Origin of the sequence: Flavobacterium weaverense, assembly GCF_003688495.1 — a bacterium.
In the GTDB taxonomy this organism is placed as follows: Bacteria; Bacteroidota; Bacteroidia; order Flavobacteriales; family Flavobacteriaceae; genus Flavobacterium; species Flavobacterium weaverense.
On record NZ_REFH01000009.1, the window covers coordinates 1 to 57,671 of the forward strand.

A 57,671-nucleotide genomic window follows, 5' to 3' on the forward strand; every position below is an offset into this window, starting at 1 on the left:
CCCGCCTGCGCAGATGGTACTGCAGTTATGTGGGAGAGTATGTCGTCGCCTTTCTTTAAAAACCCTATTCATGTATTTGAATAGGGTTTTTTGTTATATAAAAAGTTGGGAAAATATATTTAATTCAACCAGTACCATTAAAATTTATTCGAAACCTTGATTCTTGTGAGTCAAGGTTTTTTATTTTAATTTTCTATATTTTAAATTAAATCTTTTAATTGACTGATTTCTGTCAAATGATTTCAATTAACTACAATAATTCGGTATTACGTTAGAATTTTATTTCATGAATATGGAAAAAAGCTGTTAAAATCAATTAAATTTCTCAGGTAAAATTTAAATTAATTAAAAATTTAAAAGTAGATTTGAATCACTTAATATTTTGGTGTTATTTATTTTTAATTGCTACTTATGAAAAGGAGAGATTTTTTGACCACTACGACACTTGCATCTGCAGGTTTGACATCATTTTTAGTTTCAGGATGTGAAGGATTAAATAAATCTGATCAACCAAATTCTAATGTCGAATCAGATTTAAATTTTGAACTTGATGAGGAAACAATTATTAGTTTAACACAAAAGCTGGATTCTGGTAAGTATACTTCTGAACAATTAGTTAAATTGTATCTCAACCGTATTGAACAAATCGATGCGAAAGGTGCAAAGTTAAACTCTGTTATCGAAATTAATCCTGATGCCTTGTCTATCGCTAAAGCGATGGGTTCAGAAATTAATTTAGGTAAAAAGCGAGGCCCTTTACATGGACTTCCTATTCTTATTAAAGATAATATTGACACAGCTGACAAAATGCAAACTACTGCCGGATCATTAGCATTAGAGGGAAATATTGCTTCTAAAGATGCGTTTATTGTTACAAAATTAAGAGAGGCTGGCGCAATTATATTAGGAAAAACTAATTTAAGTGAATGGGCAAATTTTCGATCGACCAACTCTAGTTCTGGTTGGAGTAGTAGAGGAGGCCAAACTAAAAATCCTTATTTTTTAGACAGAAATCCTTGTGGTTCAAGTGCTGGTTCTGGTGTAGCAGTTTCTGCTAACTTGTGCGTTGTAGCAATTGGTACAGAAACAGACGGTTCAATTGTTTGTCCTGCCTCAGTCACCGGTGTTGTAGGAATCAAGCCTACCGTTGGCTTAGTAAGTAGGAGTGGAATTATTCCTATTTCAAAAACTCAGGATACGGCGGGTCCAATGGCTAGGACAGTGGAAGATGCTGCAATTCTGCTTGGTGTTTTAGCTGCCGTAGATAATAATGATTCAATTACGCAAGAGAGTGCAGGAAAGAACTTTGCTGATTACACTAAATTTTTAGATTTAAACGGCCTTGCAGGAAAAAGAATTGGAATTGAGAAAAAAGCACAAGGAAATAATAAGTATGTTAATGAGCTTTTCGCAGTTACTGTTGCTATTCTGAAAAAGAATGGAGCAGTACTAGTTGAAATTGACTATTTGGATAAATTTAATTCTTTAGGCGCTTCAGAATCTGAAGTTCTTCAATATGAGTTTAAAGATGGAGTAAATAATTATTTGGCTAACGCAAATTGTAAAGTTAAGTCTTTGAGTAAAGTTATAGAGTTCAATCGTAAGAACGAAGATAAAGCAATGCCTTATTTTAAGCAAGAATTGTTAGAGAGTTCGAATGCGAAATCCGATTTAAGCGATAGAAAATATTTAGAAGCTTTAGAAAATAGTCACATTGGTAGTAAAAATATTCTAGGCAAAATTTTTACTGATAATCAATTAGATGCTATTTGTGGAATCACAATGGGTCCAACCTGCAGCATTGATACTATTTATGGAGATCGATGGGGAGATTATTCCTTAACTACTCCAGCAGCAATTAGTGGTTATCCACATATTACTGTTCCTTGTGGTAAAGTTTATGATTTACCAGTAGGTTTATCTTTTTTTGGTACTGCTTATACGGAAGGTAAATTGATTGGAATAGCATATTCGTATGAGCAAGCTTCTAAAAAAAGAGTGAAGCCAGATTTTAAAACATCTTTTCTAGGATAGAATATTCCTTACTGTAATTAATTTTAGACCTACTAAAATATTTTTCTATTAGAAAAATACTTAATGTTTTATACTCCCGTTTTTTTCAATAAAATTATAATTGGAAGACAAATCATCTCAATTGAATATGATGTAATAAAGCTAAGTTTAGAAGCAAAATGGACCAAGAGTAAACTAAATAAAATTTTAGACTGCTTAATCCATCTTGCTTTTAATAAGCACTAAGTTTATTAACAAACGTTTTCAATATTAGTAAAGTATTCTTTAAATTTAAGGTACTTGACAAATAGTAAAGCCGGTTAGATCTCATAAAATAGTAGAACATTTATAGACCTGTATCCTATTGTTAATTGAAAACATCATTCAACTTTACAATATAATTATATTTACATCTTTCCAACATTGTATGAACTATTCAAGCTAATAAAGAATAACAATCTTACTATTCCTCCTTGAAATCAACTGATAAAGAGTTTACACAGTAACGCTGACCAGTTTTTGTCGGTCCATCATCAAATACATGTCCTAAATGGCTTCCACAATTAGCGCAAAGTATTTCTGTACGCTTCATTCCGTGAGTTACATCGGAGATAAATTCTACTTTTCCAGGTATTGACTCGTCAAAAGAAGGCCAACCGCAATGCGCGTCAAATTTAGTATTGCTTTCGAACAATGATTCACCACACGCCCCGCACGCGTAAGTACCTTTTTCAAAGTTTAAATTGTACTTTCCTGTGTGTGGATATTCAGTTCCTTTTTTTCGAAGAATTCTATAACGTTCTTCTCCAAGTTCTGCCTTCCATTGTTCCTCTGATTTTTCTAATGGATATTTCATTTCTTTACAATTTAAGTTAGTCTTTTTTCAGTATTATAATAATTATCTTTTTTCTATTTATCTAAGAACGCAATTGTTTTTTCAATTACGGCATTATTTCCTAGAATTTTTCGGTGTCCTAAACCATGAGTTAACATCAATTCTCCATTTTTTAAATATTTATGAATATGAATTCCTGCCTTGACAGGAACTTCTGGATCATCGTGATCATGTATAACTAATACAGGAATAGTAGCTTTTGCTGCAGCGATATAAGCAGAATAGCTATTCATCTCTTCACCATATTTCTTTTCGAAATGCAAACGTAATAGTGTGCTAATATTTGGCTTTAACTCTAATTTAGCAACGAAATCATCTAAAATATCTTGGACAATATCACCGCTTCCTATTACAATAGCTTTATTAACTTTTAAACCGCTTTTTATAGCGTTTAGAACAGACATTCCCCCTAAGGAGTGACCGATCGCAGCTTCGAATGGTCCGAATTGCTTATCGATTTCCATAATCGAGCTAATAAAATCGGTCATAATTGTCATTTTTCCTGGAGACTTACCATGAGCAGGAGCATCAAAACTGATTGTAGAATATCCTATTTTTACTAATTCATCAGCTATCTTAAATAATTGTGTTCCTCGACCGGACCAACCATGAACTAGTAGTATTTTCTTTTTGCTATCTCCGTACTGATACAGAACAATTTCTTTACCAATCTCTGGTATGTTAATTAACTTTTGTGTGCTTTTACGATCCATATCTAACTCCCTTTTAGGAATTTTATGTTTTATTGGAGTCGTAAATAATTTAGAAGCAAAGAGTGTAATGAGTTTTGGTGAAATTAAAGAGATTAATTTACATGTTACTAACATAATCTTAGGAATTTTTAAAGATTGTGTATGTACAGAACTATTTTTTGTCATATCAATAAATTTTCAATCGGGCAATGATGTTAATTTTTTTTTAGTAAATTTAGAAAAACATAAAAGTAGTATTTTTTACAAACGTATTTATTGCTATTAACATAAAAGGGACAAATAAAGCGTAATTGCGATGATCGTACTAGAATTAATTATAAAATCAAATTTCATTTATGGAAATATTTCATATTAGTGCTGAATGTTATCCGGTAGCCAAAGTGGGTGGATTAGCGGATGTTGTAGGAGCGCTACCAAAATATCAAAATAATGCTGGACATCTTGCAAGGGTTGTTGTACCAGGTTATGATACAAAATTTAAAAGTGAAAATGATTTTGAGTGTGTTCATTGGGGACATGTGAAATTAGGTAATTTTAGTTTTCCTTTTAATGTTCTTAAAGAAACCACGGATATGCTGGGTTTTGAACTCTACTTGATAGAAATACCAGATCTTTTTAATAGAAAAGATGTTTACGGTTATGAGGATGACATCGAACGCTTTTTATCATTTCAAATTGCAACTTTAGATTGGATTATTGGAAGAGGTTCAGTGCCAGATGTAATTAATTGTCACGATCATCATACGGGTTTAATACCTTTTATGATGTTATACTGCCACAAGTATAATAAACTTAAAGAGGTGCCCTCAATGATTACAATTCATAATGGATTGTATCAAGGTCAATTCAGTTTTGATAAATTATATTATTTACCTCATTTTGATTTAGCGCACGTTCACGTTTTAGAATGGGATAATTGCATTAACTCATTGGCAGTAGGTATCAAATGTGCATGGGCGGTGACTACGGTTTCTCCAAATTATCTAAATGAAATTAATTATTCAGCTAATGGATTAGAATCCTTGTTTAATTTAGTTCGTTATAAGTCAAAAGGAATTTTGAATGGGATAGATATCGAAGTGTGGGACCCTGAAAAAGATTCTGCGTTAGAAAAAAACTATTCTATCAAAAATTTCGAACTTGGTAAACAAAAAAACAAGGAAAAGCTATGTAAACTTTTTGATTTAGATCCTAGTAAACCGCTTTTTAGCTTCATTGGAAGATTATTAGAGGAAAAAGGGGGAGATTTATTACCCCATGCTTCAGCTCTAGCTTTATCTGAAAATTATCAACAAATAAATATTTTGATATTAGGTTCTGGTAACACAACTATTGAAAAGCAGCTCAATAGTTTATTGCATGATTATAAAGGAAATTACAATACTTTTATTGGCTACAATGAAGAATTAGCGCATCTAATTTATGCAGGTTCAGATTTCCTACTGATGCCATCACGTGTTGAGCCTTGCGGTTTAAACCAAATGTATTCACTTAGATACGGTACGATTCCTATAGTAAGAAGAACAGGTGGATTAAAGGACACCGTAATAGATTTTGGAGATAACGGAAATGGTATTTGTCATGACCAAGCAAGCGTGAGAGATATTTGCTATTCCATTGATAGAGCAGTAGATCTTTTTAATGATAAAAAGCAATTCAATAAAATTAGAAAAATAGGGATGAACACGGACCATTCATGGGAGCGAGTTTGCCAAGAATACATAGAGATATACAAATTAATAAGTAACAAGATATGAAGGCTAAAAAGAAAAATGTAATTGCAATTATATTAGGGGGTGGACAAGGCTCAAGATTATATCCGTTAACCGAAACAAGATCTAAACCAGCAGTACCGATTGGAGGAAAATACAGATTAGTAGATATTCCGATATCAAACTGTATGAATTCTGATATTTACAGGATGTTTGTGTTGACTCAGTTTAATTCTGCTTCATTGAATGCACACATTAAAAACACCTATAATTTCAGTGTTTTCAGTCATGCATTTGTTGATATTCTTGCCGCAGAGCAAACTCCTGATAATCCAACTTGGTTTCAAGGAACAGCCGATGCTGTAAGACAATGTATGCCACACTTTTTAAATCATGATTTTGATTATGCTTTAATACTTTCAGGAGATCAATTATATCAAATGGATTTCAATGAAATGCTTGAAGCGCACATCAACAATGAAGCTGATATTTCTATTGCTACTTTACCAGTTAATGCTAAAGATGCACCAGAATTCGGAATTCTTAAAACTAATTCTGAAAGTTTTATCGAATCATTTATTGAAAAGCCAGCTAAAGAATTACTACCTGAATGGGAATCTGATGTAAGTGACCAAATGAAGAGTGAAGGAAAACATTACTTAGCCTCAATGGGTATTTATATTTTCAATAGAAAATTGTTGATTGACATTATGTCTAATCAGGAAACTAAAGATTTTGGTAAAGAAATTATTCCACAAGCTGTAGGTCATAAAAAAATCTTGAGTTATCAATACGAAGGATATTGGACTGATATAGGTAATATTGATTCTTTTTTTGAAGCAAATATTGGACTAACAGAAGATTTGCCAAAATTCAACTTATTTGATAATGAAAATAAGATATATACAAGACCTAGATTGCTTCCTCCTTCTAAATTTCAAAAAACTATTGTCGATAAATCGCTTATCTCTGAAGGCTGTATATTAAATGCAAAAGAAATTAATCGATCCGTCATAGGAATTAGATCTCGAATAGGAGATGGAACCATAATTCAAAATTCTTACGTGATGGGAAATGATTTGTATCAAAATATTGATGATATGAATGAAGACATCGTAAACAAGAGAAATTTAATTGGTATTGGAGAGCGTTGTTTTATAAATAATGCATTAGTGGATAAAAATTGTAGAATTGGTAATGATGTTTACATAAACGGTGGAGCGCACTTAGGGGATTTTTCTAATGAATTGTACGCCATTAAAGACGGAATAGTAGTAATTAAAAAAGGGGCAGTTATTCCAGATAATTACATTATCAAATAAATGTAAAAACTGTTATTACTTAAATTAATATTCTTTTTATAAAGAGAATTACACAATCGAACTATGAATAAAGTTATTTCGCACTCTCTTTTCACGGATTTTGACATTGATTTATTCAAAGCGGGAAAGCATTTTCGCTTGTACGAAAAACTTGGTGCACATCTTATCTCAGTCGATGGAGTCGACGGCGTTTACTTTGCTGTTTGGGCTCCTACAGCTCATTCTGTATCAGTTATTGGTGAATTCAATTTCTGGACATCTGGCGAACATCAGTTAGAAGTGAGATGGGATTCATCTGGTATTTGGGAAGGTTTTATTCCTCATGTTAAAAAAGGCACTACATACAAGTATAGAATACAGTCTAACAATAATGGCGTAATTACGGAAAAAGCAGATCCGTTTGCTTTTTACTGTGAGAAACCACCGCATACAGCATCGGTTATTTGGGACTTAGATTACAAATGGGGCGATGAAAAGTGGATGAAAACACGTCAAAACCACAATGGATTAGATAAACCTTATTCAGTTTACGAAGTTCATTTAGGATCATGGAAAAGACACAGCAGCGAAAACAGATTTCTAACGTATGTCGAATTTGCGGAAGATCTAGTAAATTATGTAAAGGAGACTGGATTTACGCATGTTGAGTTTATGCCTATTATGGAATATCCTTATGATCCGTCATGGGGTTATCAACTAGTAGGTTATTTTGCACCCACCTCTCGTTTTGGTAATCCACAAGAATTCATGTTTTTAGTTGATAAACTGCACGAAGCTGGTATAGGAGTGGTTCTTGATTGGGTTCCTTCTCACTTTCCTGATGATGCACATGGTTTAGGATTCTTTGATGGCTCTAATTTATTCGAACATCCAGATCGTAGAAAAGGTTATCACCCGGATTGGAAAAGTCTAGTTTTTAATTACGGTCGCAATGAAGTACGCTCCTTTTTAATAAGTAATGCACTTTTTTGGTTACAATATTACCACGCAGATGCACTTAGAGTAGATGCTGTTGCATCAATGTTGTATTTAGATTATTCTAGAAATGATGGAGAGTGGGAGCCAAATATTTATGGTGGAAGAGAAAATTTAGACACCATAAGTTTCTTAAAAGAATTTAATGAAGCTGTTTACTCTAATTTTGAAGGTGTTCAAACTATCGCAGAGGAAAGCACTTCTTATCCAATGGTTTCAAGACCAACATCAATAGGTGGTTTAGGATTTGGTATGAAATGGATGATGGGTTGGATGCACGATACTTTAGACTATTTTAAAAGAGATACTGTTTACAGAAAATATCATCAGAATGATTTAACTTTCTCTATGAATTATGCCTTTTCAGAAAATTTTATGTTACCGCTCTCGCATGATGAAGTTGTATACGGTAAAAAATCAATCGCTGAACGCATGCCAGGTGACGAGTGGCAAAAGTTTGCTAATTTGAGATTATTGTATGGCTATATGTTTACGCATCCTGGCACAAAATTACTTTTTATGGGATGTGAGTTTGGACAAAGTCGCGAATGGAATTTTGAAGGAAGTTTAGATTGGCATTTGTTACAATATCCGTTTCATGAAGGAGTGAAGAAATTAATAACTGACCTAAATAATTTATACAAAACGCAACCTGCACTGTATGAGAAGCAATTTAGCCAAGAAGGTTTTGAATGGATTAATTATTCAGATCATCAAAATGCAGTGATTTCTTTTATTCGAAAAGGGAACAAGCCTAAAGAATCAGTTATCGTTGTTTGTAATTTTACAGAAGTCGTGCGAACTAATTATCGCGTCGGAATTCCTAAGAAAGGAAAATTAACGGAGATTTTTAATAGTGATGCAAAAATGTATGGAGGAAGCGGTGTTTCTAACATCAAAAAAATCGCTATTCAAGCAATGCCATACGATGGTAGAGATTACTCAGCTGAGCTTGTTTTAGCACCATTAAGTGTATCTGTTTTTAAAATCTAAAAAAAATTACCGAGTAAGGTATAAGTAATGATTCTCACTTTTTTGAGAGTCATTATTTATTTTAAGTAAGGAGTAGCTATAACGTTTTCGTGAATAAATATTCATAAAAAACTGAATGCGAAGTAATTTTGTATTTTTGACAACCCAAATTTGAATAAAATTAATATTATAAAAAATGATTACAAATACAGAATTAGAATATAAAGGAGATTTATATCCCACAAAAATTGTTTCTTATGACCATGAGGTAGATTCTGTGAGTTTTTATACAGATAATAGTGTTATTTTGAAGGTAACCGTATTAAGAGATAGCTTAATTCGATTCAGATTTACTACCAAAGGATATTTCAGTAACGACTTTTCATATGCAATTGATAAAAGTCACACTCATGGATACAATTTTTTAGAAGTTACTGATGAAGATGAATATTACCAAATAAAGACTAGTAAAGTCAAATGTAAGATACAGAAAATTGATATGAGATTGTCAATTTTTGATTTAAATGACTGCATTATCTTAGAAGATGAACTTGGTTTTCACTGGGAAGAAAGTTATGAACTAGGAGGTAATATTGTAAAAATGAGCAAAACATCGAAAGATGGTGAATGTTTTTACGGACTTGGTGACAAAGCTACACAGCTAAATTTGAAAGGAAAAAGATTAGAGAATTTCGCAACTGATCAATATGCTTTTCAAAAAGATCAAGAACCTTTATATAAAGTAGTTCCTTTTTATATCGGGCTTCATAATAAAAAATCCTACGGAATTTTCTTTGATAATACATTTAGAACCTATTTTGATTTTTGTCATGAAAGAAGAAATGTAACCAGTTATTGGGCTGAAGGTGGTGAAATGAACTATTATTTTATTTATGGTCCCCAAATGGAAGATGTTGTAACTACTTACACAGATCTTACAGGAAAGCCAGAATTACCGCCTTTGTGGGCTCTGGGATATCATCAATGTAAATGGAGCTATTATCCAGAAAGTAATTTAAAAGAGGTAGCTGCAAAATTTAGAGAGTTGAAAATTCCTTGTGACGCCTTGTACTTAGACATCGATTACATGGAGGGATTTCGTTGTTTTACTTGGAATAAAGAGTATTTTCCAGATCCTAAAAGAATGGTCGCTGAATTAGCTGAAGATGGTTTTAAAACTGTCGTGATTATTGATCCAGGAATAAAAATTGACAAGGAATATTTTGTTTATAAAGAAGCTTTAGAAAAAGATTACTTCTGTAAGAGAGCTGATGGTCCTTATATGAAAGGAAAAGTATGGCCAGGAGAATGTAATTTCCCAGATTACACAAATCCAGTTGTGCGAGAATGGTGGGCAGGATTATTCAAGGAATTAATTTCAGATATTGGGGTAAAAGGCGTGTGGAATGACATGAATGAGCCAGCCGTTATGGAAGTTCCTAATAAGACTTTTCCAATGGATGTAAGACATGATTATGATGGAAATCCTTGTAGTCATAGAAAAGCACATAATATCTATGGTACTCAAATGGCAAGAGCGACGTATCATGGTGTGAAGCGATTCGCTTATCCTAAAAGACCATTTGTTATAACGAGATCTGCTTATGCAGGAGCGCAACGTTATTCTTCTTCTTGGACGGGCGATAATATCGCTACTTGGGAACATTTATGGATTGCGAACATACAAATGCAGCGAATGTCGATTTCTGGAATGGGATTCACCGGTTCTGATATTGGTGGTTTTGCAGAACAGCCTTCTGGCGAATTGTACGCTAGATGGATTCAACTAGGTGTTTTTCATCCTTTTTGTAGAACGCACTCTTCAGGAGATCATGGAGATCAAGAACCTTGGGCTTTTGATGAGGAAGTTATTGATATCACAAGAAAATTTGTGAATTTAAGATATCAGTTATTGCCGTATTTGTACACGATGTTTTGGCAGTACATTGAACAAGGTATTCCGATGTTGAAACCATTAGTATATTTTGATCAGGAAGATATTCAAACGCATTATCGAAACGACGAATTTATATTTGGAAATCAAATCTTAGTTTGCCCTATTTTAGAACCAAATGCATTAGGAAGAAGGATGTATATTCCAAGAGGTGATTGGTATAATTACTGGACAAATGAATATTGTAAAGGTGGAAAAGAAATTTGGATTGATACCAAGTTTGATGAAATTCCAATTTTTGTTAAAGCAGGATCTATAATTCCGAAGTATCCCGTTCAGCAATATGTGGGCGAACTAGAATTTGATGAGTTGTCATTAGATGTTTATTATAAACTTGGTAAAGAAAAGTCTGTAGTATATGAAGATGCTCAAGATGGATACGATTATAAGAAGGGTAGGTATAGCTTTTTGTCATTTCAAACTAATGGAAAAAATAATGAGCTAATTGTTCAAGTCCATAAAGAAGGGAAGTATGACACACAATACTCAAAATATAAAATTAATCTTATTGGACTTCCTTTTGCAATCAAGGCAATTCAAATTGACAATGTTGAATTCTTGTTTGATAGAGAAACTTTAAAAAAAGAGAGTTATTTAATCGTTGATAAAGGATTTACAGCTTTACATATTATAGGTGAATAACAATAATAATGAAACATTATGTTTAAATTATATAAATGTTAAAGTTTGTTAACAGTGTATATTTGTCCAATAAATTAAATCTTAGATTATGAAAAAACATATATTATTAGGAATATGCGCGTTAGGTTTAGTGTACTCTTGTGCGACTAATCCAATTACGGGAAAAAAGAGTTTGAACTTTGTTTCGAATAGTGAATTGTTTCCTTCATCGTTTCAACAGTATGGCACTTTTTTGAAAGAAAATAAAGTTATTACTGGAACTGCCGATGCAAGAAAAGTAGAAAATGTAGGTTTAAGAATAAAAGCTGCTGCTGAAAAATACTTAATTTACCTAGGACAAGGACAGTATTTAAAAGACTACCGTTGGGAATATAAATTAATTGATAACAAAGAAGTAAACGCTTGGTGTATGCCAGGAGGAAAAATCGTTGTGTACTCTGGTATTTTACCAGTAACAAAAACTGATGCAGGTTTAGCAACAGTAATGGGTCATGAAGTTTCTCACGCATTAGCTAATCATGGTGCGCAGCGTATGAGCGCAGGTCAGTTACAAGAAATTATCGGTGTAGGTGTTTCTGCAGCTACTTCTGGTAAAAGTGAGCAAACGCAACAAATTTGGAATCAAGCTTACGGGATTGGTTCTCAAGTAGGAGTAATGTTACCTTTTAGTAGAGGTCACGAAACTGAAGCTGATAAAATTGGTCTTACATTAATGGCTATCGCTGGATATAATCCTGAGGAGTCTATTACTTTCTGGACAAGAATGGCATCACAATCATCTGGTCAAGCGCCATCAGAGATTATGAGTACGCACCCATCTGATGCTACGAGAATTGCAAATTTAAAAGCATTAATTCCAGAAGCTAAAGCAATGGCTGCTAAAGTTGGAGTTATAAAATAATATTTTTTTAGATAATTTTAAAAAAGGCTAATCTCATTTGAGTTTAGCCTTTTTTTTGTTTTAAAATTGTTATTAATTGTTAAAGTTATTGTTGAGTAATAAGCTAAGCTTGTTACTATTTTAATACAACTATACTTTTTCTTTGGATAAAATTAAATAAATTCGCAACTCAAAATATCTACTATGGCTGATTTACCAAAAGGAAGTACGAAATTATTAAATGCTTGGGCTTTTTATGATTGGTCAAATTCTGTTTATACTTTAACTATCGCGTCGGCAATATTTCCAATATTTTATGAAGCCTTATTTTCTGATCGAAGTCATTACATCAATGCTTTTGGATTTAGCTTAAAAAATTCGGCGCTTATAAGTTTTGTAACAGCCATCGCATTTTTACTGGTTGCTGTGATGTCTCCATTATTATCTGGAATAGCAGATTATGCTGGTAATAAGAAGTCGTTTATGAAATTCTTTTGTTATGTTGGAGCACTTTCGTGCATGGGTTTGTACTGGTTTAATTTAGATAACATATATATTGGATTGATTTTCTATCTTTTTGGTTTGATAGGGTATTGGGGAAGTTTAGTTTTTTATAATTCCTATTTACCTGATATTGCTTTTGTAGAGCAGCAAGACAAAATTAGTGCCAAGGGATATTCTATGGGATATGTGGGAAGCGTAATTTTACTTGTAGTCAATTTAGCAATGATTATGAAGCCCACTATATTTGGAATTTCAGGTAGTTCAGGTGAAGCGGCAATGAAGGCGATGCGATATTCCTTTGTGATGGTTGGTGTTTGGTGGATTATCTTTAGTCAATATTCGTATTATTATTTACCAAAGGGTAATAGAAAAGATGATAAAAAAGTAACGCATCACTTAATTTTCAACGGCTTTAAGGAGTTAATGAAAGTTTGGATTTTGCTTAAAGCTAATATTGCACTTAAGCGATACTTAGGAAGTTTCTTTATATCTAGTATGGCTGTGCAAACAGCGATGTTAGTTGCTACATATTTTGGTGCTCAGGAAATTGAGTGGTCCTCAAAAGAGGAAAGCACTACAGGACTCATAATATGTATTTTATTAATCCAGCTTGTTGCCATTGTAGGAGCATTATTAACTTCCAAGGCTTCTGAAAAATTTGGGAACATACCGACATTAATTTTTATTAATTGTTTTTGGGTTTTACTTTGTGCGGGCTCTTTTTTTATCACGCAACCTATAGAATTTTATGTAATGGCTACTTTGGTTGGTCTTGTAATGGGCGGAATTCAAGCATTATCGCGCTCTACATATTCAAAACTACTTCCTGAAACTCAGGATACAGCATCTTTCTTTAGTTTTTATGATGTGGCAGAAAAAATCGGAATAGTAATTGGGATGATGGTTTACGGAATAATTGATCAAATTACTGGAAGTCCTAGATTCGGAATTGCTTCATTGGCAATCTTTTTTATAATAGCTGTTATTCTTTTGAATAGAGTGCCAAAAAAAGGTGTTTTAAATTAATAAAACATCTTACTGTAAAAATTATTTTTAATTACAATTTAGTAATATCACCTGAGCCGTTAACTTTAGTATCTTTTTTCTCAGGATCACCGCTATATTTAATATCACCCGATCCAGAAACCCTTGCATAAATACTTTCTGAACAGAAAATCGAACTATCACCAGATCCAGAAACAGTTACATTGGCGTTTTTAGATTTCATTTTAGAAGCCTTTATATCACCAGAGCCACTTAGAACACTATTGATATTTTCTGTTTTACCATTAAGTACGATATCTCCTGAGCCATTTAGCGTCACATCTAATTCTTTTGAGTCAATACTTAATCTTAAATCTCCAGAACCTGTTAGCTTAACAGCAAATTTATTAGCCATAATAGTATTTTTAGTATCAATATCACCTGATCCTGTTAATGAAACTTGACTAATACTTTCAAATGGAACAGTAATCAACAATTTCTTTCCATTACTGGTGCTTATATTTTTATTTTTTTCGGTACTGATTTTAAGTTCTTGATTTACTACTTCAATTTTAATATATGGCAATAAATTTTCTTCGCCGTTCAAAGTGATATTCCCTTCTTTTCCAGCAATTAATTCTACATCAAAAAAGCCTATTACTGCAATTTTGTCGTAAGCTGCAGTTACTCTTTTTTCAGAAACTACTTTGCCGTTTCCCTTAATTTTTTGATTAGAGAACCACTGCGCATTTGAGACTGTCGTGAATAATAGTGCACAAGTAAGTGCTAATTGGATTGATTTTTTCATAATTTTTTTTGGTTTTTGATTAATGTTTAATGATTATTGTTTATTGTTTTTTTTGCAGTGATACGTTTCCGTAATCAGATATGATAATTAAATTATTAACTCCCTTTTTCTTGTAAAATCCACTGTACTTTTTTGAATTTGAAACTACCTCTTTAACGCTAAAGTCTAGATCGTTATCATAATTAAAATTGGCATATTTCAAGGATACATTAAAATCGAAAGCATAGTTACTATCATAACCAATATTAATTCCGGTGTAACCGGCGGCAATGTTGACAGTGTTTACTTTGGCATTAATTCGATCAATATTTAAAGAACTATACTTTGTATTTAATTTTAAATAATCGGAAACTTCTCCAATGCGTATTGTCAAATAATTTCCAGCAGCATTCAATGTTTTGACACTTTTAATTGTGATCTTTCCGTATTTACTGCTGTACTTGATTTCGTCACTGTCAAATATAGTGACGTCTGTGTAATCTGAAATTAAATCTAATTTATTAGCCTCAGTTATTTTCAAATTCGAATATTTTGCTATTACGGTACCATTTTTTAAAAGAGCAATGGTAGAATTTGAGCAGTAATCAATTTGAACTGAACTGTTTTTAAGAAGTTTACCCGTATTTATTTTTCCATATTTACATTTGATTTCAGCATCGCCATAAATATCTGCGGTTACAATGTTACCATATTTGTTAATAAGCTTTACACTTCCATTTTTTGGTATTTTTAATGTATAATTAATTTCGAAGCTGTTATTTCTTCCTTGATTTTTCGAACTCGAATTACTAATAATTGTTGTAGCTGAAACTAAATTTTTTAGTGCAACAATATCTATGTCAATATCATTTATGCGCTGATTTACCCACTTTTCATTGTCGCCACTTACCTTTATACTGATGTCAAGTTCGACTTTATCTTCATTCCATGTTGTAACAGAAATATTACCGTACGAATTATCAATTGATAGGGTCACATCTGAGTTTACAGTATAGGCTTTACTAATATTTTTTTGTTTAGAATAATTGAAATCATTTTCTCCTGCGTATCCAAGAAATGGAATGATAAGTAGAAAAAATAAAATTTTACACTGTTTTTTCATCGGGAAGCTGTTTTAATTGTTCATTCTCTTCTATATGTTGCATCACGGTTTGTAAAAACGAAATCCTAGTTTGAAGATTGTTAATCATTGCGTAAATTATTTGCTTGCTTTCTCCGTTGGTTTCTAATTCGATTATTATTTTTTCATAATCTTGATCTAGAACTTTCATTTGCTTTAAAGCATCGTTGATGATTTTTCTATTTTCTGGAGATTTTTTCTCATTCAATTTCTCTAGCTCTTTTTTTATCACAACTGTAAATATGGAATCAGTTTGTCTTGTTTCTTTCGAAGCAAATTGAAACTCGTTTACTTTCTCTTCTGATTTATGAAAAAAAGATATTCCTAGTAACAGCGCAATTGAGGCTGCAATTGCTAACGGAAGAAAATATTTTTTTGATCTTTTTTTAGTCTTTAGTTTATTTAAAAATCGCTTGTTATGACCATCTTGTAAGTCTTCTACGTCCCAGTTTTGATTTACTTTTTGAAATACATTATCTATTTTATCATTTTCCTTTTTCATATTTCTTCTAATTTTTTTCTAAGACTTTCTTTAGCTCGACTTAAAGTTGTTCTACAGTTAGAATTGCTTATGTTCAAAATTTCGCTAATTTCTTCAGAATCGTAGCCTTCGATATAGAATAGCGTTAAAACCATTCTGTAATTATATTTGAGAGCGTTTATCGTTTCTAATATTTGCTTTACTTTTAAGTTATTAAACGATTCAACATCTGCTGAATCTTCACAATTATCCTCGATTTTATAAACACTATTATCAAAATCTTCTAAGCTAAATTGATTGTTTTTTTTGTAAAAATCTATACTAGCATTGACAATGATCCTCTTAAGCCAGGAGCCAAAAGCAACTTCTTGCTTGTAACTATTTATTTTATCAAAAGCTTTCAAAAAACCTTCTTGCATAACATCTTCAGCAAAGTGGGCATCTTTTACAATTCTATACGAAACATTATACATCGCTTTAGCATAGCGATTGTAAACTTCGCATTGTGCTTTTTGATTTTTTTGCTTACAAAGCAAAATCAAGTCCTCGATATTAATTTGGTTTAAACTCAATCAACTGGTTATGTTATACTATAAAGACTCACTAATTAAATTTATGTTACACTTAATAAAATTAATCTTTCTTTTTTCTTAAATTATTTATTTTTTTCTTTAAAAAAAGTAATGTTTTCCAATGCGTTTAAATTGTATAAGAAGGGGAAATTCCAAATTGAAACATTCGCTTTGGCACAGAGATTGAATCTTTTACCCTCTAGCAAATATTAGGTATTAAACACGGTTTATATGGTATTAGATTACTTTGAAACGGTATATTTGCTTAAATACTGATTTTTTTTAATGACAAAAAGACTTAAAATAATATATGTCAAATCACAAAATACTTACAATTGACAATCTGTCACTTCAAGAATTTGATTCTGAGGCAGATTTAATTCCACTTTTAACTCCTGAAGACGAGGAGGAAATGAATAATGAAGCTTTACCTGAATTACTCGCCATTTTACCTTTACGTAATATGGTTTTGTTTCCAGGAGTTGTGATTCCAATTACAGCAGGACGTGACAAATCTATTAAATTGATAAATGATGCCAACGCTGCAGGAAAAACGATAGGTGTTGTTGCTCAAATCAACGAAGAGGAAGAAGATCCAACGAAAAAAGATATTCATAAAATAGGAACCGTTGCGCGAATTTTACGCGTGTTAAAAATGCCTGATGGAAATATCACGGTAATTCTACAAGGGAAAAAGCGTTTTGAAATTGACTCTGTAGTAGATGAATTACCATATATAACAGCAAAAATAAAGGAAGTTCCTGAAAAAAGACCAAAGAAAAACGATACTGAATTTTTAGCAATACTGGATTCTGTAAAGGAGTTAGCAATCCAAATTATTAAAGAAAGCCCGAGCATTCCTAGTGAAGCTACTTTTGCAATAAAAAATATCGAGAGTCAATCTTTCTTGATAAATTTTGTTACTTCTAACATGAATTTATCAGTTAAAGAAAAGCAGGATTTACTTGCTATCAATAAATTAAAGGATAGAGCTTTAGAGACGCTTCGATATATGAATATCGAGTTGCAAAAACTTGAATTAAAGAATGATATTCAGTCGAAAGTGCGTTTTGATTTAGATCAGCAACAAAGAGAATATTTTCTTCATCAACAAATGAAAACCATCCAAGAAGAGCTAGGCGGTGTTTCACAGGAAGAAGAGATGGACGAGATGTTACAGAAATCTTTGTCTAAAAAATGGGATGAAAAAACCAAAAATCATTTCGAGAAAGAATTGTCAAAAATGCGCCGCATGAATCCGCAAGCGCCAGATTTTGGTATCCAACGAAATTATTTAGAATTATTTTTAGAATTACCTTGGAATGAATTTTCGAAAGATAATTTTGATTTAAAAAGAGCGCAAAAAATCCTTGATAAGGATCATTTTGGTTTAGAGGATGTTAAAAAAAGAATGATAGAGCATTTAGCAGTTTTGAAATTGCGAAATGATATGAAATCGCCTATTATTTGTTTGACAGGACCTCCAGGAGTCGGTAAAACATCGATTGGACGCTCTATCGCCGAAGCTTTAGGAAGAGAATATGTTCGAATTTCTTTAGGTGGATTACGCGATGAATCCGAAATTAGAGGGCATAGAAAGACATATATTGGCGCAATGCCAGGAAGAATAATCCAAAGTTTAAAGAAAGCTGGAACGTCAAATCCTGTTTTTGTTTTAGATGAAATTGATAAATTATCAAACAGTCATAATGGGGATCCATCATCTGCGTTATTAGAAGTTTTAGATCCTGAGCAAAATAATTCATTTTACGATAACTTCCTTGAAATGGGATATGACTTATCTAAAGTGATGTTTATTGCGACATCTAATAATATGTCGGCAATTCAACCTGCTTTACAAGATAGAATGGAAATTATAAGAATGTCTGGTTACACTATCGAGGAAAAGGTAGAAATAGCGCGTCAGCATTTGTTTCCAAGACAATTAAAAGAGCACGGAATGACTACTAAAGATTTATCCATTGGAAAAAAACAGTTGGAAAAAATTGTAGAAGGTTACACTCGTGAATCTGGTGTTCGTGGACTTGAAGCAAAAATTGCACAAGTAATCCGTAATGCGGCAAAGTCACTCGCTATGGAAGAAGAGTATAATAAAAAAGTAACTGACGAGGACATTTTAAAAGTTTTAGGTGTTCCAAGATTAGGGAGAGATAAGTACGAGACTAACGACGTAGCTGGTGTGGTAACTGGATTAGCATGGACTTCTGTGGGTGGAGATATTCTTTTCATTGAATCTTTACTATCTCCAGGAAAAGGAACAATGACTATTACAGGGAATTTGGGAACAGTTATGAAGGAATCGGCAACGATTGCATTAGAATACATAAAGGCAAATACAAAATTATTAGGATTAGATTCAGATATTATTTCGAAATACAACATTCATTTGCACGTACCAGAAGGAGCAACTCCAAAAGATGGTCCAAGTGCTGGAATCGCAATGTTAACCTCTTTAGTCTCTTTGTTCACACAAAAGAGAGTAAGGAAAAACTTAGCGATGACTGGAGAGATTACATTGCGCGGAAAGGTTCTTCCTGTAGGCGGAATTAAAGAAAAAATTCTTGCTGCAAAAAGAGCAAACATCAAGGATATAATATTATGTCACGAAAATAAAAGTGATATTGACGAAATTAAAGCAGAATATTTAGAAGGTCTTTCTTTTCATTACGTAAAAGAAATGAGCGAAGTCTTAGAATATGCTTTAACAGACCAAGATGTAAAAAATGCAAAGGTTTTGTAAATAAAAGAGCTTCCAATATTAAAATTCAAATTCCAAATCTTAATTTTTAAGAATTGGAATTTGGATTTTTTTTTGATTTAAATCAGATTTATAATTTTATCTTCGCAACTGCGTTTTACTTTCATAAATCGCACTTCAAAGAATGTTTAAAAAACTTTTATTATATCTTTTTCTACTTATTTGCGCTGCGTCACACAGTCAAATAGGAGGGAAGTATACCTATCAGTTTTTGAATTTAGTTACTTCGCCAAGGCAAGCCGCATTAGGAGGGAAAGTTGTAACTATTTACGACGATGATGTTAATCAAGTACATTTTAATCCTGCTACTATCAATGCAGAAATGGATAACCATTTAGCTTTGAATTATGGTAGCTATTTTAAGGAAGTCACTTATGGAACAGCATCCTATGCTTACACTTATGATCGTCATATTAACACTTTTCAAGCTGGAGTCAATTATGTGAATTATGGCAGCTTTGAGGGCTATGATGAAAACGGTCAATCGACATCATCATTTACAGGAAGTGAAATAGCGCTTTCATTTGGTTATGCATACAACATTCCGTATACAAATATTCATGTAGGAGCTAGCGCAAAATTAATATCTTCAAGTTTAGAGTCGTATCATTCTTTTGGAGGTGCTTTAGATATTGGTGCTTTGTTCATTGACGAAAAAAATGATGTAAACTGGGCCTTAGCAATTAGAAATATAGGAACACAATTTTCTACATATAATGATGTTAATGAAAAGTTACCACTCGAAATTATCGCCGGTGTTTCTCAAGAGTTAGAAAATGTTCCCATTCGTTGGCATCTTACCTTAGAAAATTTGCAGCAATGGAATCTCAGCTTTTCGAATCCCGAAAGAGGAGAGTCATCACTAGATGGCGAGGTGAAGGCTGAAAAAGTTTCATTTGTAAATAATGCTTTACGACACGCAATAATAGGAGTAGAATTATTCCCTAAAAAAGCATTTAATTTAAGAATTGGTTATAATTTTAGGAGAGCGGAGGAACTGAGACTTTTAGAACAGCGAAACTTTTCGGGAGTTTCTTTAGGATTCGGACTTAAAATGAATAAGTTAAAATTCAATTATTCCTACTCGAGATACACCTTAGCAGGAAATACAAGTCTGTTTGGATTAACAGTAAATTTTCAATAATATAAAAATTTAAATTTTGAATAAAAAAATTACTATCGCAATTGATGGGTTTTCATCGACTGGGAAAAGCACATTAGCAAAGCAAATTGCCAATCATTTAGGATATGTTTATGTGGATACTGGTGCAATGTATCGCGCTGTCGCTCTATTTGCAATGCAAAATGGATATATTACTTCTGAATTTTTTGATAAAGATTCTTTAATCAATAGTTTGCCTTACATAAAACTGCAATTCAAGTTTAATGATGCTTTAGGTTTTGGGGAAATGTACCTCAATGACGTGAACGTCGAAACTGAAATACGCACTATCGAAGTTTCTAGTTTTGTGAGCAAAGTTGCAGAGATTTCTGAAGTTCGATCTAAATTAGTGGAGCAACAAAAAGAAATGGGTAAAGACAAAGGAATCGTAATGGACGGCCGAGATATAGGTACTGTTGTTTTTCCAGAGGCAGAACTTAAAATTTTCATGACCTCAAGTGCAACTACTAGAGCGCAAAGACGTTATGACGAATTAGTAGCTAAAGGTGATAATGTGACTTTTGAAGAAGTTTTTAAAAACGTTGAAGAACGCGATTATATTGATACGCACCGCGCTGATTCTCCTCTTGTAATGGCTGAAGACGCTATCGAAATTGATAATTCTCACTTGGATAGAGAAGAGCAATTTCAGTTAGTTTTAGAAATCGTAATTGACGCTACTAAATCGATATAAATAGTTGCAGATATCATTTTTAATAGTAGATTTACGTCCTCTTATTTTTTAAATAAAAACAATTCATCTTATGGGAATTAAAAATAGATTGATAATAATGAGCTTTCTTCAGTTTTTTGTTTGGGGAGCTTGGTTAATTACAATTGCAAATTATTGGTTTGGCACCAAAGAGTGGGATGGAACGCAATTTGGATTGGTCTTTGGTACCATGGGAATTGCTTCATTATTTATGCCAACGCTAACCGGAATCTTAGCCGATAGATGGATAAATGCTGAAAAATTATACGGAATTCTGCATGTTCTTTACGCCGCCGTTTTATTCTATATTCCGCAAGTCACGAGTCCTGAAAATTTTATTTATATCATGCTTTTGGCAATGTGTTTTTACATGCCAACAATCGCATTGAGTAACTCTATTTCATACACAGCACTCAAATTAAATGATGAAGATGTAATCAAGAGTTTTCCGCCTATCAGGGTTTGGGGAACGGTGGGATTTATAGCAGCAATGTGGATTACAAATCTATCTGGAAGCAAGGCCACTGAATACCAATTTTATATTGCAGGTATCGCGGCATTAGTATTAGGTATTTACGCTTTTACTTTGCCAAAGTGTAAGCCACAGAAACTTACTAAAGAGAATGCATCGCTAATGGAAACATTAGGTTTAGAATCATTTAAATTGTTTGCTGACTATAAAATGGCGCTGTTTTTTATATTCTCTATGTTTTTAGGTGGAGCGTTACAGTTAACAAATGCTTATGGTGATGTATTTTTAGATGAGTTTAAGCATTTTCCTAAATATGCTGATTCATTTGTAGTAGAATATTCAACTATAATTATGTCTATTTCTCAAATATCTGAGACTTTGTTTATTCTTGCAATTCCTTTTTTCTTGAAGCGTTTTGGAATCAAACAAGTAATGTTGATTAGTATGTTGGCTTGGGTATTGCGCTTCGGACTATTTGCATACGGAAATCCAACTACAGGATTGTGGATGATTATAATGTCTTGTGTAGTTTACGGAATGGCGTTTGATTTCTTTAATATATCAGGATCACTGTTTGTAGAAACAAATACAGACCCTAAAAATAGATCTTCAGCACAAGGTTTGTTTATGATGATGACAAATGGTTTTGGTGCAGTTTTAGGAAGTTTCACTTCAGGATGGGCTATTGATAAGTACTTCACAAAGTCTTTTAACAATACAAAAGATTTAGCTGGCTTTCTAGAAACAGAACCAACAAACTCTAAAATGACTGAGTTTATAACAAGTCAGGGAAATGCGATTTCAAGCGATGGCCTATTTAGTAAAGTAGTTCTAATGAAAGATTGGCATACGATATGGCTTGCTTTTGCAATTTATGCTTTAATTATTGCGGTGGCTTTTGCTATATTGTTTAAACACAAGCATGATCCAAAAGCGCTAGAAAATATCAGTCATTAAAAGCAGCACGACAAACGGAAAGCCCGATAAATTTTTAAAAATTTGTCGGGCTTTTTTTTATATTTTTAGAATTGCAAGTTAATTTTGATTAGCCCCGATTGAAGCGGCATCCTTTTCAATAGTTTTCAGCATTTTAAAGGCTGGAAACTATTGAAAAGATAAAGCGGAAAGCGGGACTAGATTTCTTGAAAAGTAATAAAATTTGTGCTCCTAATAATCAATCAATTATACTGTTTACAAAGTTTTGTTATTTAATTTAAATGTGCTACTTTTGCAGTCCATTTGGTGAATAAGAGTTTCCTTTGGGGTTCAACTAATTATACAAACAACTTCTGCTGTTTTCTAGCACACTAAGAAACTCGAGAGAATACAGAATACAAATTTTTAATCAGCATGTCTGAACAAGTAAAATCACAAGAAGAGTTTTTAGCAAATTTTAACTGGCACAATTTCGAAGAAGGTATTGATGCTGTTGATCAAAAAAACTTACAAGAATTCGAAGAATTAGTTTCAAAAACATTTATCGCTACTGATCAAGAAGAGGTAGTTGATGGAACTGTTGTTAGAATTACAGATAGAGACGTTATCGTTGATATCAACGCAAAATCGGAAGGTGTTATTTCATTAAACGAATTCCGTTACAACCCAGCATTAAAAGTAGGTGATACTGTTGAAGTATTAATCGACATCCGTGAAGACAAAACTGGTCAATTAGTTTTATCTCATAGAAAAGCTCGTACTATCAAATCTTGGGATAGAGTTATTTCGGCTAACGAAACAGGAGAAATCGTTAATGGTTTTGTAAAATGCAGAACTAAAGGTGGTATGATCGTTGACGTTTTCGGAATTGAAGCGTTTTTACCAGGATCTCAAATTGATGTTAAACCAATTAGAGATTATGACGTTTACGTTAACAAAATGATGGAATTTAAAGTTGTGAAAATCAACCACGAATTCAAAAACGTTGTTGTTTCGCATAAAGCTCTTATTGAAGCGGATATCGAAATTCAGAAAAAAGAAATCATCGGTCAATTACAAAAAGGTCAAGTATTAGAAGGTGTTGTTAAAAACATTACTTCTTACGGTGTCTTTATTGACTTAGGTGGAGTTGATGGATTGATTCACATTACTGACCTTTCTTGGTCAAGAATTAATCACCCATCTGAAGTTCTTGAATTAGATCAAAAATTAAATGTTGTAATCCTTGATTTCGATGATGAGAAAACAAGAATTCAATTAGGATTGAAACAATTAAATGCTCACCCTTGGGATGCTCTAGATGCTAAATTAGCAATAGGAGACAAAGTAAAAGGTAAAGTAGTTGTAATCGCTGATTACGGTGCATTTATCGAAGTTGCTGAAGGTGTTGAAGGTTTAATCCACGTTTCTGAAATGTCATGGTCTACTCATTTACGTTCTGCACAAGATTTCGTAAAAGTAGGAGATGTTGTTGAGGCTGTTATCTTAACTTTAGATAGAGATGACCGTAAAATGTCATTAGGTATCAAACAATTATCTCAAGATCCTTGGACTGATATCACTTCTAAATACCCAGTAGGTTCTAAACATACAGGTATCGTTAGAAACTTTACAAACTTTGGTATTTTCGTAGAACTTGAAGAAGGAATTGATGGATTAATCTACATTTCTGACCTTTCTTGGACTAAGAAAATCAAACACCCATCTGAATTTGTAAATGTTGGTGAGAAACTTGACGTAGTAGTATTAGAATTAGATGTTGACGGACGTAAATTATCTTTAGGTCATAAACAAACTACTGCTAATCCTTGGGATCAGTATGAAGATTCTTTCGCTGTAGGAACTATCCACAACGGTGAAATTTCTGAAATTGTTGATAAAGGAGCTACTGTAGAATTCGGAGATGATATCGTTGCTTTCATTCCTACTCGTCACCTTGAAAAAGAAGACGGAAAGAAATTGAAAAAAGGTGATTCAGCTGATTTCAAAGTAATCGAATTTAACAAAGAATTTAAAAGAGTTGTTGCATCTCACACTGCTATCTTCCGTGAAGAAGAAGAGAAAAATGTGAAAGCAGCTACTGAAAATACTTCTTCTGCATCTTCATCTACTAATAATGCAGCTGCTGCAACTTTAGGAGATAACAATGATGTATTAGCAGCATTGAAAGCTAAAATGGAAAAATCAGAGAAAAAATAATTTCTTGAAATTTTTTGAATATAGAAAGCCTCACATAAATGTGAGGCTTTTTTTTGGTTATAAATAAACCTATTTTTTCCTGTAAATCTCTCTCAAGTTATTAGCTATCTTTGAGAATCTAGTATTAATTCTATTTTAATAAAAAGAAATGAAAAGAATAGTATCCATAATTACCTGCCTTATATCAATCGTAGTTTTTGCCCAAAAGAAAAATCTTGTTCAATATGTTAAACCTATCATTGGCACTCAGCGAATGGGTCACGTTTATCCTGGTGCTACATCGCCTTTTGGGATGGTGCAATTAAGTCCTGATACAGATACAATTCCTTATGCAGTAAAGGGGAAATACAATCCAGATGTTTATAAATACTGCGCAGGTTATCAATATGACGATAAAACGATTGTGGGCTTTAGTCATACACATTTTAGTGGAACAGGTCATTCAGATTTGGGTGATTTCCAAGTCATGCCAACTGTTGGAAAATTACAATTAAATCCTGGAACAGCAGATAAGCCATTGTCTGGTTTTAGATCTTCATTTTCGCATAAAAATGAGGTCGCTGAAGCTGGCTACTATAAAGTAAAGCTCGATGATGATAATATTTTAGCTGAATTAACAGCAACTACACGTGTTGGAATGCATCAATATACCTTTCCAAAAACTAACGATGCTCATATAATATTAGATTTAATGGCCGGTATTTATAATTATGAGGATAAAAATGTATGGACATTTGTGCGAGTTGTTAATGATACTTTAGTAACAGGTTATAAACAAAATAACGGATGGGGTAGGACAAGAACTGTATATTTTGCAATGAGTTTTTCAAAACCTTTTAAAGGTTATGGTCAGAAAAATTTTGATACGAAACAAATCTACCGCGGTTTTTGGAGAAAATTTAACCAAGAACAAAATTTTCCGGAAATAGCGGGTAAGAAAATCAGAATGTACTTTGATTTTGATACAGAAGAAAATGAAAAAGTAAAAATTAAATTTGCTTTGTCACCCGTGAGTCAAAAAAATGCAATTGAAAATATGCAAAACGAGATTCCACATTGGGATTTTGAAAAAGTAAAATTGCAGACGCAAGAAAATTGGAATAATGAATTAAATAAAATTGTAATTGACGCTTCTAATGACAACAAAATTAATTTTTATACCGCAATGTACCATGCTTTTATTAGTCCAACGACTTATATGGATACTAATGGAGAATATAAAGGTTTAGATCAAGAGGTGCATAAAGCAGCTGGATTTACAAATTACACTACTTTTTCTTTATGGGATACCTACCGCGCGTTGCACCCTTTATTTAATTTGGTTCAAACTAATCGCAATAGTGATATGGTACAATCGATGATAGAACATTACAACCAAAGCACACTGAAAATGTTACCGATATGGAGTCACTATGCTAATGATAATTGGTGTATGAGCGGCTATCATAGTGTTTCTGTGATTGCAGATGCGATTATTAAAGGAAGTTACAAAGGTGATGCAAACAAGGCATTAGACGCTTGCGTAGCAACAGCACGAAAGCGAAGTTACGAGAATATTGGTGACTATATTGATAAAGGATATATTGCTGCTGAGAAAACAGATATTTCCGTTTCAAATACATTAGAGTATTCTTATGATGATTGGACAATAGCGCAACTAGCTAAAAAATTGAACCGACAAGACATCTACAATGAATTTATCAAACGCGCTGATCATTGGAAAAACAATTACGATGCTTCAGTTGGTTTTATGCGTCCAAAACTTGCTGATGGAACTTTTAAAAAGGAATTTGACGAATTAAGTACACATGGTCAAGGATTCATTGAAGGTAATAGTTGGAATTATAGCTTTTTTGTACCTCATAATCCTACGGCATTAATTGATACGATGGGAGGCAAAAGCATATTTACAAAAAAACTAGATAACTTATTTACTATGCATTTGCCGGATTCTTTCTTTGCGGAAACAGAAGATATAACCCGTGACGGAATTATTGGTGGTTACGTTCATGGAAATGAACCTGCACATCATGTAGCATATTTATACAATTGGACAAATCAGCCTTGGAAAACTCAGGCTCAAGTTCGAAATATTATGAAAATGCAATATAAACCGACGCCAGATGGTCTAGGAGGTAATGACGATTGCGGCCAAATGAGTGCTTGGTACATATTTAGTAGTATGGGTTTTTATCCCGTTGCGCCAGGTTCTTCTGAATATTCTATTGGAAGTCCATTGGTGAATAATGCTAAGATTAATTTAGAAAATGGTAAAACTTTTGAGATAGTAGTAAAAAATCAATCTGACAAAAATGTGTTTGTTAAAAGTATTACATTAAATGGCAAATCTGTAAATAATCATTCTATTGACCATAGTGAAATTGTAAAAGGAGGGAAAATGATTTTTACGATGAGTAATAAACATAACTAGACTTAAACAGTATTAATTAACTTTAGATCGAAAATTGAAAATAATACTTAATTGAATTGTTTGATTATTTAGAGCCTCACAACCGTGAGGCTTTTTTTATATAATTTCGTGGTATTTAGTAGCACAGCCATTTGCTTTCTATTCGCTATTAGTCCCGCTTTGCGCTATATCTTTAATAAGGCTTGATGCCTTATTAAAGGATGCCGCTACAATCGGGGCTATTTGAGTACTTTTTATTTTCAGGAGATTAAAATATTTTGTTTATAAATATATGATATTCAGCAATTTGAAAAATACTTTCGTTTTTTTAAAACCAAACTCAATCTTAGTGCGTAAATGACTTTATATAACTTAAAAAAATAGATTATTATGAACACTAGAAAATTTTTATCAGTTGCTTTTATAGCATTAGTATTTGGAGCTACATCATTCGCTCAAAAAACAGTAATGGTTGGTGGAGCAGCGATGTATCCAACAAAAAACATCGTTGAGAACGCTGTAAATTCTAAAGATCACACTACGCTAGTTGCAGCAGTAAAAGCAGCAGGATTAGTTGAGACATTACAAAGTAAAGGACCATTCACGGTTTTTGCTCCAACAAATGCAGCATTTGATAAATTGCCAAAAGGAACAGTTGAAACTTTATTGATGCCAGAAAATTTAAAAATGTTACAAACAATATTAACGTATCATGTTGTTGCAGGAAAAATGAATTCAATGGACATAGCAAAAGCTATCAAAATGGGTAAAGGAAAAGCAACTTTGAAAACTGTTAGTGGTGGTACATTAACAGCATGGATGAAAGGAAAATCGTTATACATCACAGATGAAAACGGAAAAAGCGCTAAAGTAACTATTGCTGATGTAAACCAATCAAATGGTGTAATTCACGTTGTTGACGCAGTGGTTTTACCAAAAAGTTAATTGTTGATTATAGGTTGATGTTTTATTAGTTAAAAAGGCTCTGCAAAATTTGCAGAGCCTTTTTTGTATAAAAAAATCCCATTCACCGAAGCGAATGGGATTTCAAAAAAAAAAAAATTATCTTAAACTTGCTCCAAGTTCAGTTTCAAAATTATTTTGCAATTTACTCATGATTTTATCAATTTGAGTATCAGTCAAAGTTTTTGAACTATCTTGAATTGTAAAGCGTAAAGCGTATGATTTTTTACCTTCAGGAAGATTGTTTCCTTCGTATACATCAAATAAGCTAATGTCTTTTAAAAATGATTTCTCTGTCTGTTTTGCAACACTATAGATACTTTCATATGTTACACTTTGATCAATTAGTAAAGCTAAATCTCTAGTAACCTCTGGATATTTTGGAATTTCAGTGTATTTAATTTTAGTTGTAACAAGTTTTAGAATTAAAGCCCAATTAAAATCAGCGTAGAATACTTCTTGTTTAATTCCAAAGTGTTTCAAAATTGATTTTTTAACAACTCCGAGCTCAACTAATGTTTCCGTACCATATCCAATAGCGATTGCTTCTGAAAATACATCTGAAGTTGCTGGTACATTTTGTGTTTTTGAAATACCTAATCTCGAAAGTATTCCAGTCACATATCCTTTAAACAAAAAGAAATCAGATGGCTTTTCTGCTTGAGTCCAACTCTCTTGATTTCTATCTCCAGTCAAAAACATACTTAGATGTTTTTTCTCTTCGTAACCAGCAAGATAGTTGTGGTAGGTTTTTCCGAATTCAAATAATTTTAAATCCGCATTCTTTCTATTGATGTTATAAGAAACTGCTTCTAATCCTGAAAATAATAAGGACTGTCTCATTGTAGATAAATCAGCACTTAACGGATTTAACATAGTAACATTATGAGATGCATTTAATTCTGATGAAAGTTCAATGTATGAAGCTGTCGTCAACGAATTTGCCATCATTTCATTAAATCCTTGAGAATTTAATTGAGTAGCAATTACATTTTGAACTTTATAATCTTCATTTCTAGGAGAATTAGATACTGTAGCATTTACTTTTTTCGAAAAGTTAATATTGTTGTATCCATAAACTCTTAGAATTTCTTCTATTACATCAATTTCTCTTTGGACATCTACTCTGTAAGCAGGGATTGTTAATCCTAATCCAGCGTCAGAAAAACTATTTACTTTGATATCTAAGGAAACTAATATTTTCTTAATCGTATCTTTTGGCAATTCTTCTCCAATAATTTTGGCTACTTTACTAAAGTTTAGAAAAACCGTAAAGTCTTCAATTTTCTTAGGATAAACATTAAGAACATCAGATGTGATTTCTCCACCTGCAACTTCTTGAATCAGCAAAGCTGCGCGTTTAAGAGCGTATTCCGTGATAGTTGGATCAATACCTCTTTCAAATCTAAAAGAAGCATCAGTATTTAATTGATGTCTTTTAGCCGACTTACGAATACTTATTGGATTAAAGTAAGCGCTTTCTAAGAAAATAGAAGTTGTGTTTTCTGAAACTCCTGACTTTTTACCACCAAAAACTCCTGCTAAACATAACGGACCTTTCTCATCACAGATCATCAAATCTTCTTCGTGCAATGTTCTTTCGATATCATCTAAAGTAACAAATTTAGTTCCTGCAGGAAGCGTTTGTACTACGATTTTACCGTTTATTTTTGATGCGTCAAATGCGTGTAGTGGTTGACCTAATTCGTGTAATACATAATTAGTAACATCTACAATATTATTTTTTGGATTTAATCCAATTGATTTTAATCTATTTTGTAACCAAGCTGGAGAAGGTTTAACTTCAATACCTGAAATAGTTACACCACAATATCTAGGAGCAAGCTTTGGCTCTTTGACATCAATGTCGATTTTTAGTGTTCTTTTATCAACTCTAAAATTACTAACAGAAGGTGTTATTAATTCGACATTAATACCTTTTTGCTGCATTCCTGCTCGCAAGTCACGTGCTGTTCCTAAATGACTCATTGCATCGGCACGATTTGGTGTTAAACCAATTTCAAAAACTTCATCATTTTCAATTTTAAAAACCGTCGCGGCTGGAGTTCCTGGAATCAATGCTTCATCGAGAACCATAATTCCGTCATGACTTTCACCTAAACCTAGTTCGTCTTCAGCGCAAATCATTCCGTGGCTTTCCTGTCCACGAATTTTTCCTTTTTTGATAGTAAAAGAAACTCCTTCTTTATCATACAATACAGTTCCAATTGTAGCAACAGGCACTTTTTGTCCCGCAGCAACATTATTAGCTCCACATACAATTTGCAATGGAATTCCAGTACCTAAATCTACCGTAGTTATTTTCAATCGGTCGGCATCTGGATGCTGAACGCAAGTGAGTACATGTCCAACAACAATTCCTTCTAATCCACCTTTTACGGATTGATATTTCTCAACAATTTCCACCTCAAGACCTAGATCTGTTAGCAAAGCTGCAGTCTCTTCTGATTTACAGTCTATTTTAATGAATTGCTTTAACCAGTTGTACGATATTTTCATTTTACGATTTTATTGAGATTGCAAATATAAGGATTGCATACTGTAGAAAGAAACAAAATTTTTGCTTTTTTGTAACCATTTATAAAAATTTTGAGCCATTCCAAACAAATAATTGGTAGACAATAATGCAATTAAATGAGAATATACTAAGATAATAACTTTAAAAAAACACATTTGAAAATTTAATGCTACTACTTGAATGAATAGTGCTATTACCTTAAGAAATTCAGAGCTAAATTTGAGAAAATAAAATATTTAATGGTATGGGAAATATAGTTAAAAGGCCTGAATTCAAGGCAAAGTATGATAATTTTATAGGAGGAGAATTTGTTCCACCTATTGGCGGACAGTATTTTGATGTTGTTTCTCCCATAGATGGAAAAGTGTTTACTAGAGCAGCACATTCGACTAAAGTAGATGTGGATTTTGCAGTTGATAAAGCGCACGAAGCCTTCCAAACCTGGGGAAAAACATCCGCTACAGAGCGAAGTACAGTTTTAAACAAGATAGCGCAGATTATTGAAGACAATTTGGAATATTTAGCCGCTATTGAAACGGTAGATAATGGAAAAGCAATTCGCGAGACACTTGCTGCTGACATGCCATATGCAGCAGATCATTTTAGATATTTTGCTGGTGTAATTAGAGCAGAAGAAAGTTCAATTACAGAGCTTGATGAGGATACAGTTTCTATTGCTTTAAGCGAACCTTTAGGAGTTATTGCCCAAATTATTCCATGGAACTTTCCAATTTTAATGGCAGTGTGGAAATTAGCACCAGCGCTAGCCGCCGGAAATACAGTGGTTTTAAAACCTGCAGAAAGTACACCAATTTCAATTTTAGTATTAATGGAATTGATATCAGATGTTCTTCCTGCTGGTGTAATAAATATCGTGAATGGTTTTGGTGCTGAACTAGGAAGAGCATTGGTAACGAATAAAAAAGTGTCTAAAGCTGCGTTCACAGGTTCAACTCCTACAGGAAGGTTAGTGATGCAATATGCAACTGAGAATATAATTCCAGTTACATTAGAATTAGGTGGAAAATCTCCAAATATTTTTATGAAGTCAGTAGGGGATGCTGATGATGCATTTTATGATAAAGCGATTGAAGGTGCTGTATTATTTGCATTCAATCAAGGAGAAATATGTACATGTCCTTCAAGACTTTTAGTTCATGAAGATATTTATGAAAAATTTATTGCGAGAGTTATCGAGAGAACGGAAGCAATAATAATGGGAAATCCATTGGACAAAACAACTACAATGGGAGCTCAAACCTCACTAGTTCAAAAGGAAAAGATTCTTAGTTATATAAAATTAGGTAAAGAAGAAGGTGCAGAAGTTTTAACGGGCGGCGAGGAAAATCATCTAGGTGGCGAACTTGCAGGCGGTTATTACATTAAACCAACGCTTTTTAAAGGGAATAATAAAATGCGTATTTTCCAAGAAGAGATTTTTGGACCAGTATTGGCAGTAACGACTTTTAAAACCACTGAAGAAGCTATTGCTATTGCAAATGATTCGATGTATGGATTAGGTGCTGGAGTTTGGACTCGTGATGCGCACGAAATTTACCAAGTTCCTAGAGCTATTCAAGCTGGACGTGTTTGGATCAATCAGTATCATTCTTACCCTGCTGGAGCTCCTTTTGGAGGGTATAAACAATCTGGTATTGGACGTGAGAATCACAAGATGATGTTGGGACATTATCGCCAAACTAAAAACATGCTGATTTCTTATAACAAGAATAAGTTAGGTTTCTTTTGATAGTAATGATTATTGCTTAATCATAAACCTGGTAGATTGTAAAATTTGCCAGGTATTATTTTAAAATTAAATACTATGACAAGAAGAATTGACGCGACTGAAAAAGCAGTAGAATTAATAAAAATTTTACAAGAAAAGCACGTTGATCTAATGTTTTACCAAGCCGGTGGATGTTGTGAAGGAACTCAGCCACAATGTTTTGAAAAAGGTGGTTTTTATCAGCGCATGGGTGACGTTTGCATTGGTACAATCGAAGATACAGAGTTTTGGGTGGACAATGATTTATTCGAATATTGGAAACATTCTCACTTTACTTTAGATGTCATTGATGCATTTGGAGTAGGGGGTTTTTCCTTAGAAACACCATTAAAAAAAACATTCCGTATTGAATATAGAATTTTCACGCCTGAAGAGGAGCTATCTTTAGAACCATTAAAGTTTATAGAGTAAGATTAGTTGATTATATAAAGTGCTTGGTATTGCTTAGGAGTAATTCCTTCATGTTTTTTAAATAATCGTATAAAGTAATTTGAATCTTCAAATCCTGATAAATAGCAAACCTCATTAATTTGAATCGTTGGATTTTTAAGTAATTGCTTGGCACATCTTATTTTTTCACTAATTACAAATTCAATAGGACTCATTCCTAATTCTCTTTTGAATAGTCGATAAAATGAAGTGGTACTCATACAAGCCTTTTCGCTTAGATTCTTTAAACTTATGTTTTCTTTTAAGTTGGATCGAATGAATTCTACAACTTGTGTGATTGGGTTTTTCGGATCGCTGTATTCACCATCGTTAATTGCTTTCGCAGTTTGAGTTTGGATAATCCGAATCAATAATTCTTGTAAAGTTAAATCAGCTAATACATCTTTGGTAATCGAAGTACTCATGCATTCTTTTATCAATTTATTGATTGTAGAAGCTAATTCCACATTATTGTAAAAGAAGTAATTTTGATAGTTGAGTTGCCAGAAATTCGAATTTCCCTCCTTAGGATACCTTTCGTTTAAATAGTGTAAAGTATTTGTAATCTTAGCATGGTCTATCGCCAAAGCTAAACATTGTGTAGGATTGTTTTTAGAAGCTTCAGGAAAGTCAATTTTCATTTCCACATTAGAAGGGATAACTACTGTTTCTCCTGGTAAATAAACAAAACTGGGATCGTCAAAAAGATGCATTACCTTCTTTCCTCTCAACATGCTCGTAACCACAAAGTCATTGAATTTTAATGGTACTGATTGAGTAGGTTCATATGTCTCAAAAATATTTAACTCACAGTGATTTAGGGAATAAACGGTTCTATTCTCCACTAATGTTTTTAATGATTTTTCATTTGATAATGATGGAGGATGTATAAAGGCACGATTACTATTCATAGATTTAAACTTAAAAAAGGCGAAGTTTAAATTTAAGGAAAATAATAGTATGGATTACAAATGAATTTACTAATTAACAAAAATTAATCATTTGATTAACGTTAAAATGAAATTGTTCCTGCTAGCTCTTTTAACGCGATTTCTGATAATTTAGCTTGAAATTGTGCGTTGCTGTAACGAACTTTTGCATTCACATAATTTAATTGTGCTGTTCTGAACTCAAGAGTAGTAATAGTACCAATTTTAAATTTATCTAGTGTGATATTTAAATTTTGATTGGCTATAGCCTCATTTTTCTCTTCTAAATCAATCAGCTCTAGATTTGTCATATACGTTTGATATGAAGTCGCTAATTGAGAATAAAGTTGCTCATTTTGCTGATCAAAAGCTAGTTTAGAGTTATCAATTTGGATTTTAGCAATCTGTTCATTTCTATTCTGTGCAAAACCATCAAATAAATTTAACGAAGCACTAAAACCATAGTTCAAACCTCTCGCAGAAGATTCTGTTGTAAAGCCAAGGCTAGACTGACTTTCTGAAAAATTGTAGCCCGTGTTTAGTCTAACAGTTGGATATCGAGTTCCTTTAATTTGTTTTAATTGTAATTCTACTACTTTTCTATTTATAATTTGAGCTTCTAATTGTGGATTTTGTTTTTCTGCTAACTCCGTTAATTGAGGAAGTAGTAAAGTAGAATCAACTGTTATTGAATCAACAACATTAAAATCTGTCTTGACATCTCTTGCAAGGATCTGATTTAAAACAATTTTAGTGTTTGCATATAATTCCTTTTGTCTAAGTAATGCTACTTTATCAGTATTTAAATCGACTTGCGCATTTAAAACTTCCAACTTAGATGCTTTTCCAATGGAGAATCTATTTTGAGCCAAATTTAAACGCTGGTTCGAAATTACGATCGTTGTATCTAGAGCCGCTAACTGTTGTTGTTGCTGCACAAGATCAAAATAGGTCGCATTTACATCACTTATCTTTGTGATTATCGTCATTTTTAGTTGCGCTTCGCCTAGCTTTTGAAGTTCTTTCAATTGATCTAGTTTCGCAAACATTTTAAAACCATCAAAAATGGTCCAGTCTAAACCAACACCATAATTCAAATTACTACTTTTTCCATTATTCAAAGTGGTCACCGTACCGTCAGCACGTGTTTGAGAAAGATTCTGGATTCCGTTATTATCAACGATTGTTGCAGTAGCTTTAGGAAGCATTCCTGCGTTACCTGAAGTAACGTTGGTTTTACTAATTAATGAATTATTAGATGCAATTTTTATTTCGTAGTTGTTTTCCAATGCGATTTTTACAGCATTTTCTATTGTTAATACTTCTTGTGCGTTAACATTAACTGCAAAAAAGAATAGCACAATCAAACTTCGAAATATTATTTTATTATGTGTCATAATTATATTTTGTTGGACACGAAAAGTGTTTTTAGAAATTTAAGTTTTAAGTTTTACTTTTCGTGATAGATCTATTCCTCTTTGTTAATTAACGTCTTTTTCATATTCTTCAATATGGTCAAACTCCGGATAATGCTTTCTCGCTTTAGACCACATTAAGTATAGCGCAGGAATAACAAATAATGTTAAAACCAAAGAGAAAATGGTTCCTCCTACGATTACAACTCCCATTCCCATTCTACTTGTAGAAGCTGCACCAAAAGATATCGCAATAGGAAGTGCACCTAACGAAATTGCTAAACTCGTCATTAAAATAGGACGTAATCTCGCTTCTGAAGCTTCTAAAATGGCTTCTAACTTTGGCTTTCCTTGCTCTCGGAGCTGATTGGCAAATTCGACAATTAATATTCCGTTTTTAGTTACTAAACCAATTAGCATGACGGTTCCAATTTGGCTAAAAATATTCCAAGTTTGGTTAAATAACCATAACGAGAACAATGCACCAGCAACTGCCATTGGCACTGTTAATATAATAATGAATGGATCTATAAAACTCTCAAACTGTGCTGATAGAATAAGGAAGATTAGTAATAAAGCTAGTCCAAAAGCAAATGCTGTATTCGAACTACTTTCAACAAAATCTCGAGATTCTCCACCCAAATCAGTAGTGAAAGTGTCGTCTAAAACTTTGGCTTTTATTTCGTTCATGGCATCAATTCCATCGTTGATACTTTTACCTGGAGCAAGACCTGCAGAAACAGTCGCCGAGAGATATCTATTGTTATGGTATAATTGCGGAGGATTACTTTGCTCTTCCACATTAACAACGTTGTCCATCTGGATTAATTCACCTTTCTTGTTTTTAACAAACATCGAAGTTAAATCAAGAGGTTTAGATCGATCTTTTTGATCAAACTGACCAATTACTTGATACTGCTTTCCATTTCTCATAAAGTAACCAAAACGTTGTCCACTTAAAGAGAGTTGTAACGTTTGTGCAATGTCAATTACTGAAATACCTAAACTTTCCGCTTTTTCGCGATCTATTGTTACATTAATCTCTGGTTTGTTGAATTTTAAATTCACATCTGTAATGGAGAAAGTCTCATTTTTAGCAGCTTCATCCATGAAAATTGGAATTTTTTCTCTCAATTTCTCGAAATTCGGTGCTTGAATAATATATTGGATTGGTAAACCACCACGTCTATTTACAGCGATAGTTGGCTGCTCAATAATGGATGTTTTAGCTTCTGGATAACGCTTGGTCCATTTAGTAAGTTTCTCGGCAATCTCTTTTTGAGAATCAGTTCTTTCACTAGGATCTACTAATGAAACACGGATAAATCCACTATTCACAGATGAAGATCCAAAACCAGGAGAGGTAATAACTAAACTCACCTTTTTTCCAGGAATAGAATCATCCACTAATTTAGATATTTCTTGCATGAATCGGTCAGTATACTCATAAGAAGAACCTTCTGGAGTAGTCATACGCATCACAAAACTACTTCGATCGTCATAAGGCGCTGTCTCTTTTTGTAATAAATTAAAAAACAAATAAATCAGTCCAAAACAAACGAATAAAATAGGGAAACTCAGCCACTTCCTTTTCATGAAATTAGATAGTGAATCCGCATATCCTTTATTCAATTTCTGGAAATAAGGCTCTGTTTTAAGATAAAAATTTGATTTCTTTTGTTCGCCACCTTTCATCAAGTACGCGTTCAACATAGGAGTTAACGTTAGTGACACAAAGGCTGAAATAAGAACAGCGGCGCCAATCACGACACCAAATTCCCTAAATAGCCGCCCGACAAATCCTTCGAGGAAAATAACAGGTAAAAATACAGCTGCTAAGGTTACGGAAATCGAAATTACAGCGAAGAATATTTCATTTGAACCTTTAATTGCAGCCTCGATTGGATTCATTCCTTCTTCAACTTTCTTAAAAATATTTTCGGTAACAACAATTCCATCATCAACTACAAGTCCTGTTGCAAGAACAATGGCTAGTAAAGTCAATACGTTGATCGAGAATCCAAAAAGCCACATTATAAAGAAGGTAGCAATTAATGAAACCGGAATATCGATTAGAGGTCTAAATGCTATCGCCCAATCTCTAAAGAATAAAAAGATAATTAAGATTACTAAAATAATCGAAATTCCTAATGTTTCCGCTACTTCAATAACTGATCTTTTAACAAAAATAGTGTTATCAATCGCTATATTTAATTTTATGTCTTGCGGTAAATCCTTTTTCAAGGCTTCAAAAACTTTGTAAAATTCTTTAGATATATCTAGATAATTGGCACCAGGTAAAGGAACAATCGCAACACCAACAAGAGGAGTACCAGATTGTGTCATTTTAGTTTCAATATTTTCAGGACCTATACTAGCACTTCCAATATCACTTAAACGAACAATTTTATCGCCTTCAGAACGAATAATAATATTATTAAATTCCTCGGCAGTAGAAAGATTACCAACAGTTTTTACTGTTAATTCGGTGTTAGCGCCTGTCAGTTTTCCAGAAGGTAATTCAACATTTTGTTTATTCAAGGCCTCTCTTACTTCTGAAACCGTGCAACCATAAGAAGCTAGTTTAATTGGATCAATCCACAAACGCATTGCGTATCGTTTTTGTCCCCAAATTTGGACACCACTCACGCCAGGAATTGTTTCTAAACGTTGGGAAATTACATTTTCTGCATAATCACTAAGTTCTAGTGCGCTTCGCGTATCACTCTGAACTGTCATCGAAATAATTGCTTCACCATTGGCATCAGCCTTGGAAACAACAGGAGGAGAGTCAATATCTTGTGGAAGATTACGCACTGCTTGTGACACTTTATCACGAACATCGTTAGCAGCGTCTTCAAGATTTTTATCCAGATTAAATTCGATCGTAATATTACTACTTCCTTGCGCACTCGAAGATGTTACGTTTCGAATTCCGTCAATTGAGTTAATTGCCTTCTCTAAAGGTTCTGTAATTTGGGATTCGATGATATCAGCATTTGCACCAGCATAATTGGTACGAATAGAAACTTGAGCAGGATCAATTGATGGAAATTCTCGAACACCCAAAAAAGTATATCCTATTAATCCGAATAACACAATGGCCAAATTGATCACTATGGTCATTACTGGTCTTCTAATACTTGTAGTTGATAAACTCATTTAAATTTTTATTTTGATTGTTGGTTTTTAGATTAAAATTAAAATCTAATTGCGAAATCTATTTTACTATAACTTTAACGGGATCATCATTTTTTAATGCCATCACACCATTTGTAATAACGGTATCACCTTCTTTTAAACCTGAAAGTACTAAAACCGAAGTTTCTGTTCTTGTAGCAGTTTCTATCATTAATTCTTTGGCTAAACCGTTATTAGAAATAAAAATTTTCTTTCCATTTTGGACTGGAATAATCGCTTCAGTAGGAACAACAATCGCGTCTTTTATAATATCTAACGGTAATTCTACGTCTGCAAAAGTTCCCGGTAATAATTTACCATCTTTATTTTCTGCGATCGCACGAACTTGCAAAGTTCTAGTGGCCACAGCTATTTCTGGCTCAATTGCATATACTTTTGCTGTATATCTTTCCTCCGAACCTGCAACTTTAAAACTAATTGTAGTGTTTGTTTTAACTTGAGTTGCGTATTTTTCAGGAATCGAAAAAGTAATTTTTAATTTTCCTGTATTAACTAATTTGGTTACTAAAATTGCTGGCGTAATATAAGTTCCAGGAGAAATAGAACGCAAGCCAATTTTACCAGAAAATGGCGCTCTTACGGATGTTTTTGCGATTTGGGCTTGTATCAACTGACTTTGCGCTTGTGCTGATTTTAAATCGGCTCTTGCTAAGTCATATTCTTCTTGACTTATTGCCTCTTTTTGCAATAGTAATTTTGCTCTTCTCTCGTTTTCTGAAGCTAAACCTTCTTTAGTAGAGGTTTGTCTTAATTGAGCTCTTAATTCAATATCATTAACTTTAAAAAGAACTTGTCCTTTACTAACATTGCTTCCTTCTTGAAAATAAATGCCTTCAACTATACCTGAAACTTCACTACGAATTTCAACTTGCTCGTTTGCTTCGATAGAACCAGAAAGGGATAAGTTATTATCAAATGTTTGATATTTAACAACGATTCCAGTCAAAGTCATTGCTTTAGACTTGCCTTTTGGACCTTTAGAATCTCCTGCTTTGTTACTATTTGAGTTAATTCTGTAACCAATAAAGCCAATAATTCCAACGGCTAGTAAAGTGTAAACTAGGTATTTAATTTTCATATTTAAAGTTATAAAGTAAGAATAAAAAGCAATCTAATTATTTCAAAAAAACAAATTTAGTTTTTAGAATCTTAAATAGTGAATTAGTTAAATATTATTTAACGTTTGTACATACAAATATTAATTAAAACACAAAATTAGCCACCTAAAGTTCCTAAAATCTCAATTGAACAAGACTGTAAAAAATGATAAAGGTTTAATTATGTTGTAAAAAAATATTAGCTAATATAATTCCAGATATTTTTTTTCTTAGTCATTTCTATGTAAACTGCACGTAAGGACGCATGTTCTGGCTTTTGCATAGCAGCATCTTCCTTCAATAATTTCATGGCATAATTTCTGGCTAATGCCAAAGTATCGCGATCTCTGACTAAATCAGCGATTTGTAAATTTAGTACACCACTTTGCTGAGTTCCCATAAGATTTCCGGGACCTCGTAGTTTTAAGTCTACTTCGGCAATTTCGAAACCATCATTCGTTCGAACCATCGTTTCCATTCTTGTCTTACTATCATTACTCATTTTATGACTTGTCATCAAGATGCAATAACTTTGTTCAGCACCACGTCCTACACGACCGCGAAGTTGATGAAGCTGTGATAATCCAAAACGTTCAGCACTTTCGATTATCATTACACTCGCATTAGGAACATTAACGCCAACTTCAATAACCGTTGTAGCCACCATTATATTTGTTTTGCCTTCAGAAAAGCGTTTCATTTCAGCATCTTTATCTGCTGGTTTCATCTTTCCATGCAAAATAGAAATTGAATATTGCGGAAGTGGAAAATCTCTTGAAATACTCTCATAACCATCCATCAAATCTTTATAATCCATTTTTTCGGATTCTTGAATAAGAGGATAAACGATATAAATTTGTCTTCCTAAAGCAATTTCATCTCTCAGAAATTTCCAAACTTTCAATCGATTGCTATCAAAACGATGTACTGTTTGAATTGGTTTTCTACCAGGAGGCAGCTCGTCAATTACTGAAATATCTAAATCGCCATATAAACTCATCGCTAAAGTACGGGGAATAGGAGTTGCGGTCATTACTAATACGTGTGGTGGAATTGTGTTTTTTTTCCACAATTTAGAACGTTGCTCTACCCCAAAACGATGTTGCTCATCAATGACAGCAAGACCTAAATTTTTAAATTTCACTTTATCTTCTATTAAAGCATGCGTTCCAATAATAATATCTAAAGTACCGTTTTCCAGTTCCTCATGAATTATTCTGCGTTGTGCAATTCTAGTTGAACCTGTAAGAATTCGAATGTTGATGTTCACGCTTTCTGCTAATTCAGATAAACCGATAAAATGCTGATTGGCTAAAATTTCTGTTGGTGCCATCAAGCACGCTTGGAAGCCATTATCTAATGCTAAAAGCATACTCATAAATGCGACAATGGTCTTACCAGAACCTACGTCTCCTTGCAATAATCGGTTCATTTGGGCATTGCTACCCATGTCGTTTCTAATCTCTTTTATTACTCTTTTTTGCGCATTAGTCAATTCGAAAGGCAAATGATTTTGATAAAAGTCATTGAAATATTCACCGACTTTAGTAAAGGGATGTCCTTTTATTTTATGTTTTTGGATGAGATTTTTAGTAATTAACTGCAATTGAATAAAAAACAATTCTTCAAAAATCAATCTAAATTTTGCTTTGGCCAAGATTTCTGGGCTTTTTGGAAAGTGAATGTTGAATAAAGCTTCTTTTTTAGAAATCAATTTTAATTCTGAAATCAAGTAGTCGGGCAATGTTTCGATAAACAATGTCTGAGTTTCAATAAATAATTGCTGCATCATTTTATTGATGACTTTATTTGAAACCCCGCGATTAGTCAAAGTTTCAGTCGATGGATAAACGGGTTGCATTGCAGAACGCAGACTTTGTTTGTGCTCCGCCATTAATTCGATTTCAGGATGTGCCATGTTAAACATATTTCCAAAGGAAGTGCATTTTCCAAAAATCACGCAGACTTCATTCACTTTCAAGCTTTCGCGAATCCACTTATGACCTTGAAACCAAACCAATTCCATTTGTCCCGTATCATCAACGAAGATTGCGACGAGGCGTTTTTGATTTTTACCAAATTCAACTGTTTTAATGTTTATTATTTTCCCAATAATTTGAACTTCAGCACCATTATTCTGTAGCTCATTGATTTTGTAATAACGCGTTCGATCAATATATCTATTTGGAAAAAAGTTGACCAAATCCGAATACTTATAAATCCCAAGCTCCTTACGTAGCAATTCGCCCCGATTAGGGCCCACACCTTTTAGGAATTCTATGGGAGTAAGTAGTAGGTTTTGCTGCATTGTGCGAAGATAGTTCTTTGTTTTTAATTTTGAAAATTAGTGTATTTTACAAATAAAAATAGTTTAATAATTGCCTTTTCAGTGATTTTTTCTAAATATTTAAAATAAGACTATTTGAAATTCATTTCTACTTCATAACTTTCTTAGATGAAACATAAAAAAGTAAAATTTCAATATTGAACAGATAGTTTAGCAATCCCCAAATAACATAATCCTTTTCAAGTAGTAGAATTATTGTAAAATTTCCTTTTAAACACAATATCTTTGCTAAAATAAAATTTAAAAAATGACAACTCATCTCGCACTTCTTCGTGGCATCAATGTTTCTGGTCACAGTATGATCAAAATGGATGCTCTTAAGACTACTTTAGAAAATATCGGTTTTCGAAATGTGGAAACCTATATTCAATCTGGAAATGTTTTTGTGGATAGCGAAGAGGAAAATGCAGCAGCAGTTGGTTTTAAAATTAAGCAAGAAATCTTTAAAATTTTCGGTCATGAAGTTCCGGTTGTGGTTATTGGTAAAGCAGACCTAGAAGCTTGTTTTAAAAACAATGCTTATTTAAAAGAGCAAGAAGTAGATACTAAAAAGTTGTATGTTGCTTTTATTTCGACCACTTTATCGAGTACAAGTATGAATGATTTGAGAATTAGTCAATTTAAACCCGATGAAGCTAGTATTGACGGCAATAAAATTTTTATTAAGTATGCTGTTGGAGCTGGAAAGACACGTTTTGATCAAAAATACATTGAGAAAAAATTAAATGTAATTGCTACGATTCGGAATTGGAATACGGTTACGCAGTTGCTAAAAATGTATGAAGAGAGATAATTTTCGAGTCTTCACTTTCTGTTGTGCTTTTTCTATTTAGTTTGTCTCGCTGGAAGCGTCCCAACTTTAGAGAGCAACGTAATTGAGACGATTCCAGCGTGACAAAAGTACTTGTGAAAAGTTTTAAAATTGCTTCATAGTTTCGCTAATGTTCAGCACGTCGCGAAATAATAACCCAAATTTACTATGGAATTAAATCACAATACCAAAACCCAAAATCAAAAACATCTGAAGAACTTGTATCACAAGCTGAATTAGATGAATCCTCTTGTTTTGGTTGCTCATGTTTTCGGTAAACTATTTCTCCTATATTAAAGTTAATTGGCTTAGAGAATATTGGTCCATCAAAAGTAAAGGTATGAAACTCTCCATTTTCTCCACATACATCTACATTGTCTGGCAAATCATTAATGAAATCCTGATCAATAATTCGACCCACAAAACTTTTATCTAAAAAACGTTCATTTACACAAACGACAATAGTTTTAAATCCTAAACTGATAAATTCTTGAATTAAATTAATAGTTGGTATTTGCCAAAGCGGAAATACAGTTTTAAAACCTATTTTGGATAATTGATCTTCTCTATATTTACGTAAATCTTCCAACAAAATATCACCAAAAATAGAATGTGTTACTCCTTGATCTTTTAGCTTCATTAATGTTTCGTTCATTACATTTTCATATGCTTCCATCGTTGGCGTTTCAGGAATTTGCATAATTTCAAGAGGAATTCCGAGACTTTCTGCTTGTTGTTTCAAAAGTTCAACACGCACTCCATGCATAGAAATGCGCTGAAACTCTTGATTTACGCTAGTTAGTAAACAAGAGATTTCAAATTCAGAATTTTGGATTACTTTGTATAATGCTAAAGCAGAATCTTTTCCGCTGCTCCAGTTAAAAATGGCTTTTGGTTTCAATAGTTATTTATTGTAGTTTTCTAACTGTAAACTTACGCTATTCCATTTATTTTTTAATTAAATGATTGTAACTTTGAGTTTTTAGTATAAAATAATAGCAATGAAATATCTCTTCCTCTTTATAACTTCTTTCATTTTTGCACAACAAACTCAATTTACTGATTTTAAATCAGTTTTAGGAAAAATTACTATAAATCCTGTTAGCAGATCAATTGCAGGCGATGTTTACTATGATTTTGAAGTATTGAAACCCATTGATACGATTAAAATTGATGCTCAAAACATGTTATTCTCAAATGTAAAATTGAATGGTAAAATAATCAATTTTATATACACGATGAAAGAATTACAAATCATTTTCCCTTTCCAAAAAGGAAAAAATAAATTGAGTTTTTCTTATTCCGCTACGCCAAAACAAACACTTTATTTTGTTGGTTCAGAAGAGAAGAACAATCTCCAAATATGGACGCAAGGACAAGGTAAATATACTAGTCATTGGTTTCCTAGCTTTGATGATGTAAATGAAAAAGTAATCTTTAATTTAAATATTGTTTTTAATAAAGAGTACGAAATTATCTCGAATGGAAAACTTGATTTTAAATCAGAATTAAACGGAATGTCGGTATGGAATTATAAAATGAAAAAACCAATGAGTTCCTATTTATTGATGCTAGCCATTGGGAAATATGAACAGAAAAAGCAATTATCTCATTCAGGAATCGCTCTAGAAATGTACTACGAACCGAAGGACAAAGAGAAATTTGAACCTACTTATCGCTATTCTAAGAAGATGTTTGATTTTCTCGAAAAAGAAATAGGAGTGAAGTATCCATGGGAAATTTACAAACAGACACCTGTCCGTGACTTTTTGTACGCTGGAATGGAAAATACTTCTTCAACTTTATTCTCAACTCGCTATGTTGTAGATTCAATTGGATTTGCTGATCGAAATTACACAAATGTAAATGCACATGAATTAGCACATCAGTGGTTTGGTGATTTGGTAACCGCCGAAAGCAGTAAACACCATTGGTTGCAAGAAGGATTTGCGACGTATTACGCTTTGCTAGCAGAAAGAGAAATATATGGCGAAGATTACTTTTATTCTAAACTATACGAATCCGCTCAGCAACTGAAATTTGCTTCACGATCTGATACTATTCCAGTTTTAAATGCTAAAGCGAGTTCTTTGACATTTTATCAAAAAGGAGCTTGGGCTTTGTTTGTTTTAAAAGAAGCAATCGGTGAAAAAAAATTCAAAAAAGCGGTAAAAGCGTATTTGAAAAAAAACTCTTTCAAATCAGTAAATACGGAAGATTTCTTTACTGAAATAAAAAAAGTATCGTCTTTTGATTTAAAAAGTTTTAGTAAAGTTTGGCTTGAATCAAGTGCATTCAGTACTTTAGAAGCGAATGAGTTACTTAAAAAAAATAAGGCAACAGCTGCTTTTCTAGAAGTGGATAAATTAAGAAATAAATCTTTAATAGAAAAGAAGAAGTACTTTACTGAAATTATGCAATCTGATGTGTATTACACTATTAAGGAAGCTGTGTTAAATCAAATTAATAATGAAAAATTTGAAGACAAAAAAGAATTTCTAGTTTTAGCTTTGCATACTAATAATGTACAAGTTCGCCAGGCAGTAGCACGAACTGTAAATAAAATACCAGAAGATTTTAGAGGTGAATATGAATCGTTGTTAGACGACAGATCATATCAGACACAAGAAATCGCATTGTTCAATCTTTCGAATAACTTCCCCTTACAGCGGTTTAAATATTTGGATCAGTCTAAAAATTGGATAGGTTTCAACGATTATAATTTGAGAAATTTATGGTTATCGTTAGCGCTTACAACAGCAAATTATGCAGAGGATAAGGAAGCTTTGATAAGTGAATTAATTGAGTATTCGTCAATAAATTTCGAAGCTACAAACCGACAAAACGCTTTGGAAAATCTAATAGCTTTTAAATTAATAAATGATGTTGTTTTGAGTAATTTAGTTAATGCAACTACACACCATATGTGGCAATTTTCTAAATTTGGAAGAGACAGTATTAGAAAACTATTGAAAAATAGCGAGATGAGAATTTCGTTTGAAAGGATCCTTCCCAAATTAAATGAAAATGAGCAGTTTCAACTTGAACGGTTACTAAAAGAATGAGATTTTAATATATCTTAGATTTTACCAATTTTATTCAATAATAATAATTTTATGAGAGCATTAGTAATTTCGGGTGGAGGAAGTAAAGGAGCATTTGCAGGCGGTGTTGCGCAATATCTTCTTGAAGTAGAGAAAAGAAAATATGATATTTTTATAGGAACTTCAACTGGTAGTTTACTAATCCCGCATTTAGCTTTAGGAAATATTGAAAAAATTCATCGCATTTATACTAATGTTGATATGAAGAAAATTTTTAATGTAAATCCTTTTATTGTAAAAAAGAAAAACGGTGTTGACATCGTAACAATCAATCATTTTAATGTCATTTGGCAATACATAAAGGGAAAGCGAACATTTGGAGAAAGTAATCGACTGCTGACTTACATTAAGAGAAATTTCAATACGGCTGATTTTAATAAGCTAAAGTCTTTAAATACTGATGTTGTTATTACAGTTACAAATCTTTCTAAAAATGAAGCGGAGTATAAGTCCATTCGAGATTTTAAGTATTCTGAATTTTGTGAGTGGATTTGGATTTCGAGTAATTACATTCCTTTTATGAGCCTAGTGACAAAAAATAATGATGAATATGGCGATGGTGGATTCTCCAGTCTAGTTCCTATTAGAGAAGCTATCAATCGCGGCGCTACTGAAATTGATGTTGTCATTTTAGAAAGTGAAGTAAATTTAGAAAAGGCTATTGTTGGTAAAAATCCTTTTTCACTAATGATTGATCTGTTCCGAATTGCCTTAGACCAAGTAGAAAAGCATGATATTGCTATTGGAAAGTTATTAGCAAATCATAAGAATGTAAAGCTGAATTTATATTATACGCCGGTAAAATTGACAAACAACGCACTTATTTTCAATAAAAAAGTAATGAAAGAGTGGTGGAAACAAGGTTATGAATATGCCCAAAATAAATCAGAATTAATGAGTGATAACAGGTGATTTTAGATTAATAAATCGTTACTATTTTACTATTTCTAATAAATTTTAAATGTATGAGTTCAATTACAAAGATATTTTCATTATTAATTCTAGTTTTTATTTTTAGCTGCAGCTCGTATAGAAATCATTTAAAAAATGTGCTGAATTCAACTAATCCAAAGATTAAAGGTGTAATGGATAATGCAAAACAGCACGAACTGCAGATTATTTACACTGAAATTATAAGAGATAAGAATGGCAAAGTTTCATTCAAAGATTACACTTATAATCTTAATACCACTAACTACTTTTACCCTGCTAGTACTATAAAACTTCCAATTGCTATTCTCGCGTTAGAAAAATTAAATACAATTGATAATACTTCAGTAAATACAGAATTTTCTATTGAAGGAAACAATGAAAAATTAAAATTTGCTGACGAAATTTCGAAAGTATTTGCAGTTAGCGATAATGTGGCTAGTACTAATTTATTTGAATTTATCGGGTTTGATTATATCAATCAAAAGATGATAGAGAAAGGTTTATCTCCATTTAGAATGAGTCACAGACTTTCTGGTGTTGATCCAAGAAACCCTTTAGTTAAATCCACTACATTATTTAAGGAAGATCAAGTTTTAATAGAATTTCCATCGAAACTAAATCAGGAAGTAACTGCTTTAAAACTGAGCGGAACTCATAAAGGAATTGGTTATCTAAATGGGGAAGGAAAAATGGTCAACGAATCATTCGACTTCTCTAAGAGAAATTATTATCCTTTGCAGTCCTTACACAGTACCTTAAAGCGCATTGTGTTTCCGGAGGCTTTTAAAGAAGAAGAGCGTTTCAAAATAACGGAGAATGACAGACAATTTCTATTGTATTCAATGCAGAATCTTCCAAAAAACGCTGGGTACAATTCTACTGAATATTACGATGGATATTGTAAATTTCTTATGTTTGGAGACACTCAAGAAAACATTCCTCCGTCAATAAAGATTTATAATAAAGTTGGAAATGCTTACGGAACAATGATAGACTGCGCTTACATCGTTGATGCAGAAAACAAGATCGAATTCATGTTATCGGCCACAATCATCGCTAATAATAATGGAATATTTAATGATAATGTTTATGAATATGACACTGTAAGTTTGCCTTTTCTAGCTGAATTAGGTCGTCAATTATATGAGCGAAACAAACGTTAGAGATTTCTTTTAACTAGAATTTTCTGCATTACCACAATTGTCCGACCTCATTTTTGATAAATGATAGTGCTGCACTACTTGGTGTTGGTTTTTCGATAAAATCACTTACTACATAAGCACGTAAACTATCGGCATCTGTTACTTTGTCATTTTGAGTTGCTAAGCGAATCATTTGAATTGTAGCGTTTTTTGCTGTCATTATTATAGACCAACACTCTTCAGAAACATAAATTTGTTGCGATAAATTATGCTCGAATTCTTGATCGATTTGCGCTATTACTAAGTTTTGATAATCTACTTTGTCATTCGATAGCGGGTTTATTCGAACCATCATTTGCGAAGGATTAATTCGTTCCATTAAAAGCGTTATTCTTTCGTATGCTTGTAATCGCAACGGTAAAATAGCAGGAAGCGTATCTTTTTGCAACAACCACTTTCGCGTATTTTGCTGATCTTTAAAATAAGATATAAAAAGAAAATACGCCACGCCACCAGTTATAAGTGACGGTATTGAATAAGCTAATATTTCGATTATTCTAGTAGAATCCATTTTGAGTATAATTTGAAAAGCACAAATATACTTTTTAGATTATAAATCGCCGCCATTTAATTAGTAATAACTGTTTTCGAATGGTAATTTTGCCATTTACTGTCAAAAATTTAACACGGACTATTTTAATGGAAACTTACATATTAGTTTTACTTTGTTTAGCTGCTTTTGCTGCAGGATTTATAGATGCGATTGTGGGTGGAGGCGGACTAATACAAACTCCAATGGGGCTAATTTTATTACCTAATCTTCCGGTTTCAACTGTAATAGGAACTTTAAAAGTGCCTGCATTTAGTGGAACTTCATTTGCAGCCTACCAGTATCTAAAAAAAGTAGATATGAATTGGAAATTACTAAGTATCATGATGCTTTTAGCGTTTCCGTCAGCTTTTCTTGGTTCAACTTTACTTACTTACGTCAGCAATGATTTTATGAAACCTTTACTTTTAGTGGTTTTGTCGTTCTTAGTAATCTATACCTACGCAAAGAAGAATTTTGGTCAACATGCAGAAAAAAATCATTCCGCACGTACCCAAATTTTTAATGCTATAGGAATTAGTTTTATAGTAGGTCTGTATGATGGTTTTATTGGGCCAGGAACAGGGAGTTTCCTTGTTGTAGCATTTATAGCTATCATGGGATTTGATTTTTTACATGCTTCTGCAAATGCCAAAATGGTCAACTTATCGACAAATTTTGGTTCTATTTGTCTGTTCATATTAAAAGGTAAAATTATATGGGCTGTTGCGATTCCAATGGCTTTTAGTAATGCGCTTGGAGGTTGGCTTGGAGCTAAACTAGCGATTAACAAGGGAAATAGTTTTATTAGAATTTTCTTTTTGGTAGTTGTAATTGGAACTCTAATTCGTTTTGCATACGATGTGTTTTTTAAATAAAGGACTAGAAGCTCTATTAATAAAGACAGACACAAATTTCACAAATTAGCACTAATACTTAGATCTTCATATTACACTAATAGTTACAATAATTCATGGTTATCAAAATTATTTGCGCGATTCATCTAAAACTTAAATGTTCTTATATATCTTATATGGTAAAAACATTTAAACACTACATAATTATTAATTAAAAAGAATAATTTTTCTTCTCTGCAATCAGCCAAAATTTATAACGAAATCAATTATTCATTGTTCTTTTTTGATACTGAAAACCTCGATCTAAATTGCTATTTTTGTATAACAAAATTTAAAATTTCACATGCATAAATATATTGATCAGCTAAACGAAGCGCAACGTGAACCCGTTCTACAAAAAGAGGGTCCTATGATAATTATTGCAGGAGCAGGTTCTGGTAAAACTCGTGTGTTGACTATTAGAATTGCTTATCTAATGCATCAAGGAGTTGATGCTTTTAGTATTTTATCTTTGACTTTTACCAATAAGGCGGCACGCGAAATGAAAAAGCGTATCTCTGATATTGTTGGTGTTGGTGAAGCTAAAAATCTTTGGATGGGAACATTTCACTCTGTTTTTGCTCGAATTTTAAGATCAGAAGCGGAACATTTGGGTTATCCCTCTAATTTTACAATTTATGATTCTCAAGATTCATTACGTGCCATTTCTGGAATTATTAAGGAAATGCAGTTGGATAGAGATGTATATAAACCTAAACAAGTTTTAAGCCGAATTTCAAATTTTAAAAATAGCTTAATTACGGTTAAAGCATATTTTAATGACCCAGATTTGCAAGAAGCAGATGCGATGTCCAAAAAGCCACGTATGGGAGAAATTTATCAAAATTATGTAGATCGCTGTTTTAAATCTGGAGCGATGGATTTTGATGATTTATTACTAAAGACCAATGAACTTCTAACACGTTTTCCTGAGGTTCTTGCAAAATACCAAAACCGCTTTAGATACATTTTAGTGGATGAGTACCAAGATACGAATCACTCACAATATTTAATTGTTCGCGCTTTATCAGATAAATTTCAAAATATTTGCGTGGTAGGAGATGATGCACAAAGTATTTACGCGTTCCGCGGAGCGAATATTAATAATATTCTGAATTTTCAAAAAGATTACGAGGGAGTAAAAACATATCGATTAGAACAGAATTATCGCTCTACTAAAAACATAGTTGAAGCAGCTAATACTATTATTGATAAGAATAAAGTTAAATTAGATAAAGTCGTTTGGACCGCAAATGATTTTGGAGCCAAAATAAAAGTGCACCGCAGTTTAACAGATAACGAAGAAGGACGATTTGTTGCTAGTACTATTTGGGAGCAAAAAATGCAGAATCAATTACATAATGGTGCTTTTGCTATTTTGTATCGTACCAATGCACAATCACGTGCGATGGAAGATGCTTTGAGAAAAAGAGATATTCCATATCGAATTTACGGAGGACTTTCATTCTACCAAAGAAAAGAAGTAAAGGATGTTTTATGCTATCTACGACTGGTTATAAATCCAAAAGATGAAGAGGCGTTGATGCGAGTGATCAATTATCCTGCTCGTGGAATTGGTAATACAACAATCGAAAAATTGACTATTGCAGCAAATCATTACAAGCGCTCGATGTTTGAAGTGATGCAAAATATAGAACGTATTGATTTAAAACTGAATTCAGGAACGAAACAAAAATTATTAGATTTTGTTACGATGATTCAAAGTTTCCAAGCAATAAATGAAAACCAAGATGCATTCTATGTAACGGATCACGTAGCTAAAAAAACAGGATTACTTCAAGAATTAAAGAAAGATGCTACTCCAGAAGGAATGGGCAAAATTCAGAATATTGAAGAACTTTTAAATGGAATAAAGGATTTCACGGATGGTCAGAAAGAAGTTGACGGAGCGAGAGGAGCTTTGTCTGAATTTATGGAAGATGTGGCCTTAGCAACAGATTTAGATAAAGACACCAGTGATGAAGATCGCGTTGCTTTAATGACAATTCACTTAGCTAAAGGTCTTGAATTTCCGCACGTTTTTGTCGTAGGAATGGAAGAGGACTTGTTTCCTAGTGCAATGAGTATGAGCACCAGAAGTGAACTGGAGGAAGAACGTCGCTTATTTTATGTGGCTCTAACTCGAGCAGAACATCAAGCATATTTGACTTATGCACAGTCGCGTTATCGTTGGGGAAAATTGACAGATAGTGAGCCATCTCGATTTATCGAAGAGATTGATAGTCAATATTTAGAATATTTATCGCCGCCTGAAAATAATTACCGCTACAAGCCAATGATTGATAGTGATATTTTTGGAGATGTTGATAAATCTAAACTGCGCTTAGCTAAACCAGTAGGCGGGACTCCGCCGCAACCTACATCTAGTAATGATTCTAAACCGGATATTAATGTTCGAAGACTAAAACCAGTTGCTACTAATGCATCTTCAGGAAGCGCTAATTTATTTGACAATAAATTAACGGCAGGAAATATTGTAATGCACGAGCGTTTTGGCAAAGGACAAGTGGTGAATCTAGAAGGCGTAGGAGCAGACAAGAAAGCAGAAATTAAATTTGAAGTTGGTGGAATTAAGAAACTCTTACTTCGCTTTGCAAAACTGGATATTATAGGTTAAAATCAAATTGCTTAAATTTGATAATTAGAAAAAAAGAGAAAAATGGCAGAATTTATAAAAATATATGAGAACAAACCTAACGAAGCGGCTATAGCCAAAGTAGTAAAGGTTTTGAGAGACGGTGGACTAATAATCTATCCTACGGATACAGTTTACGGATTGGGATGCGATATTACTAATACTAAAGCTCTAGAAAGAATTGCAAAGATTAAAGGTATTAAGCTTGAAAAAGCTAATTTTTCATTTATTTGTCACGATTTAAGTAATATTTCAGATTACGTGAGGCAAATTGATACGTCGACATTCAAAATATTGAAGAGAGCTTTGCCGGGTCCTTACACTTTTATTTTACCTGGGAATAATAATTTACCAAAGGAATTCAAAAAGAAAACTACTGTAGGTATCAGAGTTCCTAATAATTCTATTGCGTTAGAGATTGTAAAGGTTTTAGGAAATCCAATTGTATCTACTTCAATTAGAGATGATGATGACGTAATTGAATATACTACAGATCCAGAACTTATTTTTGAGAAGTGGCAAAATCTTGTAGACTTAGTTATTGACGGTGGTTATGGAGATAATGTAGGTTCTACAATTGTTGATTTATCTGGCGATGAGCCAATTATTGTTAGAGAAGGAAAAGGTAGTTTAGATATTTTATAAGTAAATTTAAAAAATTGGCAAGATTATTGCAAATTTATATTAGAATTTAGTATGTTTACTAATAATTTAAACTTAGTTAGTTAAAAATAATTACAATATCTTATTCTTAATTATATTTAATTGGTTGTTAAAGAAGAATTGAGGATAGGTAAAGGCAGATCATTTTGATCTGCCTTTTTTTATATAAAACCGTAACTAAGATGTAAACATATTTTTTGGATCAGTTTTAAAAATTGGTCATAAAAAAAACGCCTCAAATTGAGGCGTTTTGTTATTTAAATTAATCTAGGATTAATTATTGTTTTTGCTTTTTCATTTCTTTTTCAATCATTTCGTAGAATTGATCAATTTTTGGCAATACAACAATACGAGTTCTTCTGTTACGTGCTCTGTTTTCAGCAGAATCATTTGCAACTAAAGGAATGTATGAACTTCTTCCTGCAGCAATCAATTGCTCTGGTTTAACTCCTAATTGGTTTGTTAAAACACGGATAATTGAAGTAGAACGTTTAACACTTAAATCCCAGTTGTCTAACAATACACCTGAACCGTTAAGTGGAACATTATCAGTATGACCTTCAACCATACACTCAAAGTCTGGTTTGTCATTAACTACTTTTGCAACTTTAGCTAAAACACCTTTAGCTTTATCAGTAACATCATAGCTTCCTGTTTTAAACAATAATTTGTCTGCAATAGAGATAAAAACAACTCCTTTTTCAACATTTATTTCGATATCTGGATCAGATATTCCTACTGAACTTTTTAAACTTGTTACTAAAGCAAGCGTCACACTATCTTTCTTAGTTAATGCATCTTGCATTCTACTAATTTTTAAATCTTTTTCTTTAATAGATTCTAAAGCTTTTTCAATACTTTGAGCACCTTTAGTAGTCAAAATTGTCATATCTTTAGATGTAGTGATTAGTGTTTGATTGTGTTCTTTCAAACCATCAACTCTAGCCATAAGACCCGCTTTTTCCTCTAAACAAGAATTTAATTTTACCGTAGCAGTATTTAGTAAATCTTGAGTTTCTTTATTTCTAGCTTCTAAGTCTGTATATTTCTTTTTGGAAACACAAGAAGTTAAAAGAGCCATTACCGATAAGGCGATTACGATTTTTTTCATAAATTGTTTAAATTTTTTGATTATAGTGTTAAAAGCAAAGTTACTTTTTTTAATTCTATTTAATTCTAAATAAATCGTTAAATACGATAACTTTCCTGATGTAATAGGAGTAAACGATACTTTTTACGTTATAGTATTGCTGTTGTTGAAATTCAGTTCTTTTTCCATAATAAACCTTAAAAAAGCCATAAAAAGACCAATGGGCTTTTAATATTGCCCATAAGTGAGTTGGCTTTCCTTTCACTAAAAATTGTATTCCAGCAACTGCATCTAAGAGCATTCGAACCAAAAGAATTTTATACAGTTTTGACTTTGGAAGATTTTTAGTCAACATCAATAATGAATTCCTAAAATTCAAAAATGTTTTCATTGGGTGACCTTGTTGTAAAGTCGCCCCGCCAACGTGATAAACAACCGATTGCGAATTATATTTTATTATAAATCTTTTATTACGAGCTCTCCAGCATAAATCAATCTCTTCTTGATGAGCAAAGAATTCGCCGTCAAAACCGTTTAAATCATGATAAACTTGACTTCTAATGAAGAAGCAAGCTCCAGAGGCCCAAAATATTTCACAGTTATCATTGTGCTGTCCGTTGTCTTTTTCTAAAGTTTCAAAAATCCTTCCGCGGCAGTAAGGATATCCATACTGATCTATATATCCGCCAGCAGCTCCCGCATATTCAAAATACTGCTTTTGTTTAAAATCTAAAATTTTAGGTTGAATAATAGCAGTTTTAGGTTCTTTTTCAAATGTCGAAAGTATAGGTTGTAACCAATTTTTAGTTACCTCTATATCAGAATTTACTAAAGCATATATATCCGCTTTAATATATTTAAGCGATTCATTGTATCCACTTGCAAAACCAAGATTACTATCGTTTTTAATAATTTTAACCGATGGATAAAAAACTTCTAAAAAAGAAACAGAATCATCAGTTGATGCATTATCAACAACGTAAACTGTAGCTTCAGTAGAATATTCAACGATGGATGGAAGAAATTTTTCCAACAATAACATTCCATTCCAGTTTAATATAACAACAGCTATTTCCATTTTAAAATTTAATTATTGGTTTTGATACATTGGTAATTCAGTAAGAAACTGGTATTTCTCATTTTCAAAATCCATTTGGCAAAAGTAATGATTCAAACCATTAGTTACCATCAAAAATTGGGCATTCATAGTCATATTATATCTAGCGATCTGATCAAAAGTAGCTTGAGCAATTGTAATTGCAGGCGCTTTACATTCGATTAATATAAAAATTGAACCATCTGAGTTAAACACTACAACATCATATCTTTTTCGTAATCCATTGACTTTTAAAACTTTCTCTACATTAATTAAAGATTTTGGATATTTTTTTTCTTCCAATAAAAATTGAACAACGTGCTGTCTTACCCATTCTTCTGGAGTGAGAATGATAAATTTTTTCCTGATTTCATCAAAAATAGACACTTTATTTTCGCTATTTTTGAATCGAAATTTATATGTTGAAAAATTCAATTGCTGCATAGAGCAAAAGTATAAAATAAGATTTAAAGATTGAAACGTAATAGATAGTTACGTTTTGTTGCTAAGAAACTCAGAATCTGAAGGATAAAAAAATGGATGAAGTTTTAAAAATAGTTAATGATATTAAAAATGGTTATATAAAGCCCATCTATTTTTTAATGGGTGAGGAAACCTATTATATAGATAAGCTATCTGATTATATTGAGCAAAAAGTATTAACGGAGGAAGAAAAAGGCTTTAACCAAACTGTTCTTTATGGCAGAGATGTTACAATCGAAGATATTATTTCTACTGCAAAACGATATCCAATGATGGCAGAACGCCAAGTTGTAATTGTAAAGGAAGCTCAGGATTTAGCTAGGACTATTGAAAAATTAGAAGCGTATGCTGAAAACCCAATGCCAACTACCGTTTTAGTAATTTGCTACAAATACAAAGCTTTTGACAAACGTAAGAAAGTAACTAAATTAATAGCTAAAAACGGTGTCGTTTTCGAAAGCAAGAAATTGTATGAAAACCAAGTTGGAGACTGGATAAAGCGTGTTTTAGCTGGGAAGAAATACGCAATTGAACCAAAAGCTACTGCAATGCTTGTCGAATTCTTGGGAACGGATTTGAGTAAAATCAACAATGAACTTGAAAAGTTACAAATAATACTTCCTGTTGGAACAACCATTAGTCCAAAAGACATTGAAGAAAATATAGGTTTTAGTAAAGATTTTAATGTATTTGAATTACGAAAAGCACTTGGTGAACGTAATCAATTAAAAGCATATACTATTGCTGAAAACTTTGCTCAGAATCCAAAGGATAATCCAATGGTAGTTACTACAAGTTTAGTTTTTGGTTTTTTTATCCAATTATTAAAATATCATGGCTTGAAAGATCGTAATCCTAAAAATGTTGCGGCCGTAATAGGAGTAAATCCATACTTTTTAAAAGAATATGATTTGGCTTTGAAAAATTACCCAATGAAAAAAGTAAGCCAGATTGTGGGTGCTTTGAGAGATATAGACGTTAGAAGCAAAGGTGTTGGTTCAAATGCAATATCACAATCAGATTTATTAAAGGAAATGCTTTATAAAATATTTAATTAAAGCATAAAAAATACCGATATTTGCAAATCCGTTTCGAAACTTCGAAATAAGAAATAAAAATTAAAACATCACAACTATGGGAATGAATAAAAATACCATTTTAGGTTGGGCGACCTTAATCATGATTCTTATGGGGTTACTACTTATAGGACTAGGAGCTTTTAGATATAGCGATGTTTCAGGATGGGGATTTGCAGCAGTAGGTCTTGGCTTTTTAGCTAATGCATGGGTATTTAGTTCACTTAAAGGCAGACTTTAGTGGTAATCATTGTTCCTATTGAATATATAGAGTAACTTTAAAAAATAAACAATAAACACTTTAAACAAGAATTATGGCAGACGATAAAAAAGTTATCTTCTCAATGTCAAAATTGAGTAAAACCTATCAAGGAGCAGATAAACCTGTACTTAAAAATATCTACTTGAGTTTCTTTTACGGAGCTAAAATTGGTATTTTAGGTTTAAATGGTTCCGGAAAATCTTCTTTATTAAAAATTATTGCAGGTGTAGATAAAAACTATCAAGGAGATGTTGTTTTTGCACCAGGTTATACTGTGGGTTACTTAGAACAAGAGCCAATTCTTGATGATACTAAAACAGTAATTGAAATTGTTAAAGAAGGAGTTGCTGAAACGATGGCCGTTCTTGATGAATTTAACAAAATCAATGATAGTTTTGGTTTACCAGAAGTATATGAGAATGCAGATAAAATGGAGCAATTGATGGATCGTCAAGCGCTTTTACAAGATAAAATTGATGCATTAGGTGCTTGGGAAATTGACACAAAATTAGAAATTGCCATGGATGCATTGCGTACTCCAGAAGGTGATACTCCAATTAAAAATTTATCTGGTGGAGAGCGCCGTCGTGTTGCTTTATGTCGTTTGTTATTGCAACAACCTGATGTATTGCTTCTAGATGAGCCTACGAATCACTTGGATGCAGAAAGTGTTCTTTGGTTAGAACAACATTTAGCACAGTATGCTGGAACAGTGATTGCTGTTACGCACGATAGATACTTTCTAGATAATGTTGCAGGATGGATTTTAGAATTGGACAGAGGTGAAGGTATTCCTTGGAAAGGAAATTATAGTTCATGGTTGGACCAAAAGTCTAGTAGAATGGCATTAGAAGAAAAAACAGCTTCTAAACGTAGAAAAAACTTAGAACGTGAGTTGGACTGGGTTCGACAAGGAGCTAAAGGTCGTCAAACAAAACAAAAAG

43 protein-coding genes (1 of these 43 running past the window's edge) are annotated in these 57,671 nt (G+C 32.7%); 26 read left to right on the plus strand and 17 right to left on the minus strand.

Annotated elements, in window-relative coordinates; translation table 11 throughout:
- Positions 1–411: 411 nt before the first annotated feature.
- Entirely contained in the window at positions 412–2,034 is a 1,623-nt protein-coding gene (locus BC961_RS06790) for an amidase (RefSeq protein WP_121925121.1), read from the plus strand.
- Between the two features lie 442 nt (positions 2,035–2,476).
- On the opposite strand, the gene msrB is transcribed toward BC961_RS06790, so the two are convergent.
- Positions 2,477–2,869 (minus strand): peptide-methionine (R)-S-oxide reductase MsrB, encoded by a 393-nt coding sequence (msrB, locus tag BC961_RS06795; RefSeq protein WP_121925122.1) that lies wholly within the window; start codon positions 2,867–2,869, stop codon positions 2,477–2,479.
- A 53-nt stretch (positions 2,870–2,922) separates the two neighbouring features.
- Positions 2,923–3,786: an alpha/beta hydrolase gene (locus BC961_RS06800; protein WP_121925123.1), complete on the minus strand. Its 864-nt coding sequence runs from the start codon at positions 3,784–3,786 to the stop codon at positions 2,923–2,925.
- A 170-nt stretch (positions 3,787–3,956) separates the two neighbouring features.
- Here BC961_RS06800 and BC961_RS06805 point away from each other — a divergent pair, with 170 nt between their 5' ends.
- The 6 genes from BC961_RS06805 (at position 3,957) to BC961_RS06830 (ending at position 13,608) form a co-directional block, all read left to right on the plus strand.
- Complete coding sequence (locus BC961_RS06805) at positions 3,957–5,378, plus strand: glycogen synthase (protein ID WP_121925124.1); 1,422 nt, start codon at positions 3,957–3,959, stop codon at positions 5,376–5,378.
- Positions 5,375–6,655 (plus strand): glucose-1-phosphate adenylyltransferase, encoded by a 1,281-nt coding sequence (locus BC961_RS06810; protein ID WP_121925125.1) that lies wholly within the window; start codon positions 5,375–5,377, stop codon positions 6,653–6,655. The genes BC961_RS06805 and BC961_RS06810 overlap by 4 nt, the downstream gene beginning before the upstream one ends.
- A 63-nt stretch (positions 6,656–6,718) precedes the next feature.
- Complete coding sequence (gene glgB / locus BC961_RS06815; protein ID WP_121925126.1) at positions 6,719–8,623, plus strand: 1,4-alpha-glucan branching protein GlgB; 1,905 nt, start codon at positions 6,719–6,721, stop codon at positions 8,621–8,623.
- A 175-nt stretch (positions 8,624–8,798) separates the two neighbouring features.
- Positions 8,799–11,198 (plus strand): glycoside hydrolase family 31 protein, encoded by a 2,400-nt coding sequence (locus BC961_RS06820; RefSeq protein WP_121925127.1) that lies wholly within the window; start codon positions 8,799–8,801, stop codon positions 11,196–11,198.
- Positions 11,199–11,286: 88 nt separating this feature from the next.
- The gene (locus tag BC961_RS06825; RefSeq protein ID WP_121925128.1) at positions 11,287–12,099 is read left to right on the plus strand and encodes a M48 family metallopeptidase; all 813 of its coding nucleotides are present in this window, start codon (positions 11,287–11,289) and stop codon (positions 12,097–12,099) included.
- Positions 12,100–12,282: 183 nt separating this feature from the next.
- Positions 12,283–13,608, plus strand: a complete 1,326-nt coding sequence (locus BC961_RS06830) for an MFS transporter (protein WP_121925129.1) — start codon at positions 12,283–12,285, stop codon at positions 13,606–13,608.
- Positions 13,609–13,639: 31 nt separating this feature from the next.
- Here BC961_RS06830 and BC961_RS06835 read toward each other — a convergent pair whose 3' ends face one another.
- Genes BC961_RS06835 through BC961_RS06850 form a run of 4 tightly spaced genes read right to left on the minus strand, consistent with a single transcriptional unit; the run spans position 13,640 to position 16,547 of the window.
- Positions 13,640–14,374 carry a head GIN domain-containing protein gene (locus BC961_RS06835; protein ID WP_121925130.1) on the minus strand — a complete coding sequence of 245 codons (735 nt, stop codon included), beginning with the start codon at positions 14,372–14,374 and terminating at the stop codon, positions 13,640–13,642.
- A gap of 40 nt (positions 14,375–14,414) precedes the next feature.
- Complete coding sequence (locus BC961_RS06840) at positions 14,415–15,476, minus strand: hypothetical protein (protein ID WP_121925131.1); 1,062 nt, start codon at positions 15,474–15,476, stop codon at positions 14,415–14,417.
- The gene (locus BC961_RS06845; RefSeq protein ID WP_121925132.1) at positions 15,460–15,996 is read right to left on the minus strand and encodes an anti-sigma factor; all 537 of its coding nucleotides are present in this window, start codon (positions 15,994–15,996) and stop codon (positions 15,460–15,462) included. Before BC961_RS06845 ends, BC961_RS06840 begins: the two co-directional genes overlap by 17 nt.
- Entirely contained in the window at positions 15,993–16,547 is a 555-nt protein-coding gene (locus BC961_RS06850; protein ID WP_121925133.1) for an RNA polymerase sigma factor, read from the minus strand. Before BC961_RS06850 ends, BC961_RS06845 begins: the two co-directional genes overlap by 4 nt.
- Positions 16,548–16,857: 310 nt before the next feature.
- On the opposite strand from BC961_RS06850, the gene lon reads away from it, so the two are divergent.
- The 7 genes from lon (at position 16,858) to BC961_RS06885 (ending at position 28,162) form a co-directional block, all read left to right on the plus strand.
- Positions 16,858–19,308 (plus strand): endopeptidase La, encoded by a 2,451-nt coding sequence (gene lon / locus BC961_RS06855; RefSeq protein ID WP_121925134.1) that lies wholly within the window; start codon positions 16,858–16,860, stop codon positions 19,306–19,308.
- A gap of 142 nt (positions 19,309–19,450) precedes the next feature.
- Entirely contained in the window at positions 19,451–20,470 is a 1,020-nt protein-coding gene (gene porQ / locus BC961_RS06860) for a type IX secretion system protein PorQ (protein WP_121925135.1), read from the plus strand.
- Positions 20,471–20,486: 16 nt separating this feature from the next.
- Entirely contained in the window at positions 20,487–21,182 is a 696-nt protein-coding gene (cmk, locus tag BC961_RS06865; protein WP_121925136.1) for a (d)CMP kinase, read from the plus strand.
- 70 nt (positions 21,183–21,252) lie between these two features.
- Positions 21,253–22,629 (plus strand): nucleoside permease, encoded by a 1,377-nt coding sequence (locus tag BC961_RS06870; protein WP_121925137.1) that lies wholly within the window; start codon positions 21,253–21,255, stop codon positions 22,627–22,629.
- A 393-nt stretch (positions 22,630–23,022) separates the two neighbouring features.
- A complete protein-coding gene (gene rpsA / locus BC961_RS06875; RefSeq protein ID WP_121925138.1) occupies positions 23,023–24,807 on the plus strand; it encodes a 30S ribosomal protein S1 in 1,785 nt (594 codons plus the stop codon).
- A gap of 148 nt (positions 24,808–24,955) precedes the next feature.
- Positions 24,956–27,238 carry a GH92 family glycosyl hydrolase gene (locus BC961_RS06880; protein WP_121925139.1) on the plus strand — a complete coding sequence of 761 codons (2,283 nt, stop codon included), beginning with the start codon at positions 24,956–24,958 and terminating at the stop codon, positions 27,236–27,238.
- 369 nt (positions 27,239–27,607) lie between these two features.
- Complete coding sequence (locus BC961_RS06885; protein ID WP_121925140.1) at positions 27,608–28,162, plus strand: fasciclin domain-containing protein; 555 nt, start codon at positions 27,608–27,610, stop codon at positions 28,160–28,162.
- Between the two features lie 117 nt (positions 28,163–28,279).
- On the opposite strand, the gene pheT is transcribed toward BC961_RS06885, so the two are convergent.
- Complete coding sequence (gene pheT, locus BC961_RS06890) at positions 28,280–30,700, minus strand: phenylalanine--tRNA ligase subunit beta (protein ID WP_121925141.1); 2,421 nt, start codon at positions 30,698–30,700, stop codon at positions 28,280–28,282.
- A gap of 263 nt (positions 30,701–30,963) precedes the next feature.
- On the opposite strand from pheT, the gene BC961_RS06895 reads away from it, so the two are divergent.
- Positions 30,964–32,469, plus strand: coding sequence for an aldehyde dehydrogenase family protein (locus tag BC961_RS06895; RefSeq protein WP_121925142.1), 1,506 nt, complete (start codon positions 30,964–30,966; stop codon positions 32,467–32,469).
- Positions 32,470–32,544: 75 nt separating this feature from the next.
- A complete protein-coding gene (locus BC961_RS06900; protein ID WP_121925143.1) occupies positions 32,545–32,919 on the plus strand; it encodes a DUF779 domain-containing protein in 375 nt (124 codons plus the stop codon).
- 2 nt (positions 32,920–32,921) lie between these two features.
- On the opposite strand, the gene BC961_RS06905 is transcribed toward BC961_RS06900, so the two are convergent.
- From BC961_RS06905 to recG, 5 genes are all read right to left on the minus strand, one after another.
- A complete protein-coding gene (locus BC961_RS06905) occupies positions 32,922–33,848 on the minus strand; it encodes an AraC family transcriptional regulator (RefSeq protein ID WP_121925144.1) in 927 nt (308 codons plus the stop codon).
- A gap of 101 nt (positions 33,849–33,949) precedes the next feature.
- Positions 33,950–35,263, minus strand: a complete 1,314-nt coding sequence (locus BC961_RS06910) for a TolC family protein (protein WP_121925145.1) — start codon at positions 35,261–35,263, stop codon at positions 33,950–33,952.
- An 84-nt stretch (positions 35,264–35,347) separates the two neighbouring features.
- Entirely contained in the window at positions 35,348–38,443 is a 3,096-nt protein-coding gene (locus BC961_RS06915) for an efflux RND transporter permease subunit (RefSeq protein WP_121925146.1), read from the minus strand.
- A gap of 58 nt (positions 38,444–38,501) precedes the next feature.
- Positions 38,502–39,560, minus strand: coding sequence for an efflux RND transporter periplasmic adaptor subunit (locus BC961_RS06920; protein WP_121925147.1), 1,059 nt, complete (start codon positions 39,558–39,560; stop codon positions 38,502–38,504).
- Between the two features lie 218 nt (positions 39,561–39,778).
- Complete coding sequence (gene recG, locus BC961_RS06925; RefSeq protein WP_121925148.1) at positions 39,779–41,887, minus strand: ATP-dependent DNA helicase RecG; 2,109 nt, start codon at positions 41,885–41,887, stop codon at positions 39,779–39,781.
- Between the two features lie 286 nt (positions 41,888–42,173).
- Here recG and BC961_RS06930 point away from each other — a divergent pair, with 286 nt between their 5' ends.
- Complete coding sequence (locus BC961_RS06930; protein WP_121925149.1) at positions 42,174–42,719, plus strand: DUF1697 domain-containing protein; 546 nt, start codon at positions 42,174–42,176, stop codon at positions 42,717–42,719.
- Between the two features lie 184 nt (positions 42,720–42,903).
- On the opposite strand, the gene BC961_RS06935 is transcribed toward BC961_RS06930, so the two are convergent.
- Positions 42,904–43,638: a Dph6-related ATP pyrophosphatase gene (locus BC961_RS06935; RefSeq protein WP_121925150.1), complete on the minus strand. Its 735-nt coding sequence runs from the start codon at positions 43,636–43,638 to the stop codon at positions 42,904–42,906.
- A gap of 100 nt (positions 43,639–43,738) precedes the next feature.
- Here BC961_RS06935 and BC961_RS06940 point away from each other — a divergent pair, with 100 nt between their 5' ends.
- From BC961_RS06940 to BC961_RS06950, 3 genes are read left to right on the plus strand one after another with little or no spacing between them, the layout of a single operon-like run.
- Positions 43,739–45,802 carry a M1 family metallopeptidase gene (locus BC961_RS06940; RefSeq protein WP_121925151.1) on the plus strand — a complete coding sequence of 688 codons (2,064 nt, stop codon included), beginning with the start codon at positions 43,739–43,741 and terminating at the stop codon, positions 45,800–45,802.
- 51 nt (positions 45,803–45,853) lie between these two features.
- Complete coding sequence (locus BC961_RS06945) at positions 45,854–46,753, plus strand: patatin-like phospholipase family protein (protein ID WP_121925152.1); 900 nt, start codon at positions 45,854–45,856, stop codon at positions 46,751–46,753.
- A gap of 53 nt (positions 46,754–46,806) precedes the next feature.
- Complete coding sequence (locus tag BC961_RS06950; protein ID WP_121925153.1) at positions 46,807–47,937, plus strand: serine hydrolase; 1,131 nt, start codon at positions 46,807–46,809, stop codon at positions 47,935–47,937.
- Between the two features lie 28 nt (positions 47,938–47,965).
- Here the strand turns inward: BC961_RS06950 and BC961_RS06955 are convergent, their stop codons facing one another.
- Positions 47,966–48,487, minus strand: coding sequence for a DUF7935 family protein (locus tag BC961_RS06955; RefSeq protein ID WP_121925154.1), 522 nt, complete (start codon positions 48,485–48,487; stop codon positions 47,966–47,968).
- A gap of 128 nt (positions 48,488–48,615) precedes the next feature.
- Between BC961_RS06955 and BC961_RS06960 the strand changes: the two genes are divergently transcribed.
- The 3 genes from BC961_RS06960 (at position 48,616) to BC961_RS06970 (ending at position 52,702) form a co-directional block, all read left to right on the plus strand.
- Positions 48,616–49,383, plus strand: a complete 768-nt coding sequence (locus tag BC961_RS06960) for a sulfite exporter TauE/SafE family protein (protein WP_121925155.1) — start codon at positions 48,616–48,618, stop codon at positions 49,381–49,383.
- 322 nt (positions 49,384–49,705) lie between these two features.
- Positions 49,706–52,039, plus strand: a complete 2,334-nt coding sequence (locus BC961_RS06965; protein WP_121925156.1) for an ATP-dependent helicase — start codon at positions 49,706–49,708, stop codon at positions 52,037–52,039.
- A 42-nt stretch (positions 52,040–52,081) separates the two neighbouring features.
- Positions 52,082–52,702 (plus strand): L-threonylcarbamoyladenylate synthase, encoded by a 621-nt coding sequence (locus BC961_RS06970; RefSeq protein ID WP_121925157.1) that lies wholly within the window; start codon positions 52,082–52,084, stop codon positions 52,700–52,702.
- A 295-nt stretch (positions 52,703–52,997) separates the two neighbouring features.
- Here BC961_RS06970 and BC961_RS06975 read toward each other — a convergent pair whose 3' ends face one another.
- From BC961_RS06975 to BC961_RS06985, 3 genes are read right to left on the minus strand one after another with little or no spacing between them, the layout of a single operon-like run.
- Positions 52,998–53,831, minus strand: a complete 834-nt coding sequence (locus tag BC961_RS06975) for an OmpA/MotB family protein (protein WP_121925158.1) — start codon at positions 53,829–53,831, stop codon at positions 52,998–53,000.
- Positions 53,832–53,886: 55 nt separating this feature from the next.
- Complete coding sequence (locus tag BC961_RS06980; protein ID WP_121925159.1) at positions 53,887–54,888, minus strand: glycosyltransferase family 2 protein; 1,002 nt, start codon at positions 54,886–54,888, stop codon at positions 53,887–53,889.
- 12 nt (positions 54,889–54,900) lie between these two features.
- Positions 54,901–55,350, minus strand: a complete 450-nt coding sequence (locus BC961_RS06985) for a type I restriction enzyme HsdR N-terminal domain-containing protein (RefSeq protein ID WP_121925160.1) — start codon at positions 55,348–55,350, stop codon at positions 54,901–54,903.
- A 92-nt stretch (positions 55,351–55,442) separates the two neighbouring features.
- Between BC961_RS06985 and holA the strand changes: the two genes are divergently transcribed.
- From holA to ettA, 3 genes are all read left to right on the plus strand, one after another.
- Positions 55,443–56,447, plus strand: a complete 1,005-nt coding sequence (gene holA, locus BC961_RS06990; RefSeq protein WP_121925161.1) for a DNA polymerase III subunit delta — start codon at positions 55,443–55,445, stop codon at positions 56,445–56,447.
- 76 nt (positions 56,448–56,523) lie between these two features.
- On the plus strand, positions 56,524–56,706 hold the full coding sequence (locus tag BC961_RS06995; RefSeq protein ID WP_121925162.1) for a CAL67264 family membrane protein: 183 nt from the start codon (positions 56,524–56,526) through the stop codon (positions 56,704–56,706).
- Positions 56,707–56,779: 73 nt separating this feature from the next.
- Positions 56,780–57,671: the 5' portion of an energy-dependent translational throttle protein EttA gene (ettA, locus tag BC961_RS07000; RefSeq protein WP_121925163.1), read on the plus strand. Its footprint extends 803 nt past the window's final position; the window shows 892 of its 1,695 coding nt (coding positions 1–892); it begins with the start codon at positions 56,780–56,782; the stop codon falls past the right edge of the window.

Coding starts and splice junctions, on each gene's coding strand:
- BC961_RS06825 (WP_121925128.1), top strand. CDS start 11,287: ATGAAAAAACATATATTATTAGGAATATGCGCGTTAGGTTTAGTGTAC.
- BC961_RS06920 (WP_121925147.1), bottom strand. CDS start 39,560: ATGAAAATTAAATACCTAGTTTACACTTTACTAGCCGTTGGAATTATT.
- BC961_RS06845 (WP_121925132.1), bottom strand. CDS start 15,996: ATGAAAAAGGAAAATGATAAAATAGATAATGTATTTCAAAAAGTAAAT.
- glgB (WP_121925126.1), top strand. CDS start 6,719: ATGAATAAAGTTATTTCGCACTCTCTTTTCACGGATTTTGACATTGAT.
- porQ (WP_121925135.1), top strand. CDS start 19,451: ATGTTTAAAAAACTTTTATTATATCTTTTTCTACTTATTTGCGCTGCG.
- BC961_RS06975 (WP_121925158.1), bottom strand. CDS start 53,831: ATGAAAAAAATCGTAATCGCCTTATCGGTAATGGCTCTTTTAACTTCT.
- BC961_RS06810 (WP_121925125.1), top strand. CDS start 5,375: ATGAAGGCTAAAAAGAAAAATGTAATTGCAATTATATTAGGGGGTGGA.
- BC961_RS06965 (WP_121925156.1), top strand. CDS start 49,706: ATGCATAAATATATTGATCAGCTAAACGAAGCGCAACGTGAACCCGTT.
- BC961_RS06830 (WP_121925129.1), top strand. CDS start 12,283: ATGGCTGATTTACCAAAAGGAAGTACGAAATTATTAAATGCTTGGGCT.
- BC961_RS06910 (WP_121925145.1), bottom strand. CDS start 35,263: ATGACACATAATAAAATAATATTTCGAAGTTTGATTGTGCTATTCTTT.
- BC961_RS06940 (WP_121925151.1), top strand. CDS start 43,739: ATGAAATATCTCTTCCTCTTTATAACTTCTTTCATTTTTGCACAACAA.
- BC961_RS06985 (WP_121925160.1), bottom strand. CDS start 55,350: ATGCAGCAATTGAATTTTTCAACATATAAATTTCGATTCAAAAATAGC.
- BC961_RS06955 (WP_121925154.1), bottom strand. CDS start 48,487: ATGGATTCTACTAGAATAATCGAAATATTAGCTTATTCAATACCGTCA.
- BC961_RS06950 (WP_121925153.1), top strand. CDS start 46,807: ATGAGTTCAATTACAAAGATATTTTCATTATTAATTCTAGTTTTTATT.
- BC961_RS06960 (WP_121925155.1), top strand. CDS start 48,616: ATGGAAACTTACATATTAGTTTTACTTTGTTTAGCTGCTTTTGCTGCA.
- BC961_RS06930 (WP_121925149.1), top strand. CDS start 42,174: ATGACAACTCATCTCGCACTTCTTCGTGGCATCAATGTTTCTGGTCAC.
- BC961_RS06885 (WP_121925140.1), top strand. CDS start 27,608: ATGAACACTAGAAAATTTTTATCAGTTGCTTTTATAGCATTAGTATTT.
- BC961_RS06995 (WP_121925162.1), top strand. CDS start 56,524: ATGGGAATGAATAAAAATACCATTTTAGGTTGGGCGACCTTAATCATG.
- BC961_RS06870 (WP_121925137.1), top strand. CDS start 21,253: ATGGGAATTAAAAATAGATTGATAATAATGAGCTTTCTTCAGTTTTTT.
- BC961_RS06840 (WP_121925131.1), bottom strand. CDS start 15,476: ATGAAAAAACAGTGTAAAATTTTATTTTTTCTACTTATCATTCCATTT.
- msrB (WP_121925122.1), bottom strand. CDS start 2,869: ATGAAATATCCATTAGAAAAATCAGAGGAACAATGGAAGGCAGAACTT.
- pheT (WP_121925141.1), bottom strand. CDS start 30,700: ATGAAAATATCGTACAACTGGTTAAAGCAATTCATTAAAATAGACTGT.
- BC961_RS06800 (WP_121925123.1), bottom strand. CDS start 3,786: ATGACAAAAAATAGTTCTGTACATACACAATCTTTAAAAATTCCTAAG.
- BC961_RS06790 (WP_121925121.1), top strand. CDS start 412: ATGAAAAGGAGAGATTTTTTGACCACTACGACACTTGCATCTGCAGGT.
- BC961_RS06820 (WP_121925127.1), top strand. CDS start 8,799: ATGATTACAAATACAGAATTAGAATATAAAGGAGATTTATATCCCACA.
- BC961_RS06900 (WP_121925143.1), top strand. CDS start 32,545: ATGACAAGAAGAATTGACGCGACTGAAAAAGCAGTAGAATTAATAAAA.
- BC961_RS06970 (WP_121925157.1), top strand. CDS start 52,082: ATGGCAGAATTTATAAAAATATATGAGAACAAACCTAACGAAGCGGCT.
- BC961_RS06880 (WP_121925139.1), top strand. CDS start 24,956: ATGAAAAGAATAGTATCCATAATTACCTGCCTTATATCAATCGTAGTT.
- BC961_RS06805 (WP_121925124.1), top strand. CDS start 3,957: ATGGAAATATTTCATATTAGTGCTGAATGTTATCCGGTAGCCAAAGTG.
- BC961_RS06835 (WP_121925130.1), bottom strand. CDS start 14,374: ATGAAAAAATCAATCCAATTAGCACTTACTTGTGCACTATTATTCACG.
- BC961_RS06905 (WP_121925144.1), bottom strand. CDS start 33,848: ATGAATAGTAATCGTGCCTTTATACATCCTCCATCATTATCAAATGAA.
- BC961_RS06945 (WP_121925152.1), top strand. CDS start 45,854: ATGAGAGCATTAGTAATTTCGGGTGGAGGAAGTAAAGGAGCATTTGCA.
- rpsA (WP_121925138.1), top strand. CDS start 23,023: ATGTCTGAACAAGTAAAATCACAAGAAGAGTTTTTAGCAAATTTTAAC.
- BC961_RS06895 (WP_121925142.1), top strand. CDS start 30,964: ATGGGAAATATAGTTAAAAGGCCTGAATTCAAGGCAAAGTATGATAAT.
- recG (WP_121925148.1), bottom strand. CDS start 41,887: ATGCAGCAAAACCTACTACTTACTCCCATAGAATTCCTAAAAGGTGTG.
- BC961_RS06915 (WP_121925146.1), bottom strand. CDS start 38,443: ATGAGTTTATCAACTACAAGTATTAGAAGACCAGTAATGACCATAGTG.
- BC961_RS06980 (WP_121925159.1), bottom strand. CDS start 54,888: ATGGAAATAGCTGTTGTTATATTAAACTGGAATGGAATGTTATTGTTG.
- lon (WP_121925134.1), top strand. CDS start 16,858: ATGTCAAATCACAAAATACTTACAATTGACAATCTGTCACTTCAAGAA.
- holA (WP_121925161.1), top strand. CDS start 55,443: ATGGATGAAGTTTTAAAAATAGTTAATGATATTAAAAATGGTTATATA.